This window comes from Novosphingobium sp. TCA1 (genome assembly GCF_009811895.1).
Classification (GTDB): Bacteria; Pseudomonadota; Alphaproteobacteria; order Sphingomonadales; family Sphingomonadaceae; genus Novosphingobium; species Novosphingobium panipatense_A.
Genome location: NZ_BLJH01000028.1, coordinates 1 through 52,087 on the forward strand (window position 1 = coordinate 1; position 52,087 = coordinate 52,087).

General features: G+C 59.5%; 48 protein-coding genes and 3 pseudogenes. 17 read left to right on the forward strand and 34 right to left on the reverse strand.

Annotation, left to right across the window (positions count from 1 at the left end; translation table 11 throughout):
- The 5 genes and pseudogenes from NTCA1_RS22635 to NTCA1_RS22655 form a co-directional block, all read left to right on the forward strand.
- On the forward strand, positions 1-714 hold a 714-nt coding region (locus NTCA1_RS22635), incomplete at its 5' end, for a TrbI/VirB10 family protein (RefSeq protein WP_201282571.1).
- Between the two features lie 10 nt (positions 715-724).
- Positions 725-946: a DUF2274 domain-containing protein gene (locus NTCA1_RS22640; protein WP_159831927.1), complete on the forward strand. Its 222-nt coding sequence runs from the start codon at positions 725-727 to the stop codon at positions 944-946.
- A gap of 70 nt (positions 947-1,016) precedes the next feature.
- Positions 1,017-1,277 carry a helix-turn-helix domain-containing protein gene (locus NTCA1_RS22645; protein ID WP_236549527.1) on the forward strand — a complete coding sequence of 87 codons (261 nt, stop codon included), beginning with the start codon at positions 1,017-1,019 and terminating at the stop codon, positions 1,275-1,277.
- A gap of 301 nt (positions 1,278-1,578) precedes the next feature.
- A pseudogene (locus NTCA1_RS22650) lies at positions 1,579-1,962 on the forward strand (integrase); the annotation flags it as partial.
- Positions 1,963-2,251: 289 nt separating this feature from the next.
- Positions 2,252-3,904: an anti-phage dCTP deaminase gene (locus NTCA1_RS22655; protein WP_159831928.1), complete on the forward strand. Its 1,653-nt coding sequence runs from the start codon at positions 2,252-2,254 to the stop codon at positions 3,902-3,904.
- A 464-nt stretch (positions 3,905-4,368) separates the two neighbouring features.
- Here NTCA1_RS22655 and NTCA1_RS22660 read toward each other — a convergent pair whose 3' ends face one another.
- From NTCA1_RS22660 to NTCA1_RS22685, 6 genes are all read right to left on the reverse strand, one after another.
- The gene (locus NTCA1_RS22660) at positions 4,369-5,379 is read right to left on the reverse strand and encodes a hypothetical protein (protein ID WP_159831929.1); all 1,011 of its coding nucleotides are present in this window, start codon (positions 5,377-5,379) and stop codon (positions 4,369-4,371) included.
- Positions 5,351-5,701, reverse strand: a complete 351-nt coding sequence (locus NTCA1_RS22665; protein ID WP_159831930.1) for a hypothetical protein — start codon at positions 5,699-5,701, stop codon at positions 5,351-5,353. Before NTCA1_RS22665 ends, NTCA1_RS22660 begins: the two co-directional genes overlap by 29 nt.
- A 1-nt stretch (position 5,702) precedes the next feature.
- Positions 5,703-6,470, reverse strand: coding sequence for a hypothetical protein (locus tag NTCA1_RS22670; protein ID WP_159831931.1), 768 nt, complete (start codon positions 6,468-6,470; stop codon positions 5,703-5,705).
- Between the two features lie 133 nt (positions 6,471-6,603).
- On the reverse strand, positions 6,604-8,448 hold the full coding sequence (locus tag NTCA1_RS22675; RefSeq protein ID WP_159831932.1) for a hypothetical protein: 1,845 nt from the start codon (positions 8,446-8,448) through the stop codon (positions 6,604-6,606).
- Positions 8,448-8,957 carry an ABC-three component system middle component 2 gene (locus tag NTCA1_RS22680; RefSeq protein ID WP_201282572.1) on the reverse strand — a complete coding sequence of 170 codons (510 nt, stop codon included), beginning with the start codon at positions 8,955-8,957 and terminating at the stop codon, positions 8,448-8,450. The genes NTCA1_RS22675 and NTCA1_RS22680 overlap by 1 nt, the downstream gene beginning before the upstream one ends.
- Positions 8,950-10,086 (reverse strand): ABC-three component system protein, encoded by a 1,137-nt coding sequence (locus tag NTCA1_RS22685; protein WP_159831933.1) that lies wholly within the window; start codon positions 10,084-10,086, stop codon positions 8,950-8,952. The genes NTCA1_RS22680 and NTCA1_RS22685 overlap by 8 nt, the downstream gene beginning before the upstream one ends.
- Before the next feature lie 754 nt (positions 10,087-10,840).
- Between NTCA1_RS22685 and NTCA1_RS22690 the strand changes: the two genes are divergently transcribed.
- A complete protein-coding gene (locus tag NTCA1_RS22690; protein WP_159831934.1) occupies positions 10,841-11,296 on the forward strand; it encodes a transposase in 456 nt (151 codons plus the stop codon).
- A gap of 130 nt (positions 11,297-11,426) precedes the next feature.
- A complete protein-coding gene (locus tag NTCA1_RS22695) occupies positions 11,427-11,771 on the forward strand; it encodes a hypothetical protein (RefSeq protein WP_159831935.1) in 345 nt (114 codons plus the stop codon).
- 110 nt (positions 11,772-11,881) lie between these two features.
- Here NTCA1_RS22695 and NTCA1_RS22700 read toward each other — a convergent pair whose 3' ends face one another.
- The 8 genes from NTCA1_RS22700 to NTCA1_RS22735 form a co-directional block, all read right to left on the reverse strand.
- A complete protein-coding gene (locus tag NTCA1_RS22700) occupies positions 11,882-13,774 on the reverse strand; it encodes a PAS domain S-box protein (RefSeq protein ID WP_159831936.1) in 1,893 nt (630 codons plus the stop codon).
- A 650-nt stretch (positions 13,775-14,424) separates the two neighbouring features.
- Complete coding sequence (locus tag NTCA1_RS22705; RefSeq protein WP_201282573.1) at positions 14,425-15,435, reverse strand: TrkA family potassium uptake protein; 1,011 nt, start codon at positions 15,433-15,435, stop codon at positions 14,425-14,427.
- A 42-nt stretch (positions 15,436-15,477) separates the two neighbouring features.
- Positions 15,478-15,891, reverse strand: coding sequence for a Na+/H+ antiporter subunit G (locus tag NTCA1_RS22710; protein ID WP_159831938.1), 414 nt, complete (start codon positions 15,889-15,891; stop codon positions 15,478-15,480).
- A complete protein-coding gene (locus NTCA1_RS22715; protein ID WP_159831939.1) occupies positions 15,888-16,157 on the reverse strand; it encodes a K+/H+ antiporter subunit F in 270 nt (89 codons plus the stop codon). Before NTCA1_RS22715 ends, NTCA1_RS22710 begins: the two co-directional genes overlap by 4 nt.
- The gene (locus NTCA1_RS22720; RefSeq protein WP_159831940.1) at positions 16,154-16,642 is read right to left on the reverse strand and encodes a Na+/H+ antiporter subunit E; all 489 of its coding nucleotides are present in this window, start codon (positions 16,640-16,642) and stop codon (positions 16,154-16,156) included. Before NTCA1_RS22720 ends, NTCA1_RS22715 begins: the two co-directional genes overlap by 4 nt.
- Positions 16,639-18,162 carry a monovalent cation/H+ antiporter subunit D gene (locus NTCA1_RS22725; protein WP_159831941.1) on the reverse strand — a complete coding sequence of 508 codons (1,524 nt, stop codon included), beginning with the start codon at positions 18,160-18,162 and terminating at the stop codon, positions 16,639-16,641. Before NTCA1_RS22725 ends, NTCA1_RS22720 begins: the two co-directional genes overlap by 4 nt.
- Positions 18,159-18,506, reverse strand: a complete 348-nt coding sequence (locus NTCA1_RS22730; protein WP_159831969.1) for a Na+/H+ antiporter subunit C — start codon at positions 18,504-18,506, stop codon at positions 18,159-18,161. The genes NTCA1_RS22725 and NTCA1_RS22730 overlap by 4 nt, the downstream gene beginning before the upstream one ends.
- Before the next feature lie 2 nt (positions 18,507-18,508).
- Positions 18,509-21,319, reverse strand: a complete 2,811-nt coding sequence (locus tag NTCA1_RS22735; protein ID WP_159831942.1) for a monovalent cation/H+ antiporter subunit A — start codon at positions 21,317-21,319, stop codon at positions 18,509-18,511.
- 283 nt (positions 21,320-21,602) lie between these two features.
- Between NTCA1_RS22735 and NTCA1_RS22740 the strand changes: the two genes are divergently transcribed.
- Positions 21,603-21,890 (forward strand): Na+/H+ antiporter NhaA, encoded by a 288-nt coding sequence (locus NTCA1_RS22740; protein ID WP_236549529.1) that lies wholly within the window; start codon positions 21,603-21,605, stop codon positions 21,888-21,890.
- 17 nt (positions 21,891-21,907) lie between these two features.
- On the opposite strand, the gene NTCA1_RS22745 is transcribed toward NTCA1_RS22740, so the two are convergent.
- Positions 21,908-23,146, reverse strand: a complete 1,239-nt coding sequence (locus NTCA1_RS22745) for a DUF2254 domain-containing protein (protein WP_236549530.1) — start codon at positions 23,144-23,146, stop codon at positions 21,908-21,910.
- 66 nt (positions 23,147-23,212) lie between these two features.
- Positions 23,213-24,118, reverse strand: coding sequence for a mechanosensitive ion channel family protein (locus tag NTCA1_RS22750; RefSeq protein ID WP_236549531.1), 906 nt, complete (start codon positions 24,116-24,118; stop codon positions 23,213-23,215).
- Between the two features lie 260 nt (positions 24,119-24,378).
- On the opposite strand from NTCA1_RS22750, the gene NTCA1_RS22755 reads away from it, so the two are divergent.
- The gene (locus NTCA1_RS22755; protein WP_159831943.1) at positions 24,379-26,178 is read left to right on the forward strand and encodes an SLC13 family permease; all 1,800 of its coding nucleotides are present in this window, start codon (positions 24,379-24,381) and stop codon (positions 26,176-26,178) included.
- Positions 26,179-26,674: 496 nt separating this feature from the next.
- Here the strand turns inward: NTCA1_RS22755 and NTCA1_RS22760 are convergent, their stop codons facing one another.
- The 10 genes from NTCA1_RS22760 to NTCA1_RS22805 all read right to left on the reverse strand — a co-directional run bounded on the left by NTCA1_RS22760 (position 26,675) and on the right by NTCA1_RS22805 (position 35,754).
- Entirely contained in the window at positions 26,675-27,286 is a 612-nt protein-coding gene (locus NTCA1_RS22760; RefSeq protein WP_159831944.1) for a hypothetical protein, read from the reverse strand.
- 86 nt (positions 27,287-27,372) lie between these two features.
- Positions 27,373-27,960 carry a fasciclin domain-containing protein gene (locus tag NTCA1_RS22765; protein WP_159831945.1) on the reverse strand — a complete coding sequence of 196 codons (588 nt, stop codon included), beginning with the start codon at positions 27,958-27,960 and terminating at the stop codon, positions 27,373-27,375.
- A gap of 88 nt (positions 27,961-28,048) precedes the next feature.
- Entirely contained in the window at positions 28,049-28,732 is a 684-nt protein-coding gene (locus tag NTCA1_RS22770; protein ID WP_159831946.1) for an anti-sigma factor domain-containing protein, read from the reverse strand.
- Positions 28,725-29,291, reverse strand: coding sequence for a sigma-70 family RNA polymerase sigma factor (locus tag NTCA1_RS22775; RefSeq protein WP_159831947.1), 567 nt, complete (start codon positions 29,289-29,291; stop codon positions 28,725-28,727). The genes NTCA1_RS22770 and NTCA1_RS22775 overlap by 8 nt, the downstream gene beginning before the upstream one ends.
- A gap of 91 nt (positions 29,292-29,382) precedes the next feature.
- On the reverse strand, positions 29,383-29,772 hold the full coding sequence (locus tag NTCA1_RS22780) for a lipocalin-like domain-containing protein (RefSeq protein ID WP_159831948.1): 390 nt from the start codon (positions 29,770-29,772) through the stop codon (positions 29,383-29,385).
- A gap of 137 nt (positions 29,773-29,909) precedes the next feature.
- The gene (locus tag NTCA1_RS22785; RefSeq protein ID WP_159831949.1) at positions 29,910-31,562 is read right to left on the reverse strand and encodes a recombinase family protein; all 1,653 of its coding nucleotides are present in this window, start codon (positions 31,560-31,562) and stop codon (positions 29,910-29,912) included.
- A 213-nt stretch (positions 31,563-31,775) separates the two neighbouring features.
- Positions 31,776-33,032 carry a hypothetical protein gene (locus tag NTCA1_RS22790; protein ID WP_159831950.1) on the reverse strand — a complete coding sequence of 419 codons (1,257 nt, stop codon included), beginning with the start codon at positions 33,030-33,032 and terminating at the stop codon, positions 31,776-31,778.
- A 257-nt stretch (positions 33,033-33,289) separates the two neighbouring features.
- Positions 33,290-33,613, reverse strand: a complete 324-nt coding sequence (locus NTCA1_RS22795) for a hypothetical protein (protein WP_159831951.1) — start codon at positions 33,611-33,613, stop codon at positions 33,290-33,292.
- A gap of 667 nt (positions 33,614-34,280) precedes the next feature.
- Positions 34,281-34,571, reverse strand: coding sequence for a hypothetical protein (locus NTCA1_RS22800; RefSeq protein ID WP_159831952.1), 291 nt, complete (start codon positions 34,569-34,571; stop codon positions 34,281-34,283).
- A gap of 262 nt (positions 34,572-34,833) precedes the next feature.
- Complete coding sequence (locus NTCA1_RS22805) at positions 34,834-35,754, reverse strand: hypothetical protein (RefSeq protein WP_159831953.1); 921 nt, start codon at positions 35,752-35,754, stop codon at positions 34,834-34,836.
- 401 nt (positions 35,755-36,155) lie between these two features.
- Between NTCA1_RS22805 and NTCA1_RS22810 the strand changes: the two genes are divergently transcribed.
- The gene (locus NTCA1_RS22810) at positions 36,156-36,950 is read left to right on the forward strand and encodes a hypothetical protein (RefSeq protein WP_159831954.1); all 795 of its coding nucleotides are present in this window, start codon (positions 36,156-36,158) and stop codon (positions 36,948-36,950) included.
- On the opposite strand, the gene NTCA1_RS22815 is transcribed toward NTCA1_RS22810, so the two are convergent.
- The 3 genes from NTCA1_RS22815 to NTCA1_RS22825 form a co-directional block, all read right to left on the reverse strand.
- Positions 36,922-37,686, reverse strand: a complete 765-nt coding sequence (locus NTCA1_RS22815; protein WP_159831955.1) for an IS6 family transposase — start codon at positions 37,684-37,686, stop codon at positions 36,922-36,924. The two genes, NTCA1_RS22810 and NTCA1_RS22815, sit on opposite strands and share 29 nt — an antisense overlap.
- Before the next feature lie 160 nt (positions 37,687-37,846).
- A complete protein-coding gene (locus tag NTCA1_RS22820) occupies positions 37,847-38,908 on the reverse strand; it encodes a BsuBI/PstI family type II restriction endonuclease (RefSeq protein ID WP_159831956.1) in 1,062 nt (353 codons plus the stop codon).
- Complete coding sequence (locus NTCA1_RS22825; protein WP_159831957.1) at positions 38,905-40,689, reverse strand: class I SAM-dependent DNA methyltransferase; 1,785 nt, start codon at positions 40,687-40,689, stop codon at positions 38,905-38,907. The genes NTCA1_RS22820 and NTCA1_RS22825 overlap by 4 nt, the downstream gene beginning before the upstream one ends.
- 657 nt (positions 40,690-41,346) lie before the next feature.
- On the opposite strand from NTCA1_RS22825, the gene NTCA1_RS29090 reads away from it, so the two are divergent.
- Complete coding sequence (locus NTCA1_RS29090; protein ID WP_159831958.1) at positions 41,347-41,625, forward strand: hypothetical protein; 279 nt, start codon at positions 41,347-41,349, stop codon at positions 41,623-41,625.
- 182 nt (positions 41,626-41,807) lie between these two features.
- On the opposite strand, the gene NTCA1_RS22835 is transcribed toward NTCA1_RS29090, so the two are convergent.
- From NTCA1_RS22835 to NTCA1_RS22845, 3 genes and pseudogenes are all read right to left on the reverse strand, one after another.
- The gene (locus NTCA1_RS22835) at positions 41,808-42,296 is read right to left on the reverse strand and encodes a Crp/Fnr family transcriptional regulator (RefSeq protein WP_159831959.1); all 489 of its coding nucleotides are present in this window, start codon (positions 42,294-42,296) and stop codon (positions 41,808-41,810) included.
- A gap of 303 nt (positions 42,297-42,599) precedes the next feature.
- Positions 42,600-43,675 (reverse strand): annotated as a pseudogene (locus NTCA1_RS22840) (IS5 family transposase).
- 77 nt (positions 43,676-43,752) lie between these two features.
- Positions 43,753-43,911: pseudogene (locus tag NTCA1_RS22845) on the reverse strand (transposase); the annotation flags it as partial.
- Between the two features lie 159 nt (positions 43,912-44,070).
- Between NTCA1_RS22845 and NTCA1_RS22850 the strand changes: the two are divergent.
- The 5 genes from NTCA1_RS22850 (at position 44,071) to NTCA1_RS22870 (ending at position 48,542) form a co-directional block, all read left to right on the forward strand.
- Positions 44,071-44,574, forward strand: a complete 504-nt coding sequence (locus NTCA1_RS22850; protein ID WP_159831960.1) for a hypothetical protein — start codon at positions 44,071-44,073, stop codon at positions 44,572-44,574.
- A gap of 75 nt (positions 44,575-44,649) precedes the next feature.
- Positions 44,650-45,501, forward strand: a complete 852-nt coding sequence (locus NTCA1_RS22855) for a restriction endonuclease (protein WP_159831961.1) — start codon at positions 44,650-44,652, stop codon at positions 45,499-45,501.
- Positions 45,498-45,917: a hypothetical protein gene (locus tag NTCA1_RS22860; protein WP_159831962.1), complete on the forward strand. Its 420-nt coding sequence runs from the start codon at positions 45,498-45,500 to the stop codon at positions 45,915-45,917. Before NTCA1_RS22855 ends, NTCA1_RS22860 begins: the two co-directional genes overlap by 4 nt.
- 1,120 nt (positions 45,918-47,037) lie before the next feature.
- Entirely contained in the window at positions 47,038-47,610 is a 573-nt protein-coding gene (locus tag NTCA1_RS22865) for a hemerythrin domain-containing protein (protein WP_159831963.1), read from the forward strand.
- 5 nt (positions 47,611-47,615) lie between these two features.
- Positions 47,616-48,542 carry an NAD(P)/FAD-dependent oxidoreductase gene (locus NTCA1_RS22870; RefSeq protein WP_159831964.1) on the forward strand — a complete coding sequence of 309 codons (927 nt, stop codon included), beginning with the start codon at positions 47,616-47,618 and terminating at the stop codon, positions 48,540-48,542.
- A 29-nt stretch (positions 48,543-48,571) separates the two neighbouring features.
- Here NTCA1_RS22870 and NTCA1_RS22875 read toward each other — a convergent pair whose 3' ends face one another.
- Both NTCA1_RS22875 and NTCA1_RS22880 read right to left on the reverse strand, forming a co-directional pair.
- Entirely contained in the window at positions 48,572-49,360 is a 789-nt protein-coding gene (locus NTCA1_RS22875; protein ID WP_159831965.1) for a hypothetical protein, read from the reverse strand.
- A 156-nt stretch (positions 49,361-49,516) separates the two neighbouring features.
- Positions 49,517-50,410, reverse strand: coding sequence for an SDR family oxidoreductase (locus tag NTCA1_RS22880; protein ID WP_159831966.1), 894 nt, complete (start codon positions 50,408-50,410; stop codon positions 49,517-49,519).
- Positions 50,411-50,582: 172 nt separating this feature from the next.
- Between NTCA1_RS22880 and NTCA1_RS22885 the strand changes: the two genes are divergently transcribed.
- Positions 50,583-52,087: glycoside hydrolase family 15 protein (locus NTCA1_RS22885; protein ID WP_159831973.1), on the forward strand; the 1,505-nt coding region annotated here is incomplete at its 3' end.

Genomic DNA, 52,087 nt, shown 5'->3' on the forward strand with positions numbered 1-52,087 from the left:
GCCGCCACCGTTCCGGCGCCACCGGCAAGCGCAGGCTCGAAAATGGCCATCGACTTTACCGGTGACCCCAACGCCCAGCAGCGAAAGGTGGATTTTGTTGCGGAGGGAAATGGAGGGGGCGATATCGAGTCACATGTCCTGGTTCCGGCGGCGTCACCGAACATGCTGTCGGCGGGGAGCGTCATACCGGGCAGCCTGATTACCGGCTTGCGGTCGGATCTTCCTGGCATGGTGATTGCGCAGGTGACACAGCGGGTATTCGATAGTGCGACGGGGCATGTCCTGCTCATTCCGCAGGGCGCCAGGCTCATTGGCAGCTACGATAGTCTGGTAGCCTTCGGGCAGAAGCGGGCGCTTATCGTTTGGCAGCGCATCGTGATGCCGGACGGCAGTTCCATTCGCCTCGATAACGTCCCGGCCAGCGACCTGTCCGGTTATGCGGGCCTGGAGGATCAGGTCGACGCGCATACCTGGCAGATCGTAAAGGGTGCAGCGATTTCCACGCTGCTCGGGGTCGGTTCGGAACTGACCTTCAGTGGCGAGAGCGATCTCGTACAGGCCATCCGGCAATCGACCCAGCAGAGCGTGTCTCGGGCAGGCGATCAGCTGGTGTCGCGCAGTCTGCAGATACAACCGACGATCACGATCCGGCCTGGCGCCCCGGTGCGCCTCGTCGTTCATCGTGATCTCGTCCTCCCCCCTTGGCCGCAGTAGGAGCATCGTCATGGTCGATTTGAAGCTTCCCGCGTTGCCGGACCGAACTCCGGTCAAGATGTCCATTCATGTAATGCCTGAACTGTCGGACGCCCTACGCGATTACGCAAAGATGTATGCCGCGGCGTACGGGCGAGAAGAGCCTGTCTCGGTGCTGGTTCCGGCGATGCTGGAGGCTTTTCTCAGCAGCGATCGCGCGTTTTCAAAATCGCGGGCCCGCGGTGCGAAATAGGTTTCCGATTAGGAAGCCTCACCATTGCGCGGCTTCCGGCATACACCGCTGACCAAAAAAGGACCCTGCGATGGTACGGAACGTCAACAAGGAGATGCGCGCGCTCGGCCAGTTCGATCCGATTAGTGTCCGGATACCTGACGCGGTACGCATGACCGGGCTCAGCAGGTCTAAGATTTACCTGCTCATCGCTGCCGGAGATCTTGAGGCTGCAAAGGTGGGGCGGTCTACGGTTGTCTCGGTGGAGAGCCTGAAGGCTGTGATCCATGCTCGGCGTATTAGGCCGAAAGGGCGCCAGCTTCGCGTGAAAAAAGGCGCTGCATATCGCTGAGAAATTGGCAGCAAGGTTGGACGATCCGGAATGTCTCCTAACAAGCCCCAGGTGATCCGAAGCCGCCGCTAGTTCAGCGGCGCAGCGCGCTTGCTTTGGGAGCAGGGTCATTTGGATTTGCGCGAACCCCCGCGACGCCCAGTCGATGGCTGGGCAAATGCGGGCGCCGCCGCGCTTCAAGGGGCCGGTGCGCGATGTCGAGCCGCGATCGCGCGCGCGGGCTCAACGTTCGCGCGCAGCGAGGGCGATTAGATGGGGTAGGGGGCCAGACCCATTTGTCGCCCACCGTGCGCGCTAGCCCGGGCGTAAACTGGCGACGATCTCTGGGCGCGAGGCCTCGGATCTGCGCAAGACGCTGCCAAAGCCGGCGGCACGGCCCGCACCGATTATTCGGGCGCTGCAACCAGCCTCGATTGGCCCGATCTGACGGGCGATCATCAGCCGGGCGTTCGAGAAGAGGGCCTCACCCGATCTCACGAAGGATGACTTGGAACGCCTACTCACACAGGTCGGCGGGCATTCGACACGGGTGGGGCTCAATCATGGCCTGTTTGCCAGCGGCGAGAATCTCGCCGGGATTATGGACGCGCTGCACTGAAAAAGCCCGCGGATGCCGCTGGCGTACTATCGCAGTCTTGCGGCGGAATGGGGCGCGGCCGGAAGGTTCACGAATAAGCTGAGATAGGCGTTTCATTGCGAATTTCGACGCCTCGTTCTGATATGTGGCGCTCATCGCATTGATTAAGAAGCCCGAAGCCGATCGTCTCCCCTGGGCGGGACCTATTGCGCCGAATCTGAGCCTTAGGTCGATATCGTTACCGATAATTGGGGGCTATGGCATGGCAGATGCTATCCCTGGCTTTTTCGTTTCCCGATCTTGTTCTAGTTTCAATCCATGCTCCACTATCTTTCTGGACGTACCTCGCGTCTATGTTTAGCGTAGACATAGTTCATTCGTCACGCGGTTGGAAAATATGGAAGAGAATTTGCCCGCTTCGGAGGTAGTTTTGGAGCTAGAGGCAGATTTCGCCGTTGCGGAGCCTTATCCCGAATCTGAGGGCATTCTGAAGCCTGAACTCGTGTTTGGACTGGCGGCGCCAGTCGGAACGGATCTTCGAGCATTGCGAACGGCGCTTCAAGAGCGCTTGGACGCTTTCAAGTATGATTGTGTTCATATTCGCGTGAGCGATCTGATTAAGCAGTATTGTGAAAAGGACGTTCGAGAGCAGATCGAATCTGCGAAAGAGGAAGAACGTATCAGCCTGCTTATGGCTGCCGGCGATCACTTGAGGGACTCCGTAAATCGCGGGGATGCTTTGGTGCCGTTGATTGTGACCGCAATCCGAGCTGCTCGTGAAAAGATTAAATCGAAATCTGGAAGTACAAATATTCCTGCCGACAATGTGTGTTTCATTGTGGATTCGCTTAAGCATCCGCACGAGGTAGCGACACTTCGAGGGATGTATGGCGATAACTTCGTTCTCATATCCGGCTTCGCATCGAAAGATCACCGCAAAGATCGGCTTTGCGATGCAATCGCGAGATCCCATCTAAGCACTCGGAACGAAGACTTCGCAAAGCAAGCCGAACTCTTGATCGCAACGGACGCAAAGCGGTCAGGATCGAAGATCGGCCAGAGCTTAAGAGACGCATTCCCACTGGCTGATTTTTTTATAAGGGTCTCAGGAGATTTCACGAAATCGTTAGATAGATTTCTCGATATCTATTTTGGCAGCCCATACCTTACGCCATATCCTGACGAATACTTCATGTTTGAAGCAACCGCCAAGGCGCTCCGATCCTCGGATTTGTCACGCCAAGTCGGAGCGGTCGTCGTTGACCAGTCCAATCACATGCTGTCTGCAGGATGTAATGAAGTTCCGATGGCGGGTGGCGGATCCTATTGGCCAGGCATGAACGGTGGCTCAGATAACCGAGACTTCGCGAAAGGGCGCGATTTTAACGCGGTCAAAAAATTTGAGATCATCAACGAGCTCGTCAGTTTTCTGAACACCGCAGGAGTGCTGAAACTTGACGACGATATCTCGGAAGACGATTTTTCTCGTGCGCTGTTGTTCGGCAAGCACAAAGGGCAGTTTAAGGATTTACGTGTTTCGAACCTGATCGAGTTCGGCCGAGTAGTTCACGCGGAAATGAACGCGATCACGGAAGCAGCGCGGCGCGGCGTCGCAGTCGGCGGTGGAATCCTATATTGCACAACTTTCCCCTGCCACATGTGCGCGCGACATATTATCTCTTCTGGAATTCAGAGGGTGGTATATATTGAGCCATATCCGAAGAGCATGACTGAGGAGCTATTTCCTGAGACGGTGCTGGTTGATCGCGAAACGGTCTCCGGAGATCGAACGCAGCGAGCAGGCGATGCTCACCCGCCGGTGTCATTTGTGCCGTTCGAAGGTGTTGCGCCATCGCTTTACACCGGATTGTTCCGCGCGGGCGCTGATGCACGCAAGAACAGCCAAGGGTATATAGTGCCTTGGGCTCGCCGGGAGGCAATGCCGAAGATTGCTAGCAGATCGACCTATCTCGAATTGGAACAAGCCGTCGCAACCGAGGTTGCAAACCTGAAGAAAGTCAGCAAAGAGGCCGTTCAAAGGCACCAGTAGGGGACACGTTATGCGCTTTACCGAGCAAGATATTTCTGCGCAAATTCAACGTGATAAAGCCGAATTCTCTAAGCGCTCCTCAGATACGCAGGCGTTTCTGCGGCGAGAGGCTGAGACGGTCCGGGCCTCTTACCAGCGAGAGGAGCTCCCCCGGCGGGTCGCCGTCTGAGCTTCATTCACGGTCAATCCTTCTGGATTGGTTGAACGGGTCCGGGGGTAACCTCGGGCCCGTTCGCTATGGCGCCTACTTGGCGTGTCCAGAAGCGCAGCTTCCAGGTTAAAATCTTGAAAAGCTGCTATCTGATCGGTTTTGGCGAAACCCGACATTGCGACTCATGCTCGGGAACGACGGGTTCGCCCCAGACCCTTCCCATCACATTCGACCCTTTGCCGCCATTCGACCGTCGATTTAATGCCGCGAAGGGCAGACCGTCTGCTTATCCGGAAGGGATGAGCTTAAAGGCTCACGAGTGCCGGTCAGCGTACAACCATTGGCTACACGTGACATGGTCTTGGCCGCGTGAAAAGTAATGGCAATGCCCAGAGTTTTCACAACCTTTGGCCGATTGCTGCAGGAAATCAGGATTAGCGATAAGATCTCGACAAACGCCAAGATGGACATTTAGCGGCAGTTCTGATTTCGGGCGCGTTATGGCGCGACCGGAATAGATGAAGCGCTGGTTTGGATGCCGCCGTGCAAACGAAAGAGTTTCCTGCCATCGCGCTGTGATAGTGTCTGGCCGCCCCGGGTAAATCAGCTTCTTATCAATATTGTAAAATCCAGAAGATACATCAACATAGTCAAAAGGTAACTGAGCAATTTTATCGACAAATTCATCGCCGCCCACTTGGTCGAAGCGGATCTCGCCGGACCGAAGAGAAATCCGGATAGATGTTTCCACGCCCTGAGCCTTCAATTTGATTGCCCACGCCCTCAGCCTGTCCAGGACGGATGGAGCATTGGAATTGAAACGCTGGTCGATAAGAAGGTTGAAGAGATAGCCGTGCGCTGCGTGGAGCTGGATGTGCCTGAAACCAGCGTCTAGTGCGAGCTCAGTACCGTGTTCTAGCGAATCCAGAAATTTTAACTGTTGGTCCTCACTCATTTCATTGAGGAGCTTACGCGCACTTTCGATAACCGCTGCCGGGGAATTCGACCGAAACCTTCGATTGCCGGTATAACCGCTCCAAGCACTTGCCAATTGAATACCAGGCAAAGCCCCTCGATCAGCTATGGCGCTTGCAACGCGTTGCCATACAGGGTTGTCGCTGATGACGGGTGTCTGGGCGTTGCTTCCAAAGCCATCGGGCACGACAACATTGCCCAAGATTGCGCAGTAAAGAAGGGGCGATGAACGACGAGCATAAAAATTGATATAGCGCTCATCGGGCAGGTTATCAGTTACGAATCCAGTGTTCACCCCTACAAAAAAGATCAGACGAGACTTAACCAAGCTTTCCATATCGACCGTCATTGATATCCATTTTTGACAGAATGTCCGCTTCCAGATTTCCTCCCAGTAGTTCCGAGAGGCGGATAATGTAGATTGCGGCGTCAGCAAGCTCCATTCGAAGGCTTTGCGACTCATCTTCCAGCGCAGGTCCGACATAGTCGGGATGGTCGTGCGCGAGTCGAATCTTCTTAATAAGATTCGCAAATTCGCCGACTTCACCAAACAGGCCAATTAAGTCCTCTTCTATCTGTCGAAGTCGGCCGGTGTCCGTCTTAAAGTCCAGAAGAAAGCCGCGACGACGGTCGGCCGCCAACTGCCGTTCGATCAGCTTCGATAGATCCATATCACTCCTTTCGGCCAATACATATGGCAGCCAATACCCAAATTGCACTGGCAACGAGATTCCCAACAAGCGACTGTAGCTGCGATATCACCTGCTGATTGACAAGAAAGATAGCGAGCGCATTCAGCACGACGACAGCGAGAAGGCCGAGATCGAGGATTCGGTGCCGACGGTCCAGTTTCTTGAGGAGCTCAGCAGTCGCCCTTGGCAAAAGACGGTAAGCCTCTTCTCGTTCGGTCCCCATCCTTCGATCCGCCTTCACCTGTTCGAAAGTCTTCTGAAGGTGATGCTTGATCGGCCAGATTTGCGTTCGGAAGCCATGTTGCCCCTTGTAGAGATTCTTTGCGGGCGAAGAAAGCTGAGTGAAGTCGATCTTCGCAATAGGTTCACCCTGCGGAAGAAGGATGTACTTGTCGCTCATGTTATGTGTTACGATGCCGAGATTACCGCTGAAGCCAGGATCGGCATAAGTCGCGACGTGACTAAGACCGATGCTGAAGAGCGAACCCTTGCACACGACACGACCGACCAGATTGGAAGGTACGTCGAGATTTTCCTTTGTGATCAGCACCACATGATGGCCTGGCTTAATCAGGATTTCTTCGTTGGGACCTACCTGAATGGGATGGTCGCTCTCCGTGAGATCATAGTACACATCTGATAACCGCAATTCATAACTCGCGCCTGTGCACAAGGATCCATCCGCGTCCTTGATTAATCGGTCTTTGCCAATCTCTTTCAATAGATCGAAGTCACTTAATGTCGCCACAATCCCGCCTCTGACAAAACGAATAAAAAGATAGATTAATTATCATTGTTCAGAATTTTAATTTGAACATACGAGATGAATGCACTTACTTGCTGTCCTTCGTAATTCAGCGTTACTCCCACCAGAAAGGGTTTTATTGTGGAAGAAAGCCTTGGCGCAAACCGTCTGTCGCTTGGTCGCCGTAGAACCACTCGAAATGCACAGTTTGGGTGACGCCCTCGGGCGGCAACTTGTTCTCGATGACAATGATCTGCGTTTCCTTGCTGACGTCCTTCAGCGATTCCCAGAAAGCCCGCTCGATCTCGCTGTCGACCGGAACGCCGCGCCCGCCGTCCGCAGTACTCTTCTGATAGGCAGTGAGAGGCGAATCGATAATTACGAACCCTGGATGCGGCCGCTTATACATCCGACAATAGCGCAGCAAAGCGATAGTAAAGGCTGAATACAGCAAGCCGCGAACGCCCTTACCATGAGACTGGCGAGGCTGTCCGTTCACAACGATGTCGAAGTCCGATTCGTCAAACGTGACACGAACGCTCGAGGCCCACTTCCAGCTCAGGAGGACCTTCTCGACCTCGCTGCAGAACTCAGCAAGCGCCAACAGCGGCAATGTCTCCCACTCGCGATTGGCCGGTTTGTTGGCTCGCACGTCCGCTTCGAGGCGCGCCTTGAGTGCGCGTAGATCCTGCCAATTGTCGTGATCGCCACGGCGACCTTCAAGCTCGAGGCGCATGCGGAACAATTCCTCCAGAGCCGAGGCTTTGTTTTTGACCTGCGGATTTAATTCTTCACGCAGTCGCTCATCCACAGACTGTAAGGCATCTGTCGCATTCTTATGCCGCTGGGACTGTTGGGCGCGCCGATCCTCAAGGTTGATCATCGTAGCTGCCAGCTCGTCTTGCTGCACGCGGATCTTCGCCGCTTCAGCGCGCGTCGCCGTCTGTATGTCCTCGCTAAGACGATAGGATCCATGCTCGTGATCCAGCGCCATCACCTGATCACAAATGGGGCACACCACTTCCTGCAGCGCGCCGAAAAAATGCGCACCTTCCGATACGAAATCGAGGCGCTGGAGATCGGAAGTGTAGCGTTCGCGCAGAAGATTGTAGCGCGTGCTCAGTCCTCCAATTGCTGAAAGCTGATTGCTGGCGTTCAGCACCAGATTACTTGCCGTCTGCCGCTGTTGAAGCAAGCTTTCAACTTCCCCCTCCAACACTGAGAATTCTTCGGCCGCGTCGGCAATGGTTCGATCGAGTTGCTCGATCGCCTTAGTCGTCGCTTCGTCGGCGCCGTCCTTGAAACGCGCATCAAGCGGGATCAGCATTTGCTCCACAAGTTCCAAGCGGGCATTGAGGCGAGCCGCCGTCAGTTCGGGGCGTTCGGTGGCAACAATGCCATCGTCATCACGTCCGCTCAGGAGGTAGGCGAACATGCGCTTGCTCACCGTCTCGTCGTAACCTGATTTCCCGAGGATCGGAGATATCTCGGAAATCATCGAGACTTCATCAACCAGCAGGGCCGGTATCAGTGTACGCGCAGAAAGCCTGGCCAGTTCGCCGCGAGCGTTCTTGCGCAGCCGCGCATGGGAAACACCGGCAAACGGGAATAGGATCGACGCGACGTCGTCGGCCGTACTGCGCCCGCGTCGGCGCGCTTCTACAGTAGGGCCTCGCGCGCCGATCGCATCAATCGGCTGATGCCAGTATTCGATGCTCGTGCCTCCGCCGATATGGCGCCGCATCGTCAGGAATTTTCCGTCTAAATTCCTGAATTCCACAGATACATGGCTGTAGAGCGCCAGCTTGGGCACTCTTTTCTTCGCCATCTTCTCGGCGCCCAGAACATAGTCGAGGCACGCCACAAGCAGACTCTTTCCGGTATCCGATTGACCGCCGAGAATGTTCGCGCCGGCCCCGAAACGGACGACTGCATCGCTCTGACCCGCACCGCTGAGCTTGATGGTGGAAATTCTGATCATTACAGTTCCAAACCTTCTATGGCACCGATGCGGTCGAACTCCGCGCCCCAGCGGCCGATGCTCTCTTCCATGTAGCGTGCGAGGTCCCGATCTGACTTTCCGCCGAACGCGGCGTTGATCCATCTTGCGCGCTGCTCGAGGTTTTGCGCGTACTCGGATTTCAGCAGCGCCAGAAACGCCGCCGTGAGCGGGTTTGCTCGGTAGCCTATCCCTGATGCGTCATGGGTTTTATCGATAAGTTCCCGCGAGAACATCAAATCGAGCCCATCGCGTAACGCCTCGCGCTTCACGAGGAACTCTCCGCCACGATAAGGTACCGCAGGGTGCAGGCTCGGAGGCCCGCCCTCGATGTCGCCGGAGTGGACAAGCAGGTAATCATAAGTGATCAGGCGCTGGAGCTCGTTCCGGCCGTCTCTGGCGGCATCAAGCAAGTAGAGGGCGCGAAGCCCGCATTCCATCGCACTGTTGTAAGGCCGGCGATAAGGGGCCTTCGCTCCACGCTCAGGCATTGGCATCTCCGCACCATTGCAGATGATTTTCGTTCGCCATGTGGTGGCACATCCCCTCTCGGTCGGCCGCGACGACATGGTCTGCTAGGATATGGCCGCCCAGTTGAAGCTTCTGGGCGGCGCGCACAGTTCTCACCAGGCGTTCATGCCCAGTGATGCCGGTCTCGGTATAGTCATAGTAGAGACCGTTCCGAAATTCGCCGAGCAGCGAATCGAAGAACTGTGTATCGAGCATCGTGTCGCGCGCCAGTTCCTTGAGGCCTTCGGCGCTGTAGAACGTGATCCGCGAGCGTTCGAACAGCGCGCGGAACCTATCCTGGCCGGCAAAGTCATCAAGCGAACCGACTGCCAATCCGAGACACTCTCCGATAACGCGGTAAAGCTGTTCGATATAGACCGATTCTGCCGCGTCGACTTGCGAGGGTGGTTTCGGAGGCGGATCTCGCTCGATTAGCGGCAGCCCAAAAACTCGCAAGTGGTACGGCGTCTGAGCATGTTCGGCTAGCAGCGTTGCGGGCTGCTTTGCCGCGAAGATCCCAAAATCCATACCGTCAATGAAGGCCTCAAGTTCAGGTGTCATCGGTGTAGACTTGCTGCTGATCTCGCGGTCGACGTACTTACTCCAGTTTTCCTTCACGAAGGTCTTGAGAGCTGCGGGATCGTCCAGTAGGTCTTGCAGCGTGCCGGTCACCCCTTTATGGGTGACAAACCAATATTCGACCGGCAACGGGTACTCGCCGCGCTGCGCATAGTAGACAAGCTTTCCAATTTCCGTGGTTGCGGCGCCTCTTCCAAGCGCCGTCTGCAGATGCTTACATTGATAGCAAATCCATCGCCTCGGGCTGACCGTTGCCGGATCCAGCCAGGCGATGATGTCGCGCCCCTTGTCGCCGGCACCGCCGCGCTGCTGGATGTCGACGATCCCCTCGATCTGCTTTATGAGATAGCCATGCGCCCATTCCAGAGTGAAGCGCTCGAACTTCTTTGGATCGAAACCAGCGAGACGGTCGAGCGGCTCGACCGGCAAGCCCATCCCCATTCCTAAAAGCCGTGCATTCGCATCCGGCCACGGTGTTGGCTCTGACAGGGCCTCATGCTCAATCGCCGCGCTCTTCAAAAATGCCCCCATCAGTTCGCCGTACCCCGAATACAATCGGCGCTTCGGTAACCTAACGAATTAAAGAATTGAATAGCTACCAAAAAGTTGTTCGTGTTGGATCTAAATTCTTAGGGTGAACGCTGCTTTTTTTGGTCGGCCAGTAAGCCGACCGTCTCGAAAGTCCCAAGCCAGGCCATTGAGGTGAGGTGACGCAGCGGCGGAGCGAACGTTGGCTTACCCTGGACGGTCGCGGTAAGCCGCTTTTCCGAAATGTCCTATTGCCGGCCGTTCAGCGTGGCTGATCTCTCGTGAAACGAATGGCTGCTTCGGAGGCACTCATATGAGGGGCTGAATGGCGGCTCTGCCGGCGCTCGCGGCACGTCCGGATTTTGGCGCGAGCGGGTGGTATGCGGGCGATCATGGTTGCCAGACGAACTTGTCGCGGCTGCGGAGTGATCGTCGATAAAGTTCATTCGGTATCAGCGGCTCGTTAGGCTGCGTCCACCGAGCGTACCCCTCACGGGTCCGCACCATCCGCAATTCGTCATCGAATTCACCGTTCAGGCCGTTCCCATCGCAAGGGCCTCCGACCAATTTTATCCTGCTCAAACTAAATCCTCCGCATCCGAGAAAGCTAATTATGAGAACCGAGCGCAACAGCGGCGCGAAGGTTTCAATCGCTGCGATGGGGCGTCTAACGTAAGCGGGGCCGCGCCCTCACCTTGCGGGGCTGCAGCACAGCGCCGAGGCTCAGCGCCCTGATCGGATGGAGGGCGCTGGTGGTATGACGATGCCATGTGATGATGCTGGCAATAGCTGGGTAACCCGCTTCGAAGTGTTCACTGGTGCGGGGCGGCGACGGGATTTGCCCCCGGAGGTCAAGGCTTCGATCCTGGCCGAGAGCTTTTCCGGGCGGGATACGGTCTGCTCGGTTGCGCGGCGGCATGGCATGAGCCCATCGCAGCTGTTCACCTGGCGCCGGCAGCTCCGCAAGCAGTTGGAGAGCCAGGGCGCGGCCGTGCCGGCTTTTGTTCCCGCCCTCGTCGATGCCGTTGCCGCAGAGGAGTTCCCGCCTGCGATCCAGCGGCCGAAGGAACGGCGGCGCTCGAAGGCGAGCACTGTGGAACTGGAGATCGACGGCGTTGCTGTGAAGATCAGCCGCGGCGCCGATGCCGGGATGATTGCCGCAGTGACCCTCCCCAGGCTCGCAGCGGGTCATCCCGCCAACGCCGTCAGTTAACATATGCCTTGGACCGCCGTATCCTGAGCACAGCGCTTACGATTCATCACGATAAGGTTAATTACGATCGCGTCCCGGAACGAGCGAGGACTTCACAAGTTGGTGCAGCATGAAAATGACAACGACTCTCATGGCAGCGGCTGCACTAGCCTCTATGGTTGCGGCTTGCGACGGACCGAAGGAGAAGGCAGGTGCAGCAAGAGACGAGACGGCAGCCAATGCGTCGGGCGTGCCCTACGACGGGAATGGTCCAGCTGAGCGCGCTGGCCGAGCCGCCGACCGCGTAGACCGGGCTGCGGGCAAGGCGCGTGATTCTCAAGCGGAAGCGCTCAAGGATCAGGGGCACGCGATCGAAGCGCAGGCTGATGCGGAAGCCGACAAACTGGAACAACAGGCGCAGGCAATTCGCGATGAGGCCAAAGCGAAGGCCGAAGAATTGGATCGGCAAGCCGACCTGCTAAAGCACCCATCCTGACTGGCTGGAACGGTGCAAGGGCATTCCGTAGAGCACCCGAATAAAGTTCTCTGATTCTTTCAACAGCCCGATCCAGATGGGCGCGGCAGCGAAACCGGTGTTGCCATTGATTATCCTTTGGGCAAAATCCGGTTGAGATCGACGCCAAACCGCGCCTGCAGGCCTTCGGGAAGATATTCGATTAGAACATCACGGCTACCGCATATGCCCAGCGAAATAAGTCGCGATCCAAAGCCCTTTTGCGCCGGCTGAGCCACTACGGGGCCGCCACGTTCCTGCCACAGAAATTGGAAGCGGTGATCATCATTATACCAGCTGACCAGGACTTGCCCCGCCTCTTGCGACAAGGCGCCGTACTTCACGGCATTGGTCGCCAGTTCGTGGATGATGAGCGATAGAGACATCGCAGCTTCGGCGCTTACCTGAATGTCCGATCCGCTTAACGCGATTCTGCCGCTGTCAGCGCCCAGCCACAGGATGCGCTGAAGAAGTGTGTACATTTGCGTCGCGCTCCAGTCGGTTTGAAGCAGACTGTCATTTGCCTGGCCAAGCGCGACTATGCGGCTCAGCAGCGCTTCGCGCACCTCACGATCTACGTCTCGTAGGGTTTGGGAAGCGAGCGACTGGACCATGGTGAAGCTGTTTTTCACCCGGTGAGACATTTCCTGCATCAAAAGGTGCTTTTGCTGCTCAGCGGCCTTGCGAGCCGTCACATCGACGGTCGTTCCGGAAAAGCGATACGCCGCGCCAGTCGCATCCACTACCATCCGACCCTTGCATTCGACCCAGCGTATCGGCTCGTCGGGGATGGCGAGCCGATACTCGACGAGGAAATCTGCGCGACGGTCAAAGACGGCCCGGATGCTCGCGCGCAACCCGGGCAGATCTTCCTGCACGACATATTTCTGATATTGTTCTTCGGTGAGGCCTGCGGCGCATCCCTCGACATCAAGCCCATACAGCCGCGCGAAATTCGCATCGCCGTGAATGCGGTCAGATGATACCATCCAGTCCCACAGGCCCACAGAGCCGGAGGCGGCCAGCGCCATCTGCAGGCGCTCGTCTTGTTGCGCTATGCGATCCTGAAGAAGACGCGCCTGGGTCTTGTCGCGCAGAACCTTCACGAATCCGACGATCACGTCGTCGGCATTCTTGAGCGGCATCATCTCTCCGCTGGCCCAGAACCGCTCCCCATTCTTGCGCAGATGCCAACGTTCATCCGCCCCCCTGCCATTTGCCAGCGCCTGCCTCATCTCCAGGCTGGGAACGGCGGCGGCGCGATCCTCCGGGGTAAAAAAGACCGAGAGATCCTGGCCGATTATCTCTGGAGCTTCCCAACCAAGAATGGCCGTTGCACCGGCATTCCAGTCGGTGATCGAACCTGTGCGATCCATGACGATGATCGCATAGTCGATGGCGCTATTGAATATCGACTGGAAGCGCAGCGCCGCATTGGTGAGGTCATTCTTTCTTTCGCGCTCCTGCCGGGCGACCTTCCGCAACTCCAGTTGGCTCATCACCTGCGTCGCCAGCATCTGCAACGTGAAGCGCTGCAGTTCGCTCAATCCATGAGGGCGGGTCTGAGTATCTAGGATGCAAAGTGTACCGATCGTTAATCCTGCCTGATTTTTAAGCAGAGCGCCGGCATAAAATCGGATGCCGCCTGCGACATCGACCAAGGGATTGGCCGCGAACCGGCTGTCTTGCGTGGCATCGCGGATTTCAAGGAAATCCTCTTCTAGGATCGCGTGTGCGCAAAAGGATGTGTCTAGTGGAGTCTCACGCACGCCAAGGCCGACTTCAGCCTTGAACCATTGGCGGTCATCCCCAACGAGATTGACTACTGCGATTGGCGCGGAACAGATCGCAGCAGCCAGCTTCACAATATCATCGAACTGCTGTTCGCGCGGTGTATCGAGGATATCATATTCTGCTAGAGCTTCGCTGCGGCCTGCAGACAGAAAATCGCCAAAGCATGAAGGTGCATCATGTGCGTCGTTCAAATTCTGGCTCCATGCGCGAAACCGGCATAATGTCGGCTGCGGACGATCTATAGCCGTGACCGCAGGGGCATAGCCATTAATAAAACCGGTCAAGCAGCCCGGCGTTGCAATTTGTCGAACTGCGGCGTGTTATGGATCATCTGCCTGAGAACCACAGAGTGTTTTTCTGCTTCGATTAAGGCCTATTTCGCCTGCACTTACCAACTTACCAGTCAATCCTCGATGGCCAGAGTTTGAAGGATGGCGGCTGTTGGATGGGAACGTGTCATTCTTGGCAAGGCACTCGAAGGCCGGTTTTGCCCCATGATGCGGCGTTTGCCTGCGGCAACAGGCGACCCAACTATCGCCGTTCCCCTCTCGTGACGCGAACGGCCGGGTACGGCAAGAGCTGCCACCCCATGAACAGCAGGCTGGCTGCGCCCGCTGCCACCGGCCCGACGGCCGTGATATTGGAAATGCCGAAGCCGGGCTGACCATCCCCATGCGCCACTTCATCGACGAGCCGGTTGGTCGATGTGCCGACCGGCGTCAGCGTGCCGCACGGGATCGATAAGTCTAACAAGGTGCCCCGGCGTACCGCGCGATCAGGGTGATGATGAACATCAGCCCGAGGATCGCAAGGTGCGCTTCGAAGAAGGTCAGGATTTCGCTCACTGCGGGTCGTCCGTGTCCTGGTTGGCGGCGGGAACCACCTCCAGAATGATGTCTCCTGCTTCGAGGCGGTTCGCCCCTTCCTCCCAGAAGCCGATCATGCTGCCGCGACGATAGATGCGATGTCCGAGCCCCGTGCCGATTGACCGCAAAGGGACGCCGATTTCCTCCGAGGTGATGTGCCGCTCGCGCAGCGCCACCCGACCATCGGTGGCCGCCAGGTCGGCCATGTAATCGGCCAGATGTGCGCCGTGGGTCGATCCGGCGAGCAGCAGCCCGGCGAAGCTCGCCGGGTTTATCACGGTATTAGCACCGGCCTGCCGCGCGATCGCTTCGTTGTCTAGTGAACGGATCACAACGCTGATCGGCAGATCGGGCGCGATACGCCGAGCAGTCAGGACAATCAGGATCGAGGTGTCATCGCGTCCTGCCGAAACGATCAACGCACTGGCGGCGCCAAGCCGGACCGCCTGCAGCGCAGCGTCGCGAGTGGCGTTTCCTTCCATGACAGCTACGTCTAACAGTTCCGCATGACGGAGGGCGGCACGATCCTCGTCGATCACTACGATCGTATCGGGATGAGCGCCGCGGCGGATCAGTTCGCTGGCTGCTTCCGAACCGCTATTGCCGAAGCCCGCGATTACCACGTGGTCGCGGAGCTGCCGTTGAATCACGGACATGCGCCATCGCCCCCACACCCGCCTGAGTAAAAAGTCATAAGCCGTCCCCAGAAAAATGAGCCATACGAACAGTCGGATCGGAGTAACGACGAAAGTATCGAACAGCCGGGATTGCTGTGTCACCGGCACGATGTCTCCGTATCCGACGGTCGTGACGGTGATCATGGTGAAATAGAGGATATCAGCAAAAGTAACCGGCTTGCCAGACGATTGGCGCAGGCCTTCGCGATCGAACCAGTGGACAGCCAGTGCGATACCGATCAGCGCCAGCGCCGCCAGAGCCCGCCACGACAACGCCACCCAAACCGGCGTTCGGCTGCGACGATACAAGTGATAATCGGGTTGGTGGGGACCGGGTTGCACGACGAACGATCAGTCGCCGGCGGTGGTAACGGACGTGTCCCGGCCTGGCGCCTGGAACGTCGCCCAGTCGCCGTCTTCGCTCGGGCGCGGGGGCGGACCCGCAATGCTGTCGGGTTCGGCGACGGCACCGGCTCTGACGCGGTGCAGATGGACCTTGGCGATCATGTTCGCCGATATAGGGGCGGTGATGAACAGGAATAGCGAGATCAGGACTTCGTGCGCCGTCCAGATGCCCAGCCGCGTCTGGAAATAGACCACCGAGGCAAGCAGCAACGCGCCTAACCCCAACGTCGTGGCCTTGGTCGGCCCATGCAACCGCTCCATCGTGGACGGCAGCCGAACGAGCCCCCAACTGCCGATGAGCGCAAAGCCGCCGCCCAGCAGCAGAAGCGCGGCGATTATGGCGTCGGCGATGGTGATCATTCCACGATGTCTCCGCGCAAGATGAACTTGCAATAGGCGATAGTGCTGACGAACCCGACCATCGCGAGCAGCAGGGCCGCTTCGAAATAAGTGTCGTTGCCCCCGATCATGCCGATGAGCACGATCAGCGCGATTGCGTTGATCACCATCGTGTCGAGAGCCACGATCCGGTCACCCAGAGCCGGGCCGCGCAGCAGCCGCCAGACGTTGAGCAGCAGCGCGAGCGCAATGCAGCCTGCCGCTATGTTGAGGGCAATTTCGATCATGCGAATATCCGTTTCAGGCGTGCCTCGTACCGCGACTTGATTCGAGCCACTTCCGCGGCTTCGTCGGCCACGTCGAGGGCGTGGACCAGCAGGAAACGGCCATCGGCCGATACGTCCGCCGAGACGGTGCCCGGGGTCAGGCTGATCGTTCCGGCAAGCACCGTCAACGCTTCGGGCGTCGTCAGTTCGACCGGCACAACAAGCCAGCGCGCCCGCAGATCGCGGTTGCGGCGCGCAAGGATCAACCACGCGACCTGGAAGTTGGCGACGACGATGTCGAACAGCACGATCCCCAAGTAGCCCAGGAAGGCGCGGCCAAAGCGCATGCGCGGCCGGGCAGGCCAGAACGGCTGGGTGAACCTGGGCAGGAGCAGCGCGAAGACGGCTCCCACGACGATGCCGCCAACTGTAATCGCGTTCGCCATCAACAACCAGACGATCAGCAGCATAGCCGACAGAGCGGGATTGGGGAGCAGCCGTTTCATCGGTCAGATCCCAAGATCGCGGTGACGTAGCGGTCAGGCGCCATGAGCTGGGCGGCGGTGGCGCGGGTCTGTGCGTTCATCCATCCGGCGGTGATGGTGAGCACGCCCATGAGGACCAACAGGGTTGTCGGCGCGATGAAGTCGACGCGCGATCGGCGGGCTGCGGTGATCGCCGGGGTCCCGGGCGGGGCCGCCTTCCAGAAAAGGCGCGAGCCGCTGCTCGAAAAGCCGATGACGCCGATCAGGGTCGTCGCCAGGATGGTCAGCCAGATCGCCTGCCATCCCGGCTCGGCGAAGGTCGCGTCGAGGATCAGCAACTTGCCAACGAACCCGGCCAGTGGCGGCAGCCCCACGGCGGCGATCGCCGCGATAAGGTACAGCAGACCCGTCGAATCCTGTTCGGCAAAACGCGGCGTGGGAACGATAGCGTCCGCATATTGGCCGCGCCGCCGCCCAGTCACGTCGGCGACAAGGAAGAGCGCGGCTCCCGCCAGCGTCGCCTGCACCATGTAATAGAGCGCAGCGGCGAGCGTCGCCTCACGCCATAGCGAGACCGCCATGAGCAGCGTGCCGGTAGAGGCGAGCACTGCGAACGCCGCCTGCTCGCGCATACCCCGCGCGGCCAGCACCCCGACAAAGCCGAGGACGGCGCCCAGGATCGCGGCGGGCAGGAGATAGGGAGAAGGCACAAAGGCGGCCGCACCCGATCCGGCGCCGAAAACCAGGGGCACGGTCCGGATCATCGCATAGACCCCGACCTTGGTCATGATCGCGAACAGCGCGGCGACCACCGGCATCGTGGCGGCATAGGTGCGCGGCAACCACAAGTGCACCGGCACCACCGCCGCCTTGAGCGCGAACACCGCCATCAGCAGCAGCCCGGCAACGCGCAGCACCCCCTGGTCCTCGGCTCCCAGACTGGCGATCCGGACAGCGAGGTCTGCCATGTTGAGCGTCGCGGTGAGGCCGTATAGCAGTCCCAAAGCGATAAGGAACAGCGCCGATCCCACGATATTGACCACCACGAAGGCGACGCCCGCCTTGATCCGCAGTGCGCCTTGGCCATGGAGCATCAGGCCGTAGGAAGCGATCAGCAGCACTTCGAAGAACACGAAGAGATTGAACAGGTCCCCGGTCAGGAACGCTCCGTTCAAACCCATCAGCTGGAAATGGAACAGTGGATGGAAATGCCAACCTTGCTGATCCGCCCCAGTCACCATGGCGTGGACGAGCACGACGGTGGCCAGCACGGCTCCCAGCACCAGCATCAGCGCGGCGAGGCGGTCGATCACGAGCACGATACCGAACGGCGCCGGCCAGGCCCCCAGGGCATAACTGTGGATAGCATCGTCCTGCGCCAGCGCGAACAGGGCGATGGCGGAAACAAGCATCAGCAGACAGCCGCCCAGCGACAGGGCAAGCGCGATCGTGCGGTAGCGGCGCATCAGCATCATCGCGACAGGCGCTATCACTGCGGGAACGACTATCGGCGCCACCGCGAGATGGTCGAGAACGGTCATGCTGCGTCCTCCTCGTCCGGCTGGGCCAGGCCATCGACCTGGTCTGATCCGCTCTCCAGGAAGCTGCGTAAGGACAGGATCACGGTAAGCGCGGTCATGCCGAAGGTGATCACGATCGCGGTCAGGACCAGCGCCTGCGGCAGCGGATCGGCGTGCGCCATGGCATCCTTGGCATAGAGTGGCGGCCGATCGACGATCAGGCGTCCGATCGCGAACAGGAACAGGTTGACTGCATAGGACGTGAGCGTCAGCCCTAGCACCACCTGAAAGGTCCGCCCGCGCAAGGCCAAGTAGATGCCGCCAGAGACCAGCACGGCGACGGCGGAGGCGACCAAGAACTCCAGACTCACGACGCTTCCTTTCCGTCCTGCCGGGCGGCGCGCAGCGCGACATGGGCAAGCTGCGCCAACGCCATCATCACCGCACCCACCACCACGCAGGCGACGCCCAGATCGAACAGCATCGCTGTCGCCAGTTCGAACTCTCCAATCAGCGGCAGGTGAAAATACCCGAAGCTGCTGGTCAGGAACGGCGCGCCGAACAACAGCGAGCCGAGCCCTGTTGCCACCGTGATCAGCACGCCCAGTCCGATGAGCTGGTGCTCACCGATCCGGCGCCGCGCATCCGTCCAGTCGAACCCGGATGCAAGATATTGCAGCAGGATCGCGATCGAGAAGACCAGCGCCGCGATGAACCCTCCGCCGGGCTGGTTATGCCCTCGCAGGAAGATATACATCCCCACCAGAAGCGCGAGCGGCAGCAGCAGTCGGGTCGCCATTACGAACATCATCGGATGACGTTCGGGCGAGAAGCGGTCCTTCGATCGCCATTCGCGCAGCCGCCGGCCGGCTACGCCATGCACAGCCGGTTCGAGCAGCGCGTATATGGCGAGCCCGGCGATGCCAAGCACGGTGATCTCGCCCAGGGTGTCGAACGCGCGGAAGTCGACCAGGGTTACATTGACGACGTTGGTCCCGCCGCCACCCGAATAGCTGTTCTCCCAATGGAAACGCGAGATCCCCTCGCGCTCCGGCCGGGTCATGATCGCCCAGGCCAGCCAGCCAGTGCCCAGCCCGCCGAGCGCCGCCAGCCCGCCGTCGCGAACCCGGCGAGGCACGCTAGACAGGCGCGGTGGGCAGCCGGGAAGCAGGTGGAGCGCCAGAAGCATCAGTAGGATCGTCACCACCTCCACTGCAATCTGCGTGAGCGCGAGATCGGGGGCGGACAGGTGGATGAAGGCTAGCGCCATGACCAGCCCGATCACGCTGATGAAGATGAGCGCGAGATAGCGCCGCCGGTCGACCACTATCGTCGCGACCGTCGCGACGATTAAAGCGGCCCAGGCGATGGTCGCCGGAACCGAGGCGGGCGTCGTCGCGCGCGTGCCGGCGGTGATCCCGAAGCGTATCGCCGCCTCGAGGCCCAACGCCACTGCCACAACGAACAGCGCAGCGAGATAGCGTTGCAGCGACGCGGCATGGATGGCACCTGACACGCGGCGAAGCTGACGCACGGTGGCCGTCATCGCCGTGTCGAACATGCGCTTGGCATCGGGCGTCGGTGCGCGTGCGACCATGACGGCGAGTGCGCGATGGCGCCAAACCACCACCGCTGCCGCCACGACCGCGCCCAGGCTCATCAACAAAGCCGGGTTGATCCCGTGCCAGAGCGCCAGATGCAGTGCCGGTCTGGCGCCGCCGGTCACCGCCGCGCTGGCCGCTTCGACCAGGGGACCGGCCAACGTCATCGGCAACAGACCCAGGGCCAGCGCGATCGCGCCCAGCACGGCGGCCGGGCCGAGCAGGACAGCGCCGGGATCGTGCGGTGCGGAGACATCGGCGGTACAACGCTTGCCGAAATGCAACGTGATCGCGTAGCGCAGAGAATAGGCGGCCGACAGCATCGCTGCGATCGTCACCAGCACTGGCACCAGCAACGCATGACCCGCCCAATGCGTATGCACGCTTTGTTCAAGCATCATTTCCTTGGAGATGAACCCGCCCAGCGGCGGCAATCCCGCCATCGCCGCAGCCGCCAGCACGCCCAGCGTCGCCGTCAGCGGCATCACTGTCGCCAGGCCGCCCAGGCGGCGAATGTCCCGCGTGCCGGTTTCGTGGTCGATGATCCCCGCGTGCATGAAAAGCGCAGCCTTGAAGGCCGCGTGGTTCACGATGTGGAAGATCGCTGCCGTTACCGCCGCTTCGGTACCAAATCCCAGCAGCATGACCATCAGGCCCAACTGGCTTACGGTGGAATAGGCGAGCATTGCTTTGAGATCGGATCGGAACAGCGCCACGCCTGCACCGAACAGCATCGTAACCAGCCCAATCGGCGCGACGATATAGAACCACAGATCGGTGCCCGCCAGCACCGGCCAGAGCCTCGCGAGCAGGAATACCCCGGCCTTTACCATCGTCGCCGAATGGAGATAGGCGCTGACCGGGGTCGGCGCCGCCATCGCATGGGGTAACCAGAAGTGAAACGGGAACTGCGCCGACTTGGTGAAAGCGCCGGCCAGCACCAGGATCAGGATCGTCGGGTAGAGCGGCGATGCCTGAACGATCTCGGCGCGCGACAGCACCGTTGCCAGGTCATAGCTCCCCGCCACCTTGCCCAGCAGTACCATGCCCGCGATCAGGGCAAGGCCGCCTCCGCCAGTGATGGTCAGCGCCATCCGTGCGCCTTGCCGTGCCTCGGCACGGTCGCGCCAAAAGCCAATGAGCAGGAAAGAGGCCAGGCTGGTCATCTCCCAGAAGACCAGCATGAGCAGTATGTTGCTGGACAGGGCAATGCCGACCATCGCCCCCTGGAACAGCATTAGATAGGACAGAAAGCGTGCCGTTGGTTCACGCGCGCCTAGATAGCCGTGAGCATAGACGACGACGAGCAGTCCGATCCCCAAGATCAAGCCTGCGAACAGCAGCGCCCATGGATCGATCCAGAAACTGAAATCTAAGCCCAGTGTCGATATCCAGGCGAGTTGGAATGTGGGAGTTTGACCCGAGAGCACCGACCCGGCCTGCGACAGCAGCACGGCCAGCCCACCCGTGGTGCCGCCCCCGGCGATCAGCATATGCACGCCGCGCGATGCGCGCCGCATCGCTATCAGGAGAATGACGGCGAGAAAGGGTATGGCGATCAGGGCAAGCAACGACATGCGGATTCCCCTTCAGGCGACCGGACCAGGTGCGTGGCGAAGGCGCGCGGTACGACGTGCGGTGGCGGTGTCCGGCCCTGTCGAGCACGCGGGACGATACGATGGCTCCATGTCAGGCACGACCGTTGTCGTGACGACAGGAAACGGAGAGGACAGGGCGAGATGCTCGGTCAAGCCGACGCTCCAGGCATGAGGGTTCGCCGTTGGCGGCCCGACCAACGTTAGAACCTGCCCGCATCAATGCCTTGCGAACACCCAGCGTTGCTATTGCACGATCGCCCGAGTGCGAACAACCCCGTTAGAACGTCAATCGGAACTTCTGCCCGACTTGACGATCTGCTCACGCATCGAAATCGCCACGCGGCCAAGCGGTGCGACGTGGACGCAGACCTATGCAATATGCCTGCTTTGGGGAATTGGCTTCGCGATGAGCCTGATCGTGGGAGTTTTGGTTTTTTTTGATCTGCTGTTCGACGAACTCAAGATCGGCGTACTCGGCGGTTCAACCCTGTCAGCCCTCGCTGGCTTGCTTCTTCTGTGGTTTTCAAAGGGCCCGGCCAAAGCCTCATGACCTTGCTCGAACGATCGTCAAGCCCAGTACCGCCGGTGAATTAGGGTCACTCGTTCGCGATCATCTGAGCTGATCATGGCTTCACAGGCCCTGTGGAGGGCATCGCGTGCTTCGTTCTCGAAGTCGCGGCGCGCATGCGGCGCGATAGCTTGCAGTGCCCCGAGGGACTTTTGCAGCCGTATCGCGACTTCGATGAGCCCCGCTCCGTCGCGCGCGATCGGCCGGTACAAGTCGTCGAGCAGGTCAGGCAGAGCAAAAGGCGGCACCCGGACGCCCGTAGGCGCACAGGCCTCATCAGCCTGCTCACCATTTAACATCGTGGCAAGAACGCGCGTACCCGCTTCGATGACTGCTATTGCTGTGCCAGGGTCGTTCACCGCTGGCGACAACGCGCGTGAGGCGATTTCAGAAAGCACCACCAGGCCGAAGCGCGGATCATGGTCGAATGCCCGGTCGTGCTCGACGGTAAAGGCGGCGCGGATCATGCCCGCCTGTTCATCGTCAATCGGCACCGTTGCCCAGGCGAGGAAGCGCGAGGGATCGACGAATGTGCCGGCAAGTGCGGCCAGAACGATCTCTCCGCCAATCTGATTCGCTGCATGCTCAAGGGCGGGAATATCCACATGGGTTATCCGGCCCATTCTGTGATGGAAGACGCGGGCCGCGTCGTGTGGCACTTCACGATCCTGACGCGCTCCAGCCTGCGGAGGCCGCGCCATCATGCGTGCCGCGTCCGTCGCAGCCTTTTCAACCCGATCAATCGTGTCACTGACGCGCCCGAAATGGGTGATGTGTTCGATCCACCTCAGGAATGTGATCACAATGAAGCCGATCACAAGAACGGTGCCTGCGTAGAGGATCACGCGGCCGCTTTCCCCGTAAAGCCCGGTCGACAAAGCGATGATTCCGACGATCGCGAACAGGAAACTGCCGAGAAATGTCGCCAGGGCATTCTGAGCGGTAGTGTCTGCCACCAGGAGTTGCACAGCGCGCGGGGTGATGGTGCTCGTGGCGCCTGAGTAGGCCGATACCATCGCTGTGAGAGAGAAAGTCGTGACAGCCAGCATGCTCGAAGCAAGGACGTTCAAGATGTTGTCGACCGACTTTGCGCCAACTTTCACCGCAAACTCGTAGGTGATGGCGTGGCCGACCAGCGCGCCTGCGAGGGCAAGGCAAACGGCGAAGAGGCAGAACAGCCCCGCGCGAAACCACATGCGGCGCGTCAGCAGTCTCAAGGCCCATTGCCAGCGGTTCAAATGGTCTTCCTAGTTGAATGAAAGGGGGCGGGAAAATGGGCGATGCGACGGTTACGGCGCCGGCGGTCAGGCGTCGGAATCGGATTGCGCTGGCTCATCATCCCGAGGCGCATCCTGTCTAAGCCTGCGAATGCTCAAAGCCTCCTTGAATGTATTCGTGACATAGGGGAACGGGATCTCGATCCCGTTTTCATCAAGCGCGGACTTTACCGCCCGGACTACGGCGTCGCGCGAGGTGTGCATGTCGAGCGGCTTGGAGCCAGACCACCACCGGACGGTAAAGTCCACCGAACTCGCGTTGAACTCCTTTGCGAAGACATCGACCCGCCGGTCCTTTTCGATAACATCGAGTCCTTCGACAGCGCTGCGGATTACGTCGGCAGCCGTATCAAGGTCCGTATCGTAAGACACGCCGATCACGATTTCGTGACGGCGATGGGGCTTGTCAGTGAGTATCTCGACCGGGTTCTTGAACAGGGTGGAGTTGGGGACAATCGTCAGTTCATTGGAGAACTTGCGGACGTGGGTCTCGCGCAGCGAGATGTGCTCCACGCGGCCCACGATCCCGTTGCATTCGATTGCGTCGCCGATGCGCATCTTCTGGCGCACCATGATGAGAATTCCAGCAAGAAAATTCTGAAAGAAATCCTGGAAAGCGAAGCCGATCGCGATGGTGCCAATACCGAGGCCCGCGACGAGGCTCGCCGGAGTAAGGCCAGGGAGGACCACCGTGGCTGCGATCATAAGACCTACGACCCAGACGGCGATGGAAACGACCGTGTCGACCAGTTGCTTGAGGCTTTCGCGGATGTGTGCGTGCTGGGTAAGTCGGGCGGCGATCCGCCTGCAAAGTCGGGCAACCAGCGCCGTGACCACGACCAGAATCAAAGCGATGCCGATATTGGGAAGGAGAGCTATGAAGCCGGTCCACATTGACCACAGTTGGCGCATCAGAATGTCGAATGTGCTCACATGCCGCCTCGTCACAGATGCAAGCCACCAATCGCGCGGCTGCTACCTTGCAAAAGCGCCTGAACGGCCGATTGGCTCCGGATAAAGCTCGAGGAAGGCCGGTGACGGCGCTTCATTGGCTTAATTTGGGTTTTCAATGCCGTGCGAGCGACTATCGGTGTGTTCGTCCGTTCTTCCATTCTAAGAAATGAAGAATGAGCGAAAGCCGCATGGTGGCGGGGGGCAAGTGCCGGTCCATTTCGAGCGAGGGTTAAGAAGCAATGCAATCTATCATCGCGGGTTGGACCAGTGCACAGCCATTTGTCGGCCTGGTGCTGGTTCTCCTGCTTTTCGTGGCGTTTGCGACCGAGCGCTTTCCGCCGGTGGTGGTGGCAATCGCGGGCGCGACCTTCATGCTCGCGACCGGCATGCTGGCACCGTCAGACATTCTTTCCGTATTTGCCAATCCTGCGCCCATCACCATTGCCGCGTTTTTCGTACTCTCGGGAGCATTAGTCCGAACCGGCGCCATTGATGCCATCGCTCAGTTGATGGTAGCGCGCGCCAAAGAAAGTCCGAAAAAGGCTGTCGCAGAAATGCTCGGCACAGCAATGGTGGCGCCGGCATTTGTAAACAATACCCCTGTCGTGATGGTTCTGATTCCTCTGGTAAAGCGATTGGCTCGCACCGTGGGGATCGCCGCGACGCGTATGCTCATCCCATTGTCTTATCTGGCGATCCTCAGCGGCACGCTGACACTGGTGGGCACATCGACCAATCTGCTGGTGGACGGCGTAGCGCAGGAAAATGGCCTGAGGCCGTTTGGCATTTTTGAAATAACCGGTGTGGGATTGATCGCTCTCGTCGCTGGGTGCCTGACTTTACTCATACTTGGTCCCAGGTTGCTTCCGAACAGGCCTGATGACGAGATGTCGGATTCCAGCGAGCGGCTGTTCCTCACCGAGCTGGCCATCGTTCGGCCCAAAGGTGTCAGTCTGCGAATTGGTGACTTGAAGACATTGCGGCAAGGTGGAACGCGCCTGCTCGGCGTTCGAAGAGGCTCGAGGATCCTGCGGCAGCCTCCCACCGATCTTACGCTTGAAAGTGGCGATCGCCTTATCGTATCGACGAATGCGCGCGAACTCGATGCACTGGCGCGTGCTCATGAGGTATCTGTCGGCCTTCAAAATGTTGGTCGGCCGATCCGTCTCGCAAACGATGAACGCGAAGACGGGATGGGCCTAGTAGGCTTGACGCTGGCGCCAACCCACCCTGCAATTGGGCGGACACTGCGCGAAATTCCATTCCTATCCAATCTGAGCGTGCGCATCCTCGGCCTTAGCCGTCCTCGTCATCTGGCGGGTCCGGACCTTGCCAACGCGCGCCTGCGCGCCGGCGACCACCTTCTGGTGGCAGCAAGCGAACAGGCTGCGGCTCAGTTGCATGACAACGCCAACTTCATCGCTGAGGATACGAGCACGATCCGCCGTTATCGCCGACGCAAGGCGCCAATTGCCATAGCCGCACTCGCCGGGACAATCGTGCTGGGCGCACTCAATGTGCTGCCGATTTTCGCGCTGGCGATTATTGCCGTCGCACTCGTCCTTTTGACGCGATGCATTGATGCGGAGGAAGCGTGGAGTGCCATCGACGGCAACGTCATTGTCCTGATCTTTGCCATGCTGGCATTCGGTCTTGGGCTGGAGAAAGCCGGAAGCGTAGCTTTGATCGTCGATACGCTGGCGCCTTGGATGGCTCACCTTGAGCCGCTCGTTCTCCTGATCGTTCTGTACGCGGCGACCTCGACCCTGACCGAAACGGTGACTAACAATGCCGTGGCGGTGATCATGACCCCGATTGCGATTGGTATCGCTGAGGTCGCTAGTGTCGATGCCCGATCCCTTGTTCTGGTTGTGATGTTTGCTGCTTCCGCGAGCTTTGCAACGCCTATCGGTTACCAGACGAACACGATGGTCTACGCTGCTGCGGATTATCGGTTCGCCGACTTCGTGCGAATCGGGCTACCTATGAATTTGGTCGTTGGCTTGGCGACCTGTCTGGGTATTTATATGCTGCAGTAAGTAAATAGGCATTCCGAACACCAAATTCAAAAAGTCCGGCAAGTCAAAATTTCCAATAATAATTGCCATGGCTCGGCAAGTAAAACTGTGGATATTAAAACAGATACGGCAAATTGACAGATTTTCTCGGAAGGACGCGCTTTAGGGCAGCATTTCAGGTACGGCAGCTGTTGGATTGAGCTCTGCCGTTCCCGGGGCAGCCCGCGAACGTCGTTTTTGTTCCACGACACGTCGTTCAGGTTCAGCCGCAATTCGGTGAACCGACGGCAGCTATCAGGAATCCGCGATAACGTGGTCTACGACCGCTATGTCGGCGTCTCCGGAAAGCCCTTGAATGTGTTGCCTCAAAAAGTCTGAACCTGCGATCGTTCTGCTCTGCTGCACGCTTGGACGCTGGTACTGACAATCTATCTCTGTGGTTACCTGAACAGCATTCGGTCGAGCCGAGGCACTGTACGCCTGTTCAACAACCCTGCGCGCCCTCATCGGCGCCGGATCAATTAACCGTGAGAAATCGGCCGTCGATGTCGAAACGACAATTGAAGAACTTGGTGCCCTTGCTTGCATCACGGCGGTCATACCACCCTTGCACGAGGTAGCCGCTGCGTTGCTGGATCGGTGCATTCGCGGTTACTTCGCTGGGACGGCGGTCGAACGCTGCCGCTGCCTCGTTCCGGCAGATTCGTGACAGCTCATCGGCGGCGACGTAGCCGTGGTGAACGGGGGGGTGAATTGGGCCACGGTCGGATGATCGGGGATGGTCGCTTCGCGCATCCTGCCGGCAGTCCGGCGGCGTCGTCGGCATGACCGAGTCGAAACGGCCATCCTTTGTGGCAATGGAAACGCACTGGTGGCGCGCTTCGCTCCACCAGTAGGCATAGCTGCGATCGTCACCCTTTTCACCGCCGACATTGCGATAACCCCGGCGCTGGATTTCGGCGTCGGCCTGCGCCGCCCGCGCGCCGACCATATCTTCCAGGCCGGTGGACTGCGCATGCGTCAGCGAAGGCGCTAGCAATGCCGCGAGTGCGGCAACAGCGGCGGACCGAGGGAGGATGCGCATATGAAACACCTTTTTCGTGGCTTCCTGGAACGTGCCGGTTTTCACGAAGAAGGAGATACTGACGCGCCTTATTCGGGGCAAGTCAAATGGGGCTCGTCGACAAGCGCTGGCGAGCCCCATTCGGCGAGCCCTCAGGGCATCAATACGGTGTCGACGACATGGATGACACCGTTGGATTGCATGACGTTGGCGATGGTAATCTTGGCCTTGCCACCCTTGGCATCGGTCAGCCACCAGGCACCGGCGTTGTCCTTCCACGCGGTCAGCTTTTCGCCCTCGATTGTGGTCAGCATGGCCTTGCCGCCGTGGGCCATGGCATCGGCGGCGATGTCGGCGGCGGTCATCCGGCCGGCGACGACGTGATAGGTCAGGATCTCGGTAAGCTTGGCCTTGTTCTCAGGCTTCAGCAGCGTGTCCACGGTGCCGGAAGGCAGCTTTGCAAAAGCCGCATTGGTGGGTGCGAATACCGTGAACGGCCCCGGTCCCTTGAGCGTATCGACAAGACCAGCAGCCTTGACGGCGGCGACCAGCGTGGTGTGATCCTTGGAGTTAACCGCGTTGTCGATGATGTCCTTGGTCGGATACATGGCGGCGCCGCCTACCATCGGGTTACTGGCCATCGACTTACTGGTGGGCGCTTTCGCTCCGACAGAGGCGGCTCCGGAGAGCAGCAGGGCTGCGGTGAGCGCGGTTGCAAGCGTGCGGGGTAGGGCGTGCATGTCTGACATCCTCTCTTCCGTTGCGCATTCCATTCTTACGGGAAGCGTTCCAGATACGACGCGCCGGGCCGCGCGGATGCAGAGGGCATCAGATTTCCGAAATTTTCCCGGTCATGACCGGCGCTGCACTAGGGGCCTTGTGCGGTGCGGTGGCGGGATCTTCCATGGTGATCGCCAGGGTCGCACCGCTTTTGAGGAAGTGGCGGGCGGAATTTGCGATCGCGATCTCGGCGTTGCCGGAAGCCAGCAATCCCAACGATTGCGGCGCCCCGTCCTCGGGGATCACCCATAGTTCCGGGCGCTTGCCGCCTTCATTCGGGGGATGGGCGTCGAACCGCAGGACCCCGCGGTGCGGATCGTAGGCGACGGCCATCATCGCGCCGCCGCTCGCATCCGTCATCTGCGACACCACGACGCTGGTGTCAGGTGTCACGGTCTCCGGTCGCATCGCCACCACCAGCGCCAGGCACGCAGCAAGCGCTCCAGCAGCCAGGGCGGCAGTCCGCCAGACGAGCAGCCGACCCGAAGCGGCGGGCGCCGGAGCCCCGATCCGCGCCGCGATCGCCTCCCATACCCGCGCCGAAGGCTGTGCGGGGGGCACTGTGGAAAGCATCGGCGAAAGTCTCGCGCTCCACTGCTCGACCTGCTGCGCGAAGTCCCGATCGGACAGGCAGAGCCGCAACGCCTCGGTGCGCTCCGCACCGTCCAGCAGGCCGAGCGCCAGTTCCGCTGTAAGGGCCTCGCGGTCCCGATCTTTCGGCGTTTCAACCATCGCCCAGGCAGTCCTTCAGCTTCTGCATGCCCCGCCTGATCCAGCTCTTGACCGTTCCAAGCGGTATGCCGGCGCATTCGGCCAATTCCTGATACGTCAGCCCGTCCAGGAAAGCCCGGCGTATCGCCAGGGACTGCTGTGGTTGCAAACCTTCCAGGCAGAGGCGCAGGCGCCGGCTCTGGTCCTCACCTTCCACCACCGCATCGGCCAGTGGGCTTTCGTCCGCAATCGTGAGGGCTACGCCTTCGGGCGCGAAATCGAAGCGATGGTCAGCGCGCCGCCAATCTATCGCGGCATTGCGCGCGATCGTGGCTAGCCAGGTGATGGGACTTGCTCTATTCGGATCGAACGCACCCGCGCGGCGCCAGACCTTCACGTAAACGTCCTGGAGAACGTCTTCTGCTGCCTCCCGGTCGCCACAGATGCGAAGGCAGATGCCGAAGAGTTTCGCGCAGGTCATGTCGTAGACGCGCCGCAGACCCACCGGATCGCCCGTGGCCGCAAGCTGGATGGCCGAGCTCAATCTGATCCGCTCGTCTGCCATGGCTGCTTCTCCCATCGATCCGTCCTGGCACTCTTCCATCGCCGTCTTCAACGGCTGGGCGCGGGATTGGCTGCCCGAACCATTGGCATTGCCAAACCAGATACGGCTATACCACCTGATGGGATGCAGACCCGCGGCCTGGAAGTTTTGCCGGCACTGTGAGCGCTCTCAGCGCGATGATAACGAGCAAGCGTCTGCGCGCTGCCATTCCAGATAGGAATTTAGGGTTTTGCCGGAAAACACGATTCGGCTCAGTGCTCAGCACCTCACAGTCGTCTTCAACCCTTATGATGCGCGGCTGAGTCGGTCCGGCCCAGTTCGGGAACAGCGAGATGAACACCATATGGGTGAGTTCATGCTTGTCCTCGTCCAGATGAAAAGGTTCGGCGTAGGCGATGTAGATGCGCGCTTCGCCACGTAGCCACCGCGTCGGTGGCTTCAAATTACTCGCGAGACTCGAACTTGCGCCTTTTGCCGACAAGAGCTGCGGCGACATAAAGCGTCAGGCGTGGCGGCCCTCTCAGATGAGCGCGTCCATTGCACGTTTCAACGCAGCGACCCCCGTGCGGGGGTAGTTTTGGGGGTGGTACGGGTAAGTCGACTGAAAATATATAAATAAATCAAAGTTATATGCTAAATTAAATGTCCTACCCCCGCAACCACCGCCATGGAACTCGTGACGCGCCCACCAGGAATAGCGTTGTCGTTCAGGGCAAAAGCCGCCAAATCCGCAACCTTTGAGACTACCTCGGCCTCCGGTCCATCCGGGCCTTCGGGATAGATCGTCACGCTCTCGATGAGTGTAGCAAGAATACCAGCTGCTTCTGTGCGGACTGCCGCATCGTTCAGTGTCTCACACAGGTCGCTGACCTTGCGTGCAAAAAGATCTTGCAGATCACCATGGTTGACTGCGAACGGCGGCGCAACTGGCGCGCTTGCGGTTACAAGTCTCGCCTCGAGCAGGGCCTTCTCCTCTTCGCGCTCAGTCAGCAAGCGCTGTAGGGTGGGGCTCAAGACCCCAGTCAGCAGATTGGCGGACAAATTCTCCAGTTCACGCGTCACCAGATCGAGCCGTGCCGCCGCATCATCGTCGCGGTGCTGGCTCTGCTTTGCTAATTGCGCCGCGGTGCGATTGTATTCTTCGACGAAGACCCTGGTGTGCTCCGGTGTGAGCAGATGGTTTTTGAGAACGCTCAGCGTCGCCGTCTCGATGGCGCCTTTCCGAACTGACATGGTGTTATCGCAGGTTCCGCGTTCCTTCTGACCAGCGCAACGATAATAGTCTTTGCCGGAAATCGTGTATCCGCAGCCGCAGCAACTGCACCGGATCAGGCCAGAAAGAAGATGCTTCTTGCGATTCTGCTGACCGATCCCACCTTGGGCTGATGGGCGCTGACGCTGCTCGAGTTCAGTGCGTGCAGCCTCCCATAGTTCATCATTCACGATTCTGAGGTCGGGCACTTCCACCTCGACCCATTCGGACTTGTCGCGCAGGCGATATCGACGCTCACGCTTTTCGCTGTCGGGATTGCGGCGCCATTGGCGACGGCCCCAGACAAGTCGGCCGATGTAAAGCGGGTTGTTGAGGATGCCCGTACCCTTTTTGGGGTCCCCGCGAATGGAGGATGCGTTCCACGCGCCGCCGCGCGGTCCGGGCACGCCCTCTTCATTGAGTGCCTTGGCAATTTGGATCGATGATTGTCCCGCGGCAAAGTCTGTGAGTATGCGCCTGACCAGGTCCGCCTGCACGGGATCGATCTCGAGTAAACCGCGGATCAATTCGCCGTTGGCGTTGAGGCGGATGACGCGCTTGTACCCATAGGCGCGCCCCCCGGCAAACCGACCGGCGAGTACAGCGGCCTCCATGCCTCTTAAGGTTTTGTCGATCAGATTCTTGAGGAATATGGCGCCGAGCAGGCTGGCGACCGCGAACTTGATTTCGTCGACATGGCCTTCGGTGACGGTGTGAAGGGCTACACGGTGATAGTTCAGCTTCTTACCGAGCCAAGCAACGTCTTCAGCGTCGCGCGCAAGACGATCAAGGGCTTCGCAAACGACGACATCGATCAGCCCTGCTTCAATATCGCGCAGAAGTCTTTGAAGCGCAGGGCGATCTCTGCGGTATCCGGAAAACTCCGGATCGAGATACGTGTCAGTGACGGCCCCGTTCAAGTAGTCCACCAGCTTCGCGCATGAAGCGGCCTGATCCGAACTGGACGTTGCAGTCTGCATCGCCGTCGAATGTCGGCCGTACACGGCGACACGAGGTTGCGTCTTCATCAGCATAACCGATCACTTTCTGTCACCTTGCGCGACCATAGCTCGCTTATGGTCAGCACGCGCCGCCTGGCGCGCAAGTACGCGGACGAGGTCTTCCAAATTCTTCGCCCATAAGCCATCATCGCGGGAAGGCGGTGTTGGGACGGTGCTGGAGCGAGGCTGATCCATGTGTGTAGCATGGCGTTCGCCGATCCGCCCGTCGTGGGTAACCCGGAATCATTATTGTACCTGAAACCATGCTGCCGGATCTATCCGGAGGTGTTCAAAGGCACTCACGGGCGGTTGTGACGTAAAGAGCTGGCATGCAGCATCTACCATTCTTGCACCTGCCTTGTCATTCACGTCGCCATTACCGTATGATCGCGCATGGCGGTCGGTGCGACCGTGTAGTCGAAGCCACTGCGTCGTTCGTGTGAGGCGTCGGCTTGACCGCCAATGCAGGGGCAAATCTGCTTTGGGTGCCGATGACCCGATCTGTGCAGCCTCGATACATTGGTCGATGTAGTCAGGCGCTTTGAGCAGCATGGTTGAAACAAGCACCGCAGCATGCGACGCGCTAACTCCAAGGCGGCCTTCAACAAAATCAGACATCCCTAGCCTTTCAGCCGATAAAGTCTGCGGTGTCACGCTCGCAAGATTACGTACGTTGTTGCTGACATGCTGAGCGTGCTTCGCGATCTGATCGAAGGTTCGCTGGCGCCGCTTCAATGGCAACCTCTTCTCGATGGCTTTGGCCATTTCCAGGACTTGCGAGCGTACGAGGAAAGACCCCTCGAAAATGTCAGCCGACTTTGAGCTTGCTGCGAGATGGGGCAGGGCGCTGATTTGTTTGCCGGGTTTGATCAGATTTTCCATGAGCAATCGACCTTCGAACTGCCATTTGGTGTCGTAGCCAAAGGCTTCGGTCATCGGGAGAGTGGCCCACCTGCAAATGAGGGCTGCGCGCATACGCGCGGTCATCGAATAGAACAGCAATGCGGAGCAACGGATGATGCTCAGTCGGTTAGCCTGAGCGTCGTGGCTGGGCGTGGAAGCGAGTGCCAATGCGCCGCCAAGATCGCCGCGTAAGATCAGGCGCAGAAGTTCGGGATCGTTTTGTTGAGCGTTGTAGAGCCTGTTCCAAAACTGGGCCGGATCGATCCTCAAATCTTTGCTGAGTTCAGATGGCAGGTAGCGCCGGATCAATTCCCGCATTTGCGTCAACGAAAGGCCGTTGCCCGGAAAAACGAGCCGTCCGCATAGAATGTCATCGGATAGATCGGCCAGCTCATCGGCATCTGTACACAAGCGTACAATCAGAGCTGCAGGGTTCTGATTGGCGGTCTTGATCCGTGACAGGATTTCGGTAATCAGACCGCGTGTCCGCTCAGAACCTTTGCCATCCTGCGGCAGTTCGCCGGCAAGAAGAGACGGCAATTCGCGTTCGATTGTTGCACGGACCGGGGCCGATCCAAGTAACTCCAGAATATCCGACATGCCGGGTTCCGCAAACCGCCATTTCTTCTTGGTGAGGGGGGCATTGCTCCGCGGCATTTACGTCTTTCCAGTTACTTGATTGCCTTGAAAGCGTGGATCGATTCATCGATTGAGACAACAGCTAATTTAACGAAGGCTAATTTAACGAAGGCGTGCCGACATGACGGGTCGGCGATCATCCCCGAAAGAATGGATGAAATCGGATGGCATATTGGATGTGCCAGTAGGGGCTGGCATGACGCCAGCCCCTGGCAGGGTCAATGCCGGCGCGCCAGTTCGCGATCCAGTGCTGCATTCGCTTTACGCAGGCCATCCGCCTCGATGGCCCGAATGAATGCCTTCGTGCGGTCATGGTCAGTCGAGAGCCATATGGCTGCTCGCACGCTGCTTGCCATGTCCTTGAATGTGCGCGCCCAGACCTCTGTGTTGACCTCGTTAAAGCCATTCCAGCCTAGTGTTGTCAGAACCAGACGGCGGCCCTCTTCCTGCACCGATAACTGAAAGGCCTTTACAATCGGATCCATCGGTTCCGCACGCAGAAGGGCCGCAATGTGATCGCGCAGTGCAGGGCGCGATTTCATGCCCAACGCACCCCAGTCTTGCCACAGCGCACGACGTTCCGCGACTCACTTGAGGCCCTTCTCATATTCCTCCTCGTCATTAAATCCCATCCAATAGGCCGGTACGGTCGGGGCCGCCGACGCTATGCTCGCCTGTGAGACGAGGAGGAGCTATAACTTGCCATCGCGCTCGGTGTTGATGAACTCGAAGACTTCAGCTTCAGGACGAGCGAGCAAGTTGCAGATTGCGGTGGTGTTCATATCATTCACATCCTTGTGTTAGGTGCGCCACCGACTTCACGATTTTTCATCCCGCTTGTCGGTAACACTCACTCCCACCTTCATCTCCCGGCCCAGCCGGAACGGTCCGCGGGAATGCCTCAGCATCTCCTTCGGACCTGGCGCGCGATAAGCGCGCTCCACACGCCGAGGCCTGCCGGCCCGGCGTGCCGCCCAGCCAAGCTGGGCGGCCCATCAAACCCTAAGCGCAAAAGAAAAATTTCAACGTTAACCTCATCTCTGCACCGAATCTTCAAACCCAGGGTCCACTAGCCAAATTTCCCTCCCTCCCTCCACTCCACTCCACCCAGCCCAACCCGTTGGAAAGGGGGAATTGCGGATTGCGGCGGAGATGTTTTGCGAGGCCGTTTCGGATACTCCATCCGATGTTACTGGCGGTCAAAGTAGGTCAGTCGAGTTCAAGATCTTCGCGGTCACTTCGTCTAAGGAGACGATATGTGGACCCGTGGGTACGCACGACCGCGCCGGCGGCTATGAGGTGACGGCGCGATCGGACAGGGGAGGTGATAATCCAGCTTCGATCTGCGAACCGGCCAAGCCGGTCCTTTAGAATCTGACCCGCCAAACGGACCCTGACTTTCGCATGATCGAACGGGTCGATGTCGCGCACCAGCATCCAATTCACCAACTCGGCATCCACCACAATTTCAGATCGGGCGCCTCGCTGATCGGCCTTCATAACTGCTTACCTTCTGCCGATCGCATGATCGAATTGGCAGCAAGGATCGCGCATCAGACCCGGGCTTAGCAACCCGAAATCGGACCAGCAACATTGCCCGATTTCGGTGCCTCGCCTTATGGATGAGATCGCGAGACGGCGAAGTGCAGAGCCGTCCCCGTAAACGCGATAGCACAAGCGCAATGCGCCATAATCCATTCTGTCGCATATAAGCTGCGCGCAGCGCCCGGGTGAGGCCCAAGGGCCGATCGCATGTGACCCATTACCATCCTTCGTCGAGGGCATTCCCTGCGTCGCGAGCGTCGGTCGGCGGCGAGGGCGGGACCAAACCGGCAAGCACATCGTGGCGGTCTGCCAATCCAGCCCGCACGCTGGTGTTTCTGTCTTCACTGCGGCGAGATAAACGCTTGGCCGCAGGACTCAGTTTGAAGCCAGGGACGTGCCGATTTGCGAGCTCGACCTCCGCCTGCTTGTGATGCTCACGCAGCGTCTTCAAGATACGATCTCGCAGGCGCAGTTCGAGCAGCACATCACCAGTGTAGCGGTCGAGCAAATCGAGCATCTCAGAACTGTCCTGACCCGCATTATCGATCAGAGGCTGCACTCGCGCGCGAGCGTCCGGGGTCATTGCGTCCAGAACCTCCGGAGTCGGTCTGACGTACCGGCTGACGGACCTCATGATCGTCCAGGCCGGGCCCATCGCGAACACCCCAGCCATCAGGGCTGAGAGGTCGGTCAGGACGCGATAGGCAACCGTCTTGCGCAAATGGCTATCGGCCGCGGCAGCTTCCTCGGTCGCTTGTGCAAGCGTGGACTTTGCCAGTGCCAGTTTCTCCTCCAGATCGGCGACGGTTGCAGCTGCTTCGTCACGTTTCTTGGCGGCGGAGACAAGCGCGCCTCGGGCAGCAGGCTTCCGGCCACTGTCCGGATTGCTGAGGCGAAGCTCCGTTGGCGCCCGGCTTGCTGCATCAAGCCAGGCATGCCATTGGGCGACGTCCACGTGTTGCGGTACCAACGCTAAAAGTAGGCGCTCAAGCTCCTCGATACGCGCCCCGCTCTCGAACAGCGTGGCGACCCGCGACACAGCGTTCGGATCCTCATCCGCATGAGCCAGTGCCCGCGCGGCCAATGCGCTGACCGCTGCTGCTACTTCATCGCTTGCGCCTGGCAACTTATCCTTCATAGTACAGCCTCCATCCGGACATCGCACATCGACGTCGACCGCTGCAGTATGGCCGCATGCGACATGGCTGGCGTGGGTAACGCCGAATCTGTTTTGTACCTGCGCGCGCGCACGTGCGTACGCGCACGACGCACGCGCGTACGTGCATGGTGCACGTGCATGCGCACGACGCGTGCGAGAAGGTCCAGAAAAAGTTAGATTTTGCGCAATAGTGCTAACCCACCGGCGTTGGCCTCATGAGTTAGCGTCGCGGAGTTTCGTCGACTTTGTCAGCGATTTTGCGACCGTCGCCGATACCTCCCGTAACGGGCCGTTGCAGGCTTGATCGCCGATAGAAAGACGGGCGGCGTCCTCGTTTCGAGAGACAAGCCAGGTCCGTGCACGAGGGGGGTATTCCGATCGTGGTCGATACGGGCCACAATACTTTCACACTCACCCACTCAGGACCCGATCTCGTGCCCGTGCCATCATCCATTACTTTTGTCAGCACAGCGCTACGACGGTTTCTTGTGCGCCAGGAAGAAGAAGCCATCGTTGGATCGGTTCGGTTCGGTCGCGCCAATCGCAAAGACGAGGTTGAAGGGCGAGGGCGAGCGGCCATGCGCAACCGATGGCGCCAGCCTATCGATCTTCGTCTGCCCGCGCCACTGCCTGGCCGGCCGGTCGCCGCCGATGGCAAGACCAGCTTCCATTTTCGGTGCACGTCGGTGTCTAAAACGCGTGATCTTTCAACTGGCGCAGCGGCACGCGATGGCGGTTCGAACTCGTCGGCCGGCGGCGCCAATGCTGCATTGAACTTCGAACGCTATGTCACTGCAGACTGGGCGCGTGAGGTCACGCCCGCCGGCTTCGAGCGATATCTCGAAGAACCAAAAAATGAGCGCCGAGATGATCACGCTAACGTTGATGGTGGCTCCCGAGCCGTTCTCGTCAAAACCAACATTAGCGAGATCCCACGGGAACGTGAAGACTTCTGGACGCAGGCATGGGGTGCTCAAAAAACGCCTGGTTCGCAGCGCCTCGAACTATTTATTGGTCGCGGATCGAAAGACGACTGGCGCGCGATTGCCGATGATCCAGAGGCGCCTGACGCCTTGCGTGAAGCGGCGCGTAGGGCTCTGTTGCAAACATTCGGGACCGCCGAGCGGCATCGCACCTTTTCTGGGATCAGGCCGCATCGGCGAAATGCTCATTGAGCATGCCCATGGCCTCGGTCATGGCCGAGGGGCCAATGCCAAATGATCTTTCGATCAGACGCACCTCTCCCTTGATCCCTGGCTGCAGGCACCACGGCCGGGCCTGCCCTTTGCGTAGGGCGCGCATGACCTCGAAGCCCTTGATCGTGGCGTAGGCTGTGGCCATCGATTTGAAACCGCGCACGGGCTTGATCAGCATCTTGAGCTTGCCATGGTCGGCCTCGATCACGTTGTTCAGGTATTTCACCTGCCGGTGTTCGGTTTCCGGGGCAAGCTTTCCTTCTCGTTTCAGCTCGGCGATCGCGGCGCCGTAGCTGGGTGCCTTGTCAGTGTTGAGTTTCGTCGGCTTTTCCCAGTCCTTCAGGCCACGAAGAGCCTTGCCTAGGAAGCGCTTCGCGGCTTTGGCGCTGCGGGTCGACGACAGGAAGAAGTCGATCGTGTCACCCCGTTTGTCGACTGCCCGGTAGAGGTAGGTCCATTTACCCCGCACCTTGACGTAAGTCTCATCGAGACGCCAGCTCGGATCAAAGCCGCGCCGCCAGAACCAGCGCAGCCGCTTCTCCATCTCCGGCGCGTAGCGCTGCACCCAGCGATAGATAGTCGTGTGATCGACATCGATGCCACGTTCGGCCAGCATTTCCTCGAGATCACGGTAGCTGATGCCGTACCGGCAGTACCAGCGCACCGCCCACAGGATGACCTCGCCGGTAAAATGCCGCCCTTTGAAATCGTCCATCACAACCGACCTTACCAATCCAAGGACCCAACCTCGGCAACGGCATCAGAGTTTGCAACAGAGCCCTCTAGGCGCCGGACGGCAGCCGCGCCGAAATAGGGGGTAACCGATACGACTGCGGTGACAGCGAGGATAATTATCAACCTTATCCTTGCTGTCGCTACGGCCGGCCGCGCAGACTCTCTCGAGCCTCGCTAAAAACCACCAACTGCTCTGGCTCAGCCGCAAACCAGGCGTAGCTACCCCATGCAAGGCTATCGACGGTCTTCTTGAACGGTCCGGCGCTACGGTCGAGATAGGCTGTTACGAACGCGACATGCTCAGCCGGGAAGCCAGCTTGTGCGACAAGCTCCTCCAGCGCCTCCTTGCGACGTTGACTGATCGGTCCATCGGTCGCGACCACCTCCACGAACACCAGCAGCGGATGTGCCGGCCCAAGGTCGACTAGAATCGTGTCGGGCAGGTTCTTGTCAGCCTGGATCGCGAGGCCAATCGATCGCGCCAGCGCCTCGTCGCGCGCGACCACCTTGTTCCCGCTCTCGCTGAGAAACACGACGGAAGGGTCGGTCAGAAACGCGGGTGCGAACACCTCGACTACGGCCTTAGTGATTTCGGAACTCGGCCCAGGCTTCATTCGGCGTGTCTCCCCGTTGGGGAAGGTGACAAGTACCTGGTCGACGCTGACGCCCGCGCCCTGTCTAACAATCGCCAATCGTGCAAGCGCACCCTTACTCAAGGCCTCGGCTTGCCAAGCCGCGATCAGAGCCTGCAGCGCCTCGCCCGTGACGGCAGGATCAAACAAAGCGGCAAAGCTCGCCTTCAGAGCGTAGCGTGGCTTGCTCGATGTGGTGGGAAGGTCCGTGCGCTCGATCACCGCGCCGATTGCTACTAGCCCCTCGCGCAACGTCTCGTCGCGGATGGGCTCACGGGTATTGTCCTGATACCACCGCCGGCCCTCGATCTGGCTGCCAGTACGTAAGACCCCTGTCGCATACTCGCTGCGGCTCGCATTATCGACAAGGGCCGCCTGTTCGTTGGTCATGCGATAAACGTGCTTGGGACCGAGCATCGTCCCGCTGCCTTCGATCGCGTCGATATACAGCGCGACGAACACCGTGCTCGCGGCAAGCATCCGAGTTAAATAGGCGCGGTTGGGCGCGCCATCGGGGAAGATATCCTGCAAGCGGGCGTGAACCTCATCCCGGGTCAACATCGGCATCATGGCTCGATCTGTCCATAAAGCCGCTCCAGTTCGTGCTCGATCTCGGCACTGCTGGCTCCTCGTCTAACCAAGACCTCCACTTGTTTCATCACCGCAGGTGAGGGTAGGGGCAGCGCTTCCATTTCAAACGCGGACACGGCAACGCTGCCGTTGATGCAGCGGAAGAGCTGGTCAACGATCCGGCTGTTCAGCACCGCCGCAACCGTCGCCGGCGACACAGCAGGACATGCGACGGGGCGAACCATGTTTAGATGGTTCTCGACTACCACACCGCCGTGCTGGGCAACGAAATCGGCAGGCAACTCGGCCGCGATCAGTCGGCGCGCCTGCTCCTTGGCAGTGGTGCGCTGAACGAGGACGCAAGCTTCCTCAACCAACAGCCAGGCGTTGCCCCTCTCAATCTTGAAGTACGGCGCGTGATTGCGTTTCTCGGCTCGGAACGCGAACCGGCCATCCGCAGAAACAGCTTCAGCCCATATGAGCGGATGCACACTGCGGGCAGGACGCTGCCGCATTTGGTCCTTAAAGCGGTTCCACACCAAAGGCCCGGTGGACACGCTGTAGCCCCAATCGACAAGCCGCGCCGGCATAGTTTCTGCCTTGGCTATCAGCGCGCTGTGGCGCGGCTCACGCGGTGCAAGCCAAGGCTGCGATGCGGGGGAGGGGAGCCCGATGGTTCCATTACGGATGAGACGGGCCTCACGTTCGTTTTTAACCTCGATATAGTGGACTTGGGCCCGACCAGCCTTCGCACCACGCCTATACGCGGCCAGCAGCGTCTCTTGCAGCACGTCCTCAAACACGCCGCGACGCGCTTGAACAAAGTCGATCGCGGCCGGGGGAGCCTCCTTCGCTATCAACTCGCGGAGTGCGGAATAATAATGGCCCGACAGGAAGCTGGTGGGGGTGAGATAAGCGATCGTGCCGCCCTTCTTGGTCCAGCGCAGGGCAATATCGGTGAAGACGCCATAGAGGTTCGCATGGCCGTAAAGGCCACGCGCGAAGCGCTCGCGCTGTGCGGGGCTGAGGGTGACGCGCCCATACGGCGGATTACCAATCACCAGATCGAAGCGGGCGGTGGGCGCCTCGTCCAGCGTGTCAGCTACGCGCACCACAGTCGGCGCGGCGCGACCTGCGGCCGAAGTCACGTCCGCCAGCAACAGCTCGATCGCGTTCTGCCCGAAACCGGCGGCGTAGGAGTCTAGCTCCAGCCCGGACAAGCGCGCGCCGATCTGCCGTAGCACGAATGCCGGCTCGGCTTCGGGAAGTGCCGCAATCATCCGTTCGGCTGCAGGTAGCAGGAAAGCACCACCGCCGCTCGCCGGGTCGAGCACGCGAGCACAGGTCCAGTCGATCCCCTGTTCCTCGGCCATGTCGAGCAAACGGTTCGCTAGCGCCGGCGGTGTGTAGAATGCCCCCAAAGCCCCACGCTCCCTTGTAGCAAGCAAAGTCGTGTAGAGGCCTGTCAGAAAGTAGACGGCTTCGGTGATCGGCAGCGACGCAGCCTCGCGGCCCACCAACTGAGCCAACTCGGCAACTGCGAGGTCGAGCCGGCCATAAGGCTTGGCGAAAGGAGCGCTGATGCTCGCATGGGGTCGAGCCTCAGCGGCGTACGTCTCAATTGCGGCGCGAGTAAACAGTGCCGCCATGTCGCGACGCTTCGGCTCGGGAAGCGTCTCCGCCCACGCTCGCGCAAGCTGGCGGGCACGGGCCAGCTCGTAGCGCTGGGTATTTAGGTCCTGATGATTGCCGCGAGACACGTGCGCATAGCCGATTTGCATCGCGGCGTTCTGACACTGGATTCTTACACCTGTAAACCCATGGAAAGGCTCGACTCGGATTCCGGTGTCAAAACCGTCTGGTTGTGACACCAATCAAGGGGGCAACTAGTGGCCTCCTTGGCCGTCCCAGCTTACGACCGCACCCGCGACAAGACTCGTGCGGCCACCCCGATTTATACCTGAAGCTGCCGGCCATAGCGCGCGCCGTGGAAGGCGAAGACCAGCGCAAGGTGAGAGCTATGCCGGCACCATCCTCGCCGGCGACGAACAGATCCTGGGTCAGAACGACCCGCAGACTATGGGTCGAAAGGGTAGCGAGAGGAGAGTCCAGATGGGCGGTGGGCACATCAACCAGCCCCTTCCGCGCCGCAGCGAGAGCAATGCGCCGGTAGATCCCGGTGCCCCCCCGCCGGGTGAGAGGGGCATCGCCGACCGTGAAAGTGACCAGCAGGGCCGCGCCGTCTGCATCCTCATCGCCCCACCGGGCATCGGCCGCCTCCTTGGGCCGCGGACGGCGGCGGTCGACCCCAACCCGGGGAAACAACACGCCTTCGCTGATCCCGCTTTCCGAGCGCCAGCGCGCGATCCGGCGCATGGTATCGGCTGAGAGCCAGACCCAGGCGCCAAGACTCTCCTGAACAGTCTTGGAGCGGGGAGATGGAGCAGCCCGGTGCCATCGCCCTGCGGCCACAGATGCTTGATCTCCACGGTGGTGAGCTCGCTGACGCGCAGCCCGGCATCGTAGCCGAGCGACAGCAACGCCGCGTCGCGGACGCCCTGAACATCGGGGCTGCAGGCCTCGAGCAGTGCCGTAAACGTGAAGCCGCCGACGACGCCGAGCTCGCCGCCGAGCGCAGCGGCGCCGCCTGGCACTTCGCGGCACCCTGGCGACGGCGCTGCGCGCGCAGCTGTCGGTTTTCCTTATTCGCCGGATGATGAAGTTCTGTAAGTTCGCACACCTTTAAAGGCGGTTTTCAATTGACGGACAATCAAATGGCGGAATTTCTCACCTTAATTGCCGCATTAATTATGTCAGACCTGATTATGGAGGGTACGACAGAACCGGCGCGCGTGTCATCTAGCGGTATCATCCGCCGACGCCGCCAGCTGCGCGCGTCCTATTCTATCGCGATGTCGCAATGGTGGCGCGCCGAGCGACGGCCGATGCTCAGCATCCACTCGTAAGCGATTGAAGCTTCGATCAGCGTCTGGCGCCAAAATGCCTGCCCCAAAGCAGGGTGAGCAGTTGCGGCGGCAAGGAGGGCTTGCTGCGGTACATACGCGACCTCGCACGAGGTGAGCGCCTGAACGTTATGATCGGCAAGCCCCAACACGCTGTTCCGCAAGCCGATCGCATCACCTCGCATATGAACAGAAAGGATCTGTCGGCGTCCGTCGCGGGTGTCGCGGCTGCGGTAAACATAGCCGTTGATCAAGAGGCAGCAGTGCTCTGTCCTATCACCATCGCGAACGATGTGTTTTCCGCCTTCTACCTCCGCAAGGCGATGAGGGAGAGCTCTCACCACTGATTCAGCTTCTTGACTCAGAAACGTGTGCTTCGTCAGCCTTTTCAGAAATGGGTCGAATGAAGAATCATTAGAAGGCATGTCCTTCTCCGCTTCGATAAAAGAGGAAGTCCGACACCCTCCGCCAAGCGGCGCTGGATATCAGCGTCCGTGCGATATAACTTAACATGGATTGATTGCAGGGTGCCGAATATATTGGGCCAAACGGGTCAATTGCTCGGATAGTTTATCGACGCATCCGCCCGAGTGGACACCCTGATTTACCCGGCTTGGGTATCGGTCTGACGGTATCAGACGCAGTCTGGGCATGGCGCGCGCGGCTACGGGGTGTTTTCTGCCAACCGGGGGCGCCCTGTCGAGGCATCAGCGCGGTGGCGGCGTGCATCATGCCGAGTTCGGCCGACATTCCCAGTAGAGGAAGCGTTTGAAGTTGAACGCGATGTTGGCGAGACCGATCTTTGCCTTTGCACGCTCTATGCCGATGGTACGGATGAACAGGCCCATTCGGTGCTTCTGGGTGGCGAAGACATGCTCGACGGCGGAGCGGATCCTGGACCGGGCGGCATTGGCGCGCTGGCGCTGCCCGGGGAGCGGCTTCCCCGGCGCTCTGCGGAAGTGGATCTTCGAGATGAGCCCGGCGCGCAGGATGGCGCGTTCATTTTTCTGGCTGCGATAGGCCGTGTCTGCCCAGATTGCGCTGCCGGTGTTGGCCGGATCGATCAATTCCGGCAATTTCCGGCCGTCGTAACGGGCGGCGTCACTGGCCGACCAGGTACGAATGAAGCCATGGCGCTGGTCGATGCCGATATGCGACTTGTACCCGAACATGGGCGTGGGATTTCCGCCAGAAGTTTTCCATCCGCACCCTTCTTGCGCCGCCCCCGCTTGAGCGTCCAGCGCGCATCACGGTCTTTCTGTGCCAGCCTCGCCGGCTTCGCCGCCCAGGCCTTGGGAATGCCGCCGTCCCTGACAATGGAGCGCTCCTCGTCGGTCGTACGTTGGCGCGGAGCCGAGATGATGCTGGCATCCACGATCTGCCCGCCCATGGCCAGATAACCCAGCGACTTGAGGTGAGCGTCGAACCGAGCGAACAACGTCTCGATGGCATCGGCCCGAACCAGAGCTTCGCGAAAACGCCAGATCGTCGTCTCGTCCGGTGCGTTATCGCCATCGTCGAGCCCCAGGAAGCGACCGACGCTGCGGCGTTCCAGGATCTGGAACTCGGCTTGCGCGTCCGATAATCCGTAGAGTGTCTGCAGGATCAGCGTCTTGAACATCATGACTGCGTCAAGCGGCGGGCGACCGCCCCTGCGACCATCAGAACGCTGCAAGGCCGCATCCAGCGCGGGCCGGAATATCTCGAAGTCGATCAGACCGGCCAGCTTCTCCAGCGGATCGCCCGCCGCGGACAAGGCTGCATACCGCTCGTCGAGATCGAAAAAGCCACGCTGTGCCGACACTTCACGCCTCCATCGCTCAGCTCGATGGAATCACAATCCCGCACACACCGCCACAGGTAAATCAGGGTGTCCAGATGGGCATTGGAAACCTCCCTGCCGCCGTAGTTCGCATCTAACTTGTAGAAGTTTGCCGTGCTCAGCCCACGCTTGCGGCAAACCTCCACTGTTTGAAGTCCAGCCTCCTGCTCCTTGTTCATTCCGATAATCCGCGCCTCGGTGAAACGGCTCTTCCTCAGGCGTCTGCTTCTTCCTCGTAAACAGACTCTACATCAGAATCTGGCTTTCTTTTGATGGTAACCATCCGGTATTTAGCGAATGACTGTTTACGCCTCCTTAGAACGTGACTGCTAAGTCGGACGGATATAGAAGCCACGCTTTGCAACAGGGGGATTGAAATGAAGAAGGTGCTGATCGCTGTGGCCGCGATGGGGATAGCAACACAGGCGCACGCAGAACCAGTATGGGGCAAGGTCGAGTTCGGCATGACCCGCGCCGAGGTCGAGGCGCTGTATCCACGGGGGGAGGGCGTCGATTATCAGTCTAAAGCCATTGAAATTAGCGACGTGAGAATCACTGAGAAATGTCAGGCTGAGGCAAATATTCGCTTCGATGCTGGCGGAATGGTCAGTGAGGTCATGATTGCGGGAAACCCGTCAATGGGTGGCCGCTGCTCTAACGACGTTCTGACTGCGCTTTCTGCCAAATATGGTCAGCCGTCGAATTGGGACAACAGCGCAGGCAGCATTCTTGCTCGACAGGGGAAGGTCGCAATGTGGGCACGTTCCGATGGCGTCGCAATGCGGTTCAAGAAGTTCGAAAATGGCGTGTTCGGTGGTGGGGGATTGGCTAAGGCAAGCTGGGAACTCAGCTACACCAAGGCAGATAACATCGCGCTTTGACAAGCTGTTGCGTACCTGATTGCATAATGGTTTGGGCTGTGACCCAAACCATTATCTTATTTCTTCGCATTTTATATGAAACGGGATAAGCGTTCGGGCGAGCGCGAATTTTTTGGGGCGCTGTTGATGCCATTGATACCAATTGCCATTGTGCTGATTATTATAGTCGTACTCGGGAATTCTCTCGGACTTTCCCCCGGTTGGTCTATCGCTTTGGCATTTTGTATATTCGTCGCCGGCGTAGTGGCGCTGCTGGTGGCCGCGCAAAAACACATTGACCGAAAGAACGAGTTGGTCCGCGTCAAAGGTAGCGAACTGGTGGATAAGCATCTTCCAGCCCTGTTGCGTCGGCGACGGCAGCTTGTGAAAGTCGATGATTACGGCGTGGAGGACGCTTCGGCTTGGCAAAAAGAGGCAGAGCAGTTTTTTCACAAAGTAGTGAGCCCGACGCTCCCTAACCCGGCTGAGTATCGGGAGTTCCACAGCTTCTTCACCGCTGAAGTGCTTGGGCCGAAATTGGCTGCTGCTCTGAAAGAGCAAGCTGCTTCCCTGCCAAATCGGTTCACCAACGACATTGATCCTGTCGATTTTGAACACCTTTGCGCTGAACGTCTGCGCGCCATTGGTTGGAATGCCCGCGTGACTAAAGGCAGCGGCGATCAAGGAGCCGATATTGTGGCGACGAAGGGTGCCGACGTGATGGTGGTGCAGTGCAAGCGATACGCGAAGCCGGTAGGCAACAAAGCTATCCAAGAAATTGTCGGCGCTATGCGATTTTACGAAGCGGGCTTCGCTTTAGTGGTTGCCACGAACGGCTACACAAAGGCGGCCCAGCAATTGGCCAAAGTGAATGATGTGATGCTCGGCCACCACGACGATCTCGTGTTTGGATGGGCGCCGTATTCAGTGACGGCGGGGGCGCTGTGAGCCGCTACAGGTCGCAAGTCCTTGAGGTCATCAATCGCAACGCGCTGGTAAGTCTCGCGCTTGCAAAAGGGTTCAACGCCTTTCTCCCGGTATACGACGGTGGCGTCGATTTCATTCTCTACAATGAATCGACGGGTGACGTTCGGAAAGTTCAGCTGAAAGGCCGCTGGACCATCGATCAGAAGTATCTCAGCCGTGATATCTGGATTGCATTTCACGACAAAGGCCATTGGTATCTTGCACCGCATGACGAGATGGCGAGCATGGCTGTGGATTACGGGTTCACGAAAACGGCGTCATGGACACATGGACGCGCCTATAGCTGCCCTCGGCTCAGCAAGCAGATGCTAGCGGACATGGCGCCATATCGATTCCAGGACTTGGAAGATGTCAACGAAGCAGCGGCCGAGGAATGAGCAATCATCTTAGGGCAGCGGGCATAGTTTGAGGGCATAATACTTTAAGAACTAAGAAAGTCGGACGTTAGCTTCTTTCGCTTTAACAAGTAAATAAAAATAAATGGCTGGTTGCCTAAACAAGCTGTGAGGAACGTCGAAAATGTCAGGTGGGGATATCGTGCGATCATTTCTGTTAGGTGGGATTTTTCTGCTTTCGTCTGGGTGTGCGAATGCTGCGTCTCCTTATTATCTCGATTGCAGGGGTAAGATGGAAATTGACGATCTTGACGGTCAGGTGCGGGTATCTGACCTGCATTGGGCCTTCTTAATCGATGAGGCTGTGCCCGAAGTGAGGTCCCGAGAGGGATTGCACGGTCCATTCGTTGCAAGTTGCACAACAGGTTGTAACGGCGTGACGGTAAGCAATCAGTTTATCGAGTGGACCGAGAAAGTCACGTCTCCAGATCTGCCGGGCTTTGAAAGCCACACTCATAGTCAGATCAATCGAAAAACGGGTGCACTGGCACAAACAACATGGGTTGGCCCTGACAGGAATGCTGATCTAAATTCCAAGGCGACTTGGGCGACTTGCCGACGTTCATCCAAACCACCAAAACCTGACTAAAAGATCGCGCCGCGGGGCAGCACCGCGGCATCGCCACACTGTGACTCCAGACGGGCTCGATGCCAGCGGATACGACGTTCTTACGTTATCGGACCACATAGCTAACGCAGATTTTCTTCAGCGGCATGGCCGTTCGTCTTCAATAACCTATCACCCATCAGTTTCGGAACTAGCCCCCCCCCCCCCTGCAGCATGTTAACCCGGTGCCGTTCTCCTGCGGCATCCTGGTGTCGGCTCATCTCTCCAGCCATCCGCACCGCATCGGGGCCGCTCCCCCGACGGGGGAGCGGTCCAACTTTCAACCATTAAGATGCCCACGATTTCTTTGGAATTCGAATGCCGCGTGCTGGTTAATGCCGCTGCAGCGCTAGCACTGAGAGACCGACTGCCCCTTGACGCCGATCCGTTGGAGCCTTGCGGTATTTGTGTCTGAAGATGGCTCTTTGGTTCTCATGAAGCGTTGTTCCATCGAACGTCACCCCGATAGCGGGGGGCTTCACCAGGAGAGCAACCATGGCTGCTACCAAGACCACTACGAAGACCGCTTCTAAATCGGCTGCCACATCGAGCAAATCCTCCGGGACCGGAAAAGCGCGCCCGGCTTCAAGGGCAGCACGTAAGTCTGCTCGCGCCGCTGCTAAGCCAGCTGATGCGATCAAGCTGCTCAAGGACGATCACAAGGAAGTGAAAGCTTATTTCAAGGAATATGAAACGCTCGAGGATGACGCCGAGAAACAAGCGCTATCCGACAAAATCTGCATAGCCCTGACCGTCCATGCCCAGATCGAGGAAGAGATTTTCTATCCCGCAGCCCGGGCGGCAATTGATGACGACGATCTTCTCGACGAGGCCGAAGTCGAGCATGCGTCAGCCAAACAACTGATCGCGGAAATCCAGGCGATGAAAGCGGGTGATCGCCTGTTTGACGCCAAGGTGACGGTGCTGGGGGAATACATCGAACACCACGTCGAGGAAGAAGAGAAAGAGATGTTTCCAGAGAGCCGGGACAGTGATCTCGACCTGAAGGAACTGGGGAAACAGCTTGCTGAGCGCAAAGCGAAGCTCATGGCGGAATTGGGACTATAACGTCCATGGCAACCGGGCCGGCGGAGTTGCTCGATTGTGTGGTAGTTGGCGGAGGTCCCGCCGGGCTCACAGCGGCAATTCACCTGGGTAGATACCATCTTTCCGTCGTCATGGTGGACGAGGGACGGAGCCGGGCGGCGCAGATACCTTTGACGCGAAATCACGCCGGTTTTCCGGACGGGGTATCAGGTGAAGAGCTGCTGGTGCGCATGCGCCAGCAAGCTTTGCATTATGGGGTTAGAGCGCTCAAAGGCAGGGTGACCAAGTTATCGCGGCATGGGGCCCATTTTGATGCTACCATTGGCGGAGAGGTTCTTAGTGCCCGATCCGTGCTGCTGGCAACCGGGGTCATCAACCGCCGCCCCCCGATGATCGACAAGGAAACCCACGACCGCGGGCTTGCGCGAGGGCTTCTTCGGTACTGCCCCGTGTGCGACGGATACGAAGTGACCGATCAACGCATCGCCGTCTTTGGCTCGGGCGAGCGTGCGCTTGCCGAAGCTCGATTTCTCCGCAGCTTTAGCCGCGACGTGACCGTGGTCGCCGATGATCCTCACTTTGCTTGGACCGCGCACCAGCGGGCAGAGCTGGCGGCTGCCGGCGTCACGTTGATTTCGATGATCCATTCTCTGACGGTGGCAGAGGCAGGGATTGTTGTTGAAACGCTTGTCGGCAGGCATATTTTCGATACGCTCTACCCTGCGCTCGGCTCCACCATCAACTCGCAGCTTGCCCGGGATGCCGGCGCGGATGTATCGGATGAAGGGTGCCTGATGGTTGATGCGCATCAGCGAACCAATGTACCAGGTCTATACGCCGCAGGCGACGTAGTTCTCGGACTGGACCAGATCAGCCATGCGATGGGCGAAGGGGGCGTCGCGGCCACGACCATGAGGAATGACCTGGCCCTTATGACTCCGCTTTTTCGATAGTGCGCCAGAAGGTCGTGGCAAAGTCTCGGTCATACCACACACGCCAAGCGCGATTGTTCGAGCAGGTCCAGCAGCTTCTGCGGGGTCGGCAGATTTCCAGCTTCGATGCTGCCATCGAGTTTTTGAAAACCGAATGACATGGTCACGCCCATCCCACTTCCTAGGGCACGTACGCCTTCGTCGATCGGCTTTTCGATCTCCGCGATCGGAAACCGCGCATAGTAGTTCGAGGGAGCGAGTACGGTCAGGTCGATTCGCTCTGCATCTAGCAACTCGCACAATCGCCCCGGGCGATCATTTCGAGCAAGGAGCCACAGACAGGCGTAACCTACGATTTCCACGGCAGCGTATAGCGGATTGTCGCTCGCGATCTTAAGTTCGATCAGTTCGAAATGGTTCTCACCGTGACGACGCGCGAGGTCAATCGCGCGGCGTCCATCGCCCGCTCCTTCAACCAAGCCGGAAGCTACGGGGATCTGATTTGCCCAATCTTTTCGATCCAGAGCTACACAGGCAGCAGCGATGGCGCGTTCGATGACGACCTCGGGACTTCGATTAAGCGGGGCAATCCGCGGCTGAAGGCTGGGCCAACGCCAGTTTTGTTTCGAACGATCCTTGTTGGCCGTGGCGTTGCTTGCCAGATAATTATGACGGATGGTCTCGAAGATTGCTATCACCAGCTGGCGTCCATCGAACGGAAGCAGCTTCAGCACCGCTGATCGGTGACGCAAGTTGCTTATGGACAGCGCTCCCGAAACGGTACCTTCGACACCGTCCATCAGCGACTTGGGCTGGTCGGAATGTCTGCAAGTGGTCATTGGCGCTTTCTACAGCGAAAATGCCCCGCTGCAAAAATCATCGACTACATTGGCGGTTTATGCGCCCTTCTGCTGGCGCAGCCTTCATGCTCGATCACCGATCAACGAACGGCTTAGGGAGCGGCGGCCCGGATTTAGTCGGACCGCCGCTTGGGATTAAGCGATGCCCGCGCCGCCAGTCACGCCGTAGACTTCTCCGGTGATGTAGCTGCCCTCCTGCGAGGCGAGCAGGACATAGACCGGTGCGATCTCCACCGGTTGACCTGGGCGGCCAAACTGGCTTTGCTCGCCGAACTTGGCGACCTTGTCCTGCGGTTGGCCGCCGCTCGACTGCAGCACGGTCCAGAACGGACCCGGTGCCACCACATTGGCGCGGATGCCCTTTTCGATCAGCTGCTTGGCAAGCGCCTTGGTATAGGCGACAATCCCTGCCTTCGTGGTGGCATAGTCCAGCAGGATGTCCGAGGGCTCGTACGCCTGCACCGATGCGGTGGTAATCACGGATGCACCGGCCGGCAGGTGCGGCACGGCGGCCTGCGCGATCCAGTGAAGCGCGTAGAGATTGGTCTTGAGCGTTTTGTCGAAATCCTCCGAGCTGACCTCGGCGATGTTCTCGCGGTACTGCTGCCTTCCCGCGTTGATCACGAGAATGTCGAGCCCGCCAAGGCCGTTCACGGCCTCTTCGACAAGCTGCCGGCTCCAGGCTTCGTCGGTGATGTCCCCGGGCAGCGCTATGGCCTTGCGGCCTTCGGCTTCAATGAGAGCGATCACCTCCTGCGCGTCCTTCTCCTCGCTGGGCAGGTAGGAGATTGCGACGTCAGCGCCTTCCCGTGCATAGGCGATTGCTGCAGCGCGGCCGATGCCGGAATCGCCGCCGGTCACCAGGGCCTTTCGGCCCTTGAGTTTGCCTGCGCCGACATAGCTTTCCTCGCCATGGTCGGGCTTGGGGTCCATCTCCGCAGCGATGCCGGGAACGGGCTGCGGCTGCTCGGGAAAGGGCGGCTTGGGATACTGTGTGCGGGGATCTTGCAGCGCAAGGCGGTCAGCCATGATAGCTCCTGTAGGTTGAACGGTCGCGGCGTTTCGGAGGCCCGCAGACGGGAAATTAAGGGCGGAGCAGCGATCCGGTTCCAACTCGGCGCAGGAAACCCGATTTAGCACGAACCGTTTTCGCTTGGATCAGGATGGGCCGACGTTCGTTACGCCAGTCTACACCAACGCGATGAAAGACGCCGCCATCACACCTGCTTCCCGACATCCCCGCAGCCCGATCCGAGACGATGCGGGCTATCTCGATCTTCAGGAATACGGCGCACTGGGCGAGGGGCGTTCGGTCGCGATGACAGGCGCTGACGGGGCGATCGACTGGTGGTGCGTGCCGAACCTCGATTCTCCGCCGCTGTTCGACCGTTTGCTCGATCCGGAGGCTGGCGGGTTCTTCAGCATCGCGCCGGTCATGGCATTCACCGTAGAGCGCGCCTACCGCGCCGAAAGCAATGTGCTGGAGACAGTGTTCTCGACAGCCACCGGGAAGGCGGTCCTGGTGGAGTCCCTCAACAGCGGAACCGCCGGCCGTCTGCCCTGGTGTGAACTTGCGAGGCGGGTCGAGGGCTTGGAGGGCAAGGTTGATTTCAGGATTGAACTGCGCTTCGGCCGCCGCGCGGGGCTTGTCTCGCCCTACGTACAGAAGATCGGGCCGCGCAGCGTCTTTCATGTCGGCGCCGTGCTGGGACTTTTCCTGCATAGCGACGGCATTCGGATCGACCGTTCGGACGACTGCGGGGTCGAAGCAGGCTTTACGGTCGGGGCAGGCGCCTGGGAACTGGCAGCGATCGTCGCGGGCGAGGACGAGCCACTGGTCGCGCCTTCGATCAAACAGATCAGCGAGCGTCTGGACATATCGGATCAGGAATGGCGCATCTGGGCGTCCCGCATTGCGTACGACGGCCCACAACGCCGGCTGCTCATGCGCAATGCGCTCGCCCTCAAGCTGCTGCTCTATTCACCCAGCGGCGCCATCGCCGCGGCGGCAACATCCTCCTTGCCCGAACGGGTTGGCGGTACGAAGAACTGGGATTATCGCTACGCCTGGGTCCGCGACGCCGGGTACACGATCAAGGCGTTCCTTGCGATCGGCGCGGAAGCGGAAGCCAAGGCCGCGTTCACCTGGCTGCTGAAGCAGCTTGATGAGGCGGGGCCGGCGGTCTGCTATTCGCTGTCGGGCGGACCGGCGCCCGAGGACCGGCGGATTGACGTGCCCGGCTATCGCCGGTCGCAGCCCGTCGTCACCGGCAATCGCGCTACAGACCAGCTGCAGCATGGAATATATGGAGACATCTTTGAGACGGCTTCTCGTTTCGTCGCCTGCGGCAATATCTTGGATGCGAGGACAGCGCGGACCCTCTCCGATCTCGCAGATATCTGCGCCGACACCTGGATGCAGAAGGACGCCGGCATCTGGGAGCTGCCCGAAGTTCAGCATTACACGATGTCCAAGGTAAGCTGCTGGCAAGCCTTGGCGCGCGCGGTCGAACTTGCGGATCAAGGGCAGCTCCCTACCACCTGCCGCGACCGCTGGTCGCGCGAGCGCGATCGCATCGCGTGGTGGATCGATGAGCACTGCTGGTCCGAGGATGTGGGCGCCTACACATTCTATCCTGGCACTAGGCGTCACCTCAAGGTTTGTGCGCCAGACAACGATTTGGCAGACATAATGCGAACATCGGC

Coding starts and splice junctions, on each gene's coding strand:
- NTCA1_RS22815 (WP_159831955.1), bottom strand. CDS start 37,686: ATGGACGATTTCAAAGGGCGGCATTTTACCGGCGAGGTCATCCTGTGG.
- NTCA1_RS22680 (WP_201282572.1), bottom strand. CDS start 8,957: ATGCCTGAGCGTGGAGCGAAGGCCCCTTATCGCCGGCCTTACAACAGT.
- NTCA1_RS22725 (WP_159831941.1), bottom strand. CDS start 18,162: ATGACCGTTCTCGACCATCTCGCGGTGGCGCCGATAGTCGTTCCCGCA.
- NTCA1_RS22710 (WP_159831938.1), bottom strand. CDS start 15,891: ATGATCACCATCGCCGACGCCATAATCGCCGCGCTTCTGCTGCTGGGC.
- NTCA1_RS22875 (WP_159831965.1), bottom strand. CDS start 49,360: ATGACCACTTGCAGACATTCCGACCAGCCCAAGTCGCTGATGGACGGT.
- NTCA1_RS22770 (WP_159831946.1), bottom strand. CDS start 28,732: ATGGTTGAAACGCCGAAAGATCGGGACCGCGAGGCCCTTACAGCGGAA.
- NTCA1_RS22640 (WP_159831927.1), top strand. CDS start 725: ATGGTCGATTTGAAGCTTCCCGCGTTGCCGGACCGAACTCCGGTCAAG.
- NTCA1_RS22880 (WP_159831966.1), bottom strand. CDS start 50,410: ATGGCTGACCGCCTTGCGCTGCAAGATCCCCGCACACAGTATCCCAAG.
- NTCA1_RS22695 (WP_159831935.1), top strand. CDS start 11,427: ATGGCAGCGGCTGCACTAGCCTCTATGGTTGCGGCTTGCGACGGACCG.
- NTCA1_RS22870 (WP_159831964.1), top strand. CDS start 47,616: ATGGCAACCGGGCCGGCGGAGTTGCTCGATTGTGTGGTAGTTGGCGGA.
- NTCA1_RS22780 (WP_159831948.1), bottom strand. CDS start 29,772: ATGTCGCCGCAGCTCTTGTCGGCAAAAGGCGCAAGTTCGAGTCTCGCG.
- NTCA1_RS29090 (WP_159831958.1), top strand. CDS start 41,347: ATGGAGCAGCCCGGTGCCATCGCCCTGCGGCCACAGATGCTTGATCTC.
- NTCA1_RS22665 (WP_159831930.1), bottom strand. CDS start 5,701: ATGGATCTATCGAAGCTGATCGAACGGCAGTTGGCGGCCGACCGTCGT.
- NTCA1_RS22785 (WP_159831949.1), bottom strand. CDS start 31,562: ATGCTGATGAAGACGCAACCTCGTGTCGCCGTGTACGGCCGACATTCG.
- NTCA1_RS22775 (WP_159831947.1), bottom strand. CDS start 29,291: ATGGGAGAAGCAGCCATGGCAGACGAGCGGATCAGATTGAGCTCGGCC.
- NTCA1_RS22865 (WP_159831963.1), top strand. CDS start 47,038: ATGGCTGCTACCAAGACCACTACGAAGACCGCTTCTAAATCGGCTGCC.
- NTCA1_RS22800 (WP_159831952.1), bottom strand. CDS start 34,571: ATGAAGGCCGATCAGCGAGGCGCCCGATCTGAAATTGTGGTGGATGCC.
- NTCA1_RS22825 (WP_159831957.1), bottom strand. CDS start 40,689: ATGCAAATCGGCTATGCGCACGTGTCTCGCGGCAATCATCAGGACCTA.
- NTCA1_RS22855 (WP_159831961.1), top strand. CDS start 44,650: ATGAAACGGGATAAGCGTTCGGGCGAGCGCGAATTTTTTGGGGCGCTG.
- NTCA1_RS22735 (WP_159831942.1), bottom strand. CDS start 21,319: ATGTCGTTGCTTGCCCTGATCGCCATACCCTTTCTCGCCGTCATTCTC.
- NTCA1_RS22795 (WP_159831951.1), bottom strand. CDS start 33,613: ATGAAATCGCGCCCTGCACTGCGCGATCACATTGCGGCCCTTCTGCGT.
- NTCA1_RS22655 (WP_159831928.1), top strand. CDS start 2,252: ATGGAAGAGAATTTGCCCGCTTCGGAGGTAGTTTTGGAGCTAGAGGCA.
- NTCA1_RS22835 (WP_159831959.1), bottom strand. CDS start 42,296: ATGCCTTCTAATGATTCTTCATTCGACCCATTTCTGAAAAGGCTGACG.
- NTCA1_RS22715 (WP_159831939.1), bottom strand. CDS start 16,157: ATGATCGAAATTGCCCTCAACATAGCGGCAGGCTGCATTGCGCTCGCG.
- NTCA1_RS22720 (WP_159831940.1), bottom strand. CDS start 16,642: ATGAAACGGCTGCTCCCCAATCCCGCTCTGTCGGCTATGCTGCTGATC.
- NTCA1_RS22645 (WP_236549527.1), top strand. CDS start 1,017: ATGGTACGGAACGTCAACAAGGAGATGCGCGCGCTCGGCCAGTTCGAT.
- NTCA1_RS22675 (WP_159831932.1), bottom strand. CDS start 8,448: ATGATCAGAATTTCCACCATCAAGCTCAGCGGTGCGGGTCAGAGCGAT.
- NTCA1_RS22805 (WP_159831953.1), bottom strand. CDS start 35,754: ATGAAGGATAAGTTGCCAGGCGCAAGCGATGAAGTAGCAGCAGCGGTC.
- NTCA1_RS22850 (WP_159831960.1), top strand. CDS start 44,071: ATGAAGAAGGTGCTGATCGCTGTGGCCGCGATGGGGATAGCAACACAG.
- NTCA1_RS22755 (WP_159831943.1), top strand. CDS start 24,379: ATGCAATCTATCATCGCGGGTTGGACCAGTGCACAGCCATTTGTCGGC.
- NTCA1_RS22690 (WP_159831934.1), top strand. CDS start 10,841: ATGACGATGCCATGTGATGATGCTGGCAATAGCTGGGTAACCCGCTTC.
- NTCA1_RS22660 (WP_159831929.1), bottom strand. CDS start 5,379: ATGACGGTCGATATGGAAAGCTTGGTTAAGTCTCGTCTGATCTTTTTT.
- NTCA1_RS22765 (WP_159831945.1), bottom strand. CDS start 27,960: ATGCACGCCCTACCCCGCACGCTTGCAACCGCGCTCACCGCAGCCCTG.
- NTCA1_RS22790 (WP_159831950.1), bottom strand. CDS start 33,032: ATGTCGGATATTCTGGAGTTACTTGGATCGGCCCCGGTCCGTGCAACA.
- NTCA1_RS22685 (WP_159831933.1), bottom strand. CDS start 10,086: ATGGGGGCATTTTTGAAGAGCGCGGCGATTGAGCATGAGGCCCTGTCA.
- NTCA1_RS22820 (WP_159831956.1), bottom strand. CDS start 38,908: ATGATGCCGATGTTGACCCGGGATGAGGTTCACGCCCGCTTGCAGGAT.